The sequence below is a fragment of the Sinobaca sp. SA16-1 genome, from assembly GCF_059510515.1.
The window spans coordinates 1-55,866 of record NZ_JCAKFL010000003.1; the positions used below are offsets into that span (position 1 = coordinate 1).

The following is a 55,866-nucleotide window of genomic DNA, read 5'->3' on the forward strand; positions in this document are numbered from 1 at the left end:
AAACAGGTTTTCAAACAGCAGGTAGCCGTTTTCATCGTAAAACGCTTCGTCGGCTTTCGTGAGCGGGCCGTCGGAAAAGTCGGGATTTCTATACGCCACAGGGTCCTTGCGCTCCGTAATGGATGCCTCGGCCTGGTGGCGGGATGGGTATCTATCTGTTGTCATGGTTTGATGCACTCCTTCAGTATTAAATTTAGACCTCCGGTGTTATAAGCTTTTTCCTATTATTCGGAAAATAAAACATGGAATTACAAAAAGATACAGTTTTCGTGCCTTTTTTATATAGAAGGAAGGTATTTTTTATTTCCATAAAAAATACAATCGGAAGGGCTTGCTAAAGTAAACCCTTTCATTTATAGTTAAAGCATACATTATGAATGAGTATTCATTCAAATAAGGAGGCCGATCATGAAAACATCCATTCAAAAAGCAGCCGTACTTGGTTCCGGCGTGATGGGATCAGGCATTGCCGCACATTTGGCTAACATAGGAATACCGGTAATCCTAATGGACATCGTTCCAAAAGAGCTGTCTGAAAAAGAACAAAAAGCAGGGTTAACAATGGAAGCTAAAGCCGTTAGGAACCGGCTCAGTGAAGTATCAAAAATGAAGCTGTTAAAGCAGAAGCCTGCGCCTTTAACATCCAGATCCAATTTAAGTTTAATTGAAACCGGTAATATGGAAGATGACATGGAACGCATCGGTGAAGTGGACTGGGTCATTGAAGTAGTAACAGAAAATCTGCCGATTAAACAGAAAGTGTTTGAACAGGTGGATAAATACCGTTCGGATACGACAATAGTAAGCTCCAACACGTCCGGTATTTCCATCGAAGCCATGGCAGAAGGACGCTCCGAGTCTTTTCAAAAGCACTTTCTCGGCACTCATTTCTTCAATCCACCCCGTTATCTAAAGCTGCTGGAAATTATTCCAACCCAGCATACGAGCCGGGACATTGTGGAAGGGATGAAGCAGTTTGCTGAAGATACGCTCGGAAAAGGCGTTGTAGAAGCAAAAGACACGCCGAATTTTATTGCAAATCGAATTGGAACATACGGGCTTCTCGTTACTGTGCAGGAAATGAAAAAGCAGAATTTATCACTCGGGCAGGTGGATGCTGTTACAGGACCGCTAATAGGCCGGCCGACAAGTGCGACGTTTCGTACGCTTGATGTTGTAGGGCTGGACACGTTTTTGCATGTAGCCAAAAATGTTCATGACCAAGTGGATGGAGAAGAGAAAGAAGTATTTGATCCTCCTGCTTTTATGAAGGAAATGGGAGAAAAGGGCTGGATTGGCAGCAAAGCCGGCCAGGGATTCTTTAAAAAAGAAAAAACGGCAGAAGGCAGCAGCATTCTCGAGCTGAATACAGACACAATGGAGTACCAGGAACGCCAAAAGTGGAAGTCACCTGTTATGGAGCAGGCAAAACAGCAGAAAGATCCTGCAGCGAAAATGCAGACACTGGTGTTCAGCGAAGATGAAGTCAGCCATTTTTTATGGAGCATCTTAAAGCCGGTTCTTCTATATTCAGCTGAGAAGAAAGAAGAAATTGCAGATGACATTGTCGCAGTAGATGAAGCCATGAAGTGGGGATTCGGCTGGAAGCAGGGACCTTTTGAAATATGGGATGCGCTTGGCTTTAAAAAGACAGCCGGCCGCATGACCGCAGAGGGAATAACACTTCCCGGGTGGATTCAGCACATGCTTGACAGCGGTATTGACTCTTTTTACCAAAATGACGGCACTTACCTTGAGAACGGCTCCTATCAGCAAAAGCAGGTAAATAAAAAAGAGATTTCGCTCGCTTCGATTAAAAAGTCAAACGGCGTCATTAAGCAAAATGCCGGTGCTTCCCTTATTGATATCGGAGATGATACAGCGCTGCTGGAATTCCAATCGCCGAACAACTCCATCGGGCTGGACGTTATTCAAATGATCAATCAGTCGATAGAGGAAGTAAATAAAAATTACAAAGGCCTTGTTATAGGAAACCAGGGTAAGAATTTCTGTGTAGGTGCGAATTTAATGATGATTCTCATGGAAGCCCAGGATGATAATTTCTTTGAAATAGATATGGTCATCAAACAGTTCCAGCAGGCGGCTATGGCCATTAAATATGCAGAACGTCCGGTCGTTACGGCTCCTCATGCGATGACGCTCGGTGGCGGAGCGGAAATATGCCTGCCGTCTGCGAGTATTCAGGCTGCCTCGGAAACTTACATGGGGCTTGTGGAAGTCGGCGTCGGTCTTATACCGGGCGGCGGCGGAAACAAAGAGCTTTACATGCGTAACATTGAAGGCCTGGATCCAAAAGATACAGCCGGTCTTCTGAAAGCTTCTTTTAAAACCTTTGAAACGATTGCAACGGCTAAAACCTCAACGTCCGGCCATGAAGCAATAGACAATGGATTCTTAAAGGGCAGAGACGCGGTTATTACGAATGCAGACCACGTGCTTTATCATGCGAAACAGCAGGTAAATCATCTCTTTGATACAGGCTACCGCGCTCCGCAGCGTGAGAAAGTTGCCGTGTCCGGAGAAGCAGGCTACGCCGCAATGAAGCTTGGTGCAAAAACAATGGAGCTTGGAGGCATGGCCTCACCACATGACTTGAAAATTGCTGAAAAGCTGGCACATGTTATTGCCGGTGGAAAAGTTCCAAAAGGAACGATGGTGGACGAACAATACCTCCTTGACCTGGAAAGAGAAGCATTCCTGAGTCTTGTAGGAGAACCGAAGTCACAGCAGCGCATGCAGCACATGCTATCTAAAGGAAAACCGTTGAGAAATTAAATGAATGGAGGGATCAGCCTTGAATGAAGCAGTAATTGTTACAGGAGCAAGAACTCCTGTTGGAAAAGCAAATAAAGGTACACTCGCTGCCACCCGCCCGGATGATCTGGGAGCCTTAACGATAAAAGAAACACTGAAAAGAGCAGGCGGGCTTGACCCGTCAACGATTGATGATGTCATTATCGGGTGCGCGATGCCGGAAGCAGAGCAGGGAATGAACGTTGCAAGAAGCATCTCTGCATTAGCCGGTCTGCCTTATACGGTGCCGTCTATCACAATTAACAGATATTGTTCATCCGGCCTGCAGAGCATTGCATACGGTGCAGAGAGGATTATGCTGGGGCACTCCCAGACTGTTATCGCCGGAGGTGCGGAATCAATGAGTATGATTCCAATGGGCGGACATGTGATCGCTCCTAACCCAACGCTTGTAGATGAAGCGCCTGAGTATTATATCGGCATGGGTTATACAGCCGAGGAAGTAGCGAACCGCTTTGGTGTGAGCCGGGCAGATCAGGATGCATTTGCAGCAGAAAGCCACCGTAGAGCGGCGGCCGCTGTAGAGCAGGGGAAATTCACCGATGAAATCGTGCCGGTTGAAGTGACAAAACGTTCAGTAGGCAAAGATAATAAATTAAAAGAATCCACGTCAATGTTTTCAATGGATGAAGGCATCCGCAAAGACACAACAGCAGAAACGCTCGCAGGTCTCCGCCCGGCGTTTCATCCGAAAGGATCTGTCACTGCCGGAAACGCGTCGCAGATGAGCGACGGTGCAGCCTCTGTACTCCTGATGGACAGGCAGAAGGCCGAAGCAGAAGGGCATAAGCCAATTTTAAAATTTCATGGTTTTTCCGTCGCCGGTGTTCCACCTGAAGTAATGGGAATCGGGCCGGTCGAGGCCATCCCTAAAGCAGTCAAACTGGCGGGACTCGAGATGTCGGATATCGGGCTGTTTGAGCTGAATGAAGCATTCGCTTCCCAGGCTCTGCAGGTTATCAGAGAGCTGAAGCTTGATCATACAAAAGTAAACGTCAACGGAGGCGCGATCGCCTTAGGGCATCCGCTTGGATGTACAGGAACGAAGCTCACTTTGTCTCTTATGCATGAAATGATCAGACGCAATGAACAGTTTGGTGTTGTAACGATGTGTATTGGCGGAGGAATGGGCGCTGCTGGTGTGTTTGAACTGCTTCCACAATAATAAAAAGGAGGAATAGATTATGAGCAGCACAATAGAGCTTCACACAAAAGGCGGAGGGTTTTTACTTGGGGAGGTAACAGCAGACCAGGTATTCACACCGGAGGATTTCACAGACGAGCATAAAATGATTGCCAAAACGACAGAAGACTTTGTGGTTGGAAAAGTAGTGCCCGAAACAGAAAAGCTGGAAAATCATCAGTTTGACGTCTCCCGCCGCCTGTTAACCCAGGCGGGGGAACTCGGCCTGCTTGGCGCGGATGTTCCGGAGAAATACGGCGGCATCGGCCTTGATAAAATCAGCTCCACTCTTATTACAGAAAAATTCTCGCGTGCCGGTTCCTTCTCGTTGAGCCAGGGAGCGCATGTTGGTATCGGCTCTCTTCCAATTGTGTTTTTCGGCAATGAAGAGCAGAAAGCCAAGTATCTTCCGGATCTGGCGACAGGCACGAAAATTGCAGCCTACGCGCTGACAGAGCCGAGCTCCGGTTCCGATGCCCTCGGTGCAAAAACAACCGCTGTTCTAAATGATGCCGGGACCCACTATAAGCTCACAGGTGAAAAGCAGTGGATTACAAACTCCGCTTTTGCCGACGTCTTTATTGTGTATGCCAAAATCGATGGCGAGCATTTCTCCGCCTTTATTGTAGATCGGGAAATCGAAGGGGTATCTACAGGTCCGGAAGAGAAAAAAATGGGTATCAAAGGGTCTTCTACAAGAACTTTGATTCTGGATAATGCCCACGTACCGAAAGAAAATCTGCTCGGTGAAGCAGGACGCGGCCACATCATTGCGTTTAATATTTTGAATGTAGGCCGTTATAAGCTTGGTGTCGGCTGCGTCGGCGGTTCCAAACGGGGAATTGAGCTGTCTGCCAAGTACGCGAACGAGCGCAAGCAGTTTAAAGTGCCGATTGCTTCTTTCAAAGGCATTCAGGAAAAGCTTGCTACGATGGCATCAGAAACGTATGCATTGGAGAGCTCCATTTACCGCACCGGTGGTCTTTTCGAAGAGCAGCTCGGCAGGCTGAGCGAAGCGGAACAGGAAGATGGCGGAAAAGTTGCGGGGGCGATTGCTGAATATGCGATTGAGTGCTCCCTGAATAAATTCTACGGATCGGAAACACTCGATTACGTCGTAGATGAAGCGGTACAGATTCACGGCGGCTACGGCTTTATGGCAGAGTACGAAGTAGAGCGCGCCTACCGCGATTCCCGAATCAACCGTATTTTCGAAGGCACGAACGAAATCAACCGCCTGCTTGTACCAGGCACGATTATGCGGAAAGCGATGAAAGGCGAGCTGCCGTTTTTAGAAGAAGCCAAAAAGCTTCAGTCCGAAATCATGTCAATGATGCCGGAAGAGCCGGGATCCGAGCCGCTCGAGCAGGAAAAAATGCTTCTTAGAAATCTCAAAAAAGTATTTCTTCTCGTATCGGGGAGTGCTGCTCAGAAATATGGCAAAGGGCTTGACCAGGAGCAGGAGCTTCTCTTTAACTCGGCTGATATTGTAAGCGATATTTATTCCATGGAATCTGCGATTCTCCGCACAGAGAAAGCGATGAACAAAAATGGAGCCGAAAAAGAAAACATGAAAATCATGCTGACTCAGGTGTTCTGCCAGGAGGCAGTAAACCGTATTGAAGCCCATGCTAAAGAATCCATTATTCATATGGAAGAAGGAGATTCGCTCCGTACGATGCTCTCCATTCTCCGCAAGCTGACGCGGCACACGCCGACAGACGTGATCCGCATTAAGCGCAGTATCGCAGAAAAGGTGCTTAAAGAAGAGCGCTATGTAATCTAAAAATGCATAAAAAGAAAACGGGCAGAGTTTCTGTCCGTTTTTTTTTATGCTTATACATAAAAATCTTTTTATGATTATGTACCTATTACTTTGTATTTACATAAAAGTAAAAATTCGTTAAAATGTATATAATATACGATAACGAAAAGGGAGGAATGGTTGAATGAAGAGGGGGATGAACCAAAAGGTGATAATGGCGGCTGGTTTACTTGTCATCTTAGCAGCTGGGTGCTCGGAGGAAGAAGCAGGGCCGGAAGCGGAAGAAGTAGAAAGTGCAGAGATTTCAGAGGGAGAAGAGGCTGCACCGGAAACAGAGGAAGAAGTAGTAGAAGAGCCTGCCACTGAAGAAAAAGCAGAAAACAGCGAAGAGGAACAGGCAGATGAGACGGCAGCTTCCCTGAAGGAGAAGCAGGAACTATCAACTGAAGAAACGATAGAAGAAGAAAAAGAGGACATACAACATGAGGAATTGGCTGGTTTGGAAGGGGAATGGCTGAATTTAGAAGATGAAACAGGACACTTTATTTTTTTTGAGGTTAAATTAGGCAATGATAATAATACATTTCAAGTTATATACGATGATGATTTTCATTCTGATAAAACAGAAGTCAATTATGAAATTATCGACATAAATGATGGAGTAATAAAAGCAGAAGGAGATGTAGATTATGGAACAGGATCTACACTTATCATAGAACTATTAGAAAGTGATAGGCTTTTGTGGAAACAGCCATCAAGTGAAATATTTTTTGGCAAATTAGAAAATGGGTCATTTAAAGAAAGTGAAAATCAACCGAACGACGAACGAAATGAAACGGAATCCGGCAGTGAATCAAATATAGGATCTGCGTCAGAAGAAGCAGACTCCGAATCGGAAACAGATGCTGTGCCGGATACAGAATCAATAACTTTGGAGGAACAGCTGGTAGAAGAACTGATTCAATATGGGATTGAAAACGGCGGTACCCGTGACAGCTTTACATTTTACGAACAGGCCTGGGAAACCGGAGCGGATGGCAACCGGTATTATGTTATGACGGTTGGAGACGGTTCGAGAGTGACTACTTTCCATGGTGGAGAGGACGGGCATCTTTATTTCTTGAACCTGGATGCTTTCCCGGATGCGGAGACCGTAGAATATACGAGAGTGGACTCTTATTAAGCCTGTTAATTATTGAGTCCAACCAGAAAGAAAGATAAGCTATACTAACAAGTAGAAGAAAGGAGGCATAACATGGCAGTGGACATTTACAGCTATCCAGCCTGCAGCACCTGCAAAAAAGCAGAAAAGTGGCTGGAATCGCAGGAGGTACCATTTACAAAGCATCATATTGTAGAATCTACTCCCTCAGCAGAAGAAATTAAAAAACTTCATCACCTCAGCGGGTATCCGATCCAGAAATTTTTCAACACGAGTGGAAAGAAATACCGCGAACTGGGCCTCAAAGATAAAGTGAAAGAAGCGGAGAACGAGGAACTATATGATATTCTCGCCTCAGATGGTATGCTAATAAAAAGGCCTATCGTAACAGATGGGAGCCAGGTTACATTAGGGTTTAAAGAAGCGCTGTTTGAGGAAACGTGGAAACAGTAAAGATAATGAAAACTGGAGGAATGAATAATGAGCGTACCAACGGAATTGAAGTATTCACAGGAGCATGAGTGGGTAAAGACCGAAGGAGAAAAAGCAAGAGTCGGCATTACAGACTTTGCCCAGTCTGAGCTTGGAGACATCGTATTTGTTGAACTGCCGGAAGTAGGAGACGAAGTTCAGGCAGATGAACCTTTTGGAAGTGTAGAATCAGTAAAGACAGTTTCTGAACTATACGCGCCTATCAGCGGTAAGGTTGTTGAAGTGAATGAAACCCTGGACGATTCGCCGGAATTTGTAAATGAATCTCCTTATGAAAAGGCCTGGATGATTGTTGTAGAACCATCCGACAGCAGCCAGATCGATAACTTAATGTCTGCAGAAGCTTACGAGAAAATGGTAAGCGCAGAGTAAATCACGGTTACATAAGAAGCCCGCCTCTAAAGCAGAGGCGGGCTTCTTTTATTTGAAATAAACTACCCTCTTTTCTTTTTCGGCAATGTTCTATATATTAAAAGGAGTGAATTTCATTCGGTTGTCGAAATAAAACGGAGGCACTCTGATCATGAAGGGTATTGCGAGGGAATGGACTCATCAATTTAAGCATTACAATAAAAATGTACGTTTGTTCTTAATCGCTTCCGTGCTTTCCAACATGGGCATGGGAGTCTTTATGATTATGTATAACTACTATATAAGAGAACTCGGGTACCTGGATGATGTAAACGGACGGGTGATCGCGGCCCAGGCAACGGCTACAGCGATTGCACTGCTTCCTGCCGGCCTGCTGAGCGACCGTATCGGGCGGAAAAAAGTTATTATGGCCGGGGCCCTTATGCTTGGGGTGAGTCTGTTTCTTCGTTCCGTCGTGGAAGCAGAAGGCCTGCTGCTGGCGGGAGCGTTTTTAACAGGAGCGTTTATGTCTTTTGTGCAGGTTTCTTCCATTCCGCTGCTGGCTGAAAATTCCACGGAAAAGCAGCGCGTCCATTTATTCAGCTTTAATTTTGCATTAATTATGGTGGCGAACGTCATAGGAAATGGCATGGGAGGACTGATGAGTGACGGCGCCCGGATGCTGCTCGACTTTTCCGCTCTGCAGAGCCTGCGTCTTACTCTGCTGACAGGAGCCTGTTTAAGTTTTGCTGCTATATTTCCGGTATTGAAAATTAAAGAAGAACGCAGGCTGACGGTAACGAAGACCGGTGCCGGCTCTTTTAAGGAAATTTTACATACAAATCGGGCCGGTATCAAAATGATTGCCCTGTTTGCCGTGGCGCAGATGATTATCGGATTCGGCTCCGGACTTGTTATTCCGTACCTGAATTTGTATTTTACCGACCGCTTTGACGTAAGTTATACCGCCGTCGGCCTGATCCTGGCTTTAGGGCAGGGTATGACGGCTGTAGCATTTATGATAGGCCCGACGCTTGTCCAGAAAGTCGGGGAAGTACGTGCGGTAGTTATTTTACAGCTGAGTTCGCTTCCGTTTCTGCTTGTTACCGCCTACACGCAGAATATCTGGTTTGCGGTTATCGGTTTTTTATTCCGTCAGGCTTTAATGAACGCAGGGAACCCGATCCAGATGTCGTTAATGATGAGAAGCGTAGGGGATAATATTAAAGGCCTTGCCAACTCTATCGGGCAGATGGTATTTCAGCTGGGCTGGGCTGTAATGGGACCGGTATCGACGTCGATTGTACTCCTATACGGCCCATATTATGGATGGGCATGGGTATTTACGTTAACGTGTGCTCTCTATTTAACAGGGTCCATTTATTTCTATCTCGTGTTTAGAAAAGTCCCGCAGAGCAGTGATATATAAGCCCCGGCAAATGATTTGACACCCGGGCAGTCCCATGCTAAGCTTCGATTTGTACTCAATAACCTACATATGAAACACTCTTATCATGAGAGGTGGAGGGACTGGCCCTTTGAAGCCCGGCAACCGTCATTACATGTAATGAAATGGTGCCAATTCCTGCGAAGCATCCGCTTTGGCAGATGAGAGAAAGGAATGAACCGAGCCCTTTCTGCTTATGATAAAAGCTGAAGGGTATTTTCTTATGGTTAAATAAGGGAGTACGTATTTTTTAGCTGAATAAAGATTCTGTTCTAAGACCAAGTTATCTGGTATGATAAGTAAGGTTAATAAAGAAAAGAAACAGGGTGGGCATATGATAACACTAGAGAAACTATCGAAAATATTTTCTACATCCAATGGAGATATAACGGCAGTAGACAATATAGACTTAACGATAGATGAAGGAGAAATATTCGGCATTATCGGCTACAGCGGCGCAGGAAAAAGCACGCTCATCCGTCTGTTGAATATGCTTGAGAAACCGACATCTGGAAAAATTATTATTGCAGATAAAAACATGGCCGATCTGCAGGGGGCTTCCCTTCGGCAGGCACGTCAGGAAATCAGCATGATTTTTCAGCATTTTAATCTGCTCTGGTCGAGAACGGTCCGGGAGAACATAGCGTTTCCACTGGAAATAGCGAAGCATTCAAAAAAAGACAAAGATGCGAGAGTAAACGAATTAATAGAACTTGTCGGTCTCAGCGGCAGGGAAGATGCGTATCCGGCCCAGCTGAGCGGAGGCCAGAAGCAGCGTGTCGGCATTGCGAGAGCCCTTGCGAACAACCCTAAAGTACTGCTCTGCGACGAGGCAACGTCTGCGCTTGACCCTAAAACGACAGATTCTATTCTCGAGCTGTTAACGGATATTAATAAAAAGCTCGGATTGACTATTGTGCTGATCACTCATGAAATGCACGTAATCCGAAAAATATGCAACCGCGTTGCTGTGATGGAGAATGGAAAAGTAGTAGAGGAAGGGCAGGTTCTGGATGTGTTCAGGCAGCCCCGTGAAGAAATGACGAAAGAATTTGTCAAACAGATTACCGAGCCGGAAGAAACGATGGAAGCAATCCGGGAATTAATGAAGACCGGTGACGACAATCCTATTGTTAAAATTTCTTTTCTCGGCGAAGAAGCGGAGCAGCCTATCATGACAGATCTTATCCTGACATGCGGCGTTTCCGTCAATATTCTGCAGGGCAAAGTCTCCAAGACAAGGGATGGAAGCTACGGCACGTTATTCGTGCAGCTTAAAGGAAACCAGGAACAGCTCGACCACGCGCTGTCCTATTTGAAAGAGCAGCAGGTACAGACAGAGGTGATGACAGCTCATGAATGAACTATTTGAAAATGTAAACTGGGACAACATGTGGGAAGCCACGGTTGAAACACTGTATATGAGTGCTTTGGCCGTGCTGGCCACTTTTATTTTAGGTGTTCTGCTTGGTCTTGTTCTTTATATGACAGACAAAGGGAACATGTGGGAAAATAATCCGATTCATCTGGCAGCGGCGGCAATAGTAAACGTCTTCCGTTCCATTCCATTTATTATATTAATTATTCTGCTCGTTCCGTTTACGACTTTTATTGTCGGAACGATGCTTGGCCCGAGCGCGGCGCTTCCTGCTTTAGTAATAGGGGCAGCCCCGTTTTATGCAAGGCTTGTAGAAATTGGTCTTCGCGAAGTTGATAAAGGAGTCATTGAGGCTGCGCAGTCGATGGGAGCTAATCAGTGGCACATTATCTTTAAGGTCCTGATTCCTGAATCTCTACCTGCCTTGATATCCGGTATTACGGTTACAGCTATCACGCTTGTAAGCTATACGGCCATGGCTGGTGTTATCGGAGCCGGCGGCCTTGGTGACCTTGCTTTCCGGGAAGGGTTCCAGCGTAACAATTCAGATGTCACATTAGTAGCAACTGCCGCCATTCTCGTGATTGTTATGATCCTGCAGTGGATTGGCGACAGAATTATATACAGAATAGATAAAAGATAAAAGGGGAGAAAGTAAAATGAAAAAGGTTTGGATGCTTTCAGCATTATCATTAACAATTGTATTGGCAGCCTGCGGAGGCGGCGAAGAATCAGGTTCAGAAGAAGAACCAACGACGCTTACGGTAGGTGCTTCCAACGTACCTCACGCAGAAATTCTGGAATTTGCTTCCGATCAGCTTGAAGAAGAAGGCGTGGACCTGCAGATTGAAACATTTAACGACTACATCGTGCCGAACCAGGCACTCGCAGAAGAGGAAATTGACGCTAACTATTTCCAGCACGTGCCTTACTTTGAATCGCAGATTGAAGAAAATGACTATGACTTCGCCGATGCCGGTGCAATTCATATAGAGCCAATGGGCGTATATTCCCAGGATTATGACAGCCTCGAGGAACTGCCTGAAGGTGCTGAAGTGATCATGAGCAGCTCTGTTGCTGACCACGGCCGTATCCTGAGCATGCTTGAAGACGAAGGCGTTATTACAATGGAAGAAGATGCCGGCATTGAAGCAACGTTGGATGACATTGCAGAAAATCCAAAAGACATTCAGTTCAGTGCCAATGTAGAAGCAGCGACGCTTCCCCAGGCTTACCAGAACGGCGAAGGCGATGCCGTATTTATTAACTCCAACTATGCACTCGACAGCGACCTGAGCCCTAGCGAAGACGCTATCGCTATTGAAAGCGCTGAGGACAATCCTTACGCAAATATTATAGCGGTACGCAGCGGCGACGAAGATCGTGAAGAAATCCAGACGCTGGTGGATGTACTTCATTCCGATGAAGTGAAGTCATTTATTGAAGATGAATACGAAGGCGCGGTTCTTCCTGCTGAGGGCGAGAACGCTGAATAAAATACTGTTCCTTAACAGTTTATGTTTTAACAAAGCAATCTAGTTTGTTATACTAAAAACAATAAGGGGGGCTATCCTGAAAGAGAAAGCTTTTAGGCAGTCCTCCTTTTTGTATTCCGTTCGGATAAAGTAAAGTGTGTTTCTTGAACTCTGTTTACATTTGTTATAAACTGATAATGATAATAAAGTGAGAATGAGAAACCACTTTCTGTGGTTAAAATAAAGTTAATGGAGGTTTTTTTAATGTCAGCATCTACTCTTAAAATCGAAGATCTAACGGTTGAAATAGAAGGCTCAGAAATCATCAAGCACTTCAACCTTGAAATAAAAGGCGGGGAAATCCACGCTATCATGGGACCAAACGGTACCGGTAAGTCTACATTGGCTTCTGCTATCATGGGTCACCCAAAGTATGAAATCACTCACGGAAGCGTCATTCTTGATGGCGAAGACGTATTGGAAATGGAAGTGGATGAGCGTGCTAAAGCCGGCTTGTTCCTTGCAATGCAGTACCCAAGCGAAATCAGCGGCGTAACAAACGCAGACTTTATGCGCTCTGCTATTAATTCAAAGCGCGAAGAGGGCGACGAGATTTCCCTAATGAAGTTTATCCGCAAGATGGACGAAAAAATGGATAAGCTTGAAATGAATCAGGCATTTTCCCAGCGTTACCTGAACGAAGGTTTCTCCGGCGGAGAGAAAAAGCGTAATGAAATTCTTCAGCTTCTTATGCTGGAGCCGAAAATTGCAATTCTTGATGAAATTGACTCCGGTCTTGATATTGACGCCCTTCGTGTTGTATCCAACGGAATCAATGAAATGAAAAACGAAAGCTTTGGCTGCCTTATTATCACTCACTACCAGCGTCTTCTCAATTACATTACACCGGACAGAGTACACGTAATGATGCAGGGACGTATCGTTAAATCAGGTGGAGCGGAGCTTGCAGAACGCCTTGAGGCAGACGGTTATGACTGGATCAAAGAAGAACTGGGCATCGAAGACGAAAGAGTTGGAAACCAACAGAAAGCGTAAAGAAGGGAGGTCACTATCTTATGTCAGTAGAAACAAAATGGACGTTCGATGAACAGTACGTCAAAGAATTTTCCGAACAAAGAGAAGAACCGGAGTGGCTCAAAGAAGAAAGGCTTACGGCTTTTCGCCTAATTGAGAAACTCGAACTTCCGAAGCCGGAAAAAACAAAGATTACCAAATGGAACTTCACGGAGTTTAAGCACGTAGGAACAGAAGCAGGCACCGTTTCAAGCCTTTCTGATCTTCATGCAGATGTTCAAAAGCTTATTAACGTGACAGAAGAAGACCAGAACCTTCTTGTTGTAAGAGACGGAAAGCCTCTTTACTATAGTCTTTCAACAGAAGCAAAAGAAAAAGGCGTTATCTTTACTGATATCGCAACGGCAGCGAAAGAACACAGCGACCTGCTGAAAAAATATTTCATGGGTGATGCAGTAAAAGTGGATGAGAATAAGCTTACAGCTCTTCATACAGCTTTTCTAAGCGGCGGTGCATTCATTTACGTACCGAAAAACGTCCAGCTTGAAAAGCCTCTGCAGGCCGTATATTTCCAGGAAGATCCGGAAGCCGGCTTGTTCAACCATGTTGTATTGGCGACAGAAGATAACAGTGATGTAACGTACCTGGAAAACTACGTATCATTCAACAGTGAACAGGAATCAGCGGCGAATATTATTGCTGAAGTCTATGCAGGCCCGGCTTCGAAAGTATCCTTCGGCGCTGTAGACCATCTTGAAAAAGGGGTTACTACGTATGTGAACCGCCGTGGTGTTGCTGAAAAGGATGCCCGTATCGACTGGGCTTTAGGCCAGATGAACGACGGCAATACGCTGTCAGATAACACGACCATTTTAAGAGGAGACGGTTCCTACTCCGACGTGAAATCCGTATCGATCGGACGCGGCACGCAGTCTCAGGACTTCTGGACGCAGATCATTCACTTCGGTAAGCACTCAGACGGACAGATTCTTACTCACGGCGTTATGAAAGATTCCGCCCGTGCTATTTTCAACGGTATTTCGAAAATTGAACACGGCGCGACGAAATCAAACGGTGTACAGACAGAACGTGTGTTAATGCTCAGCGAGAAAGCCCGTGGAGATGCGAACCCAATTCTTCTTATCGATGAAGATGACGTAACGGCAGGACACGCAGCTTCCGTAGGACGTATTGACCCGCTTCAAATGTTCTACTTGATGAGCCGTGGTTTAAGCCGTCTTGAAGCCGAGCGCCTTATCATTCATGGTTTCCTTCAGCCGGTAGTTGCAGAGCTCCCTATCCAGGCTGTGAAAGATAGATTGACTGAGGTTATCGAAAGGAAAGTGTATTAAATGAACATTCAGGAGATCCGTCGCCAGTTCCCTATATTAAATGAACAGGTCAACGGTCACCCTCTTGTTTATCTTGACAGCGCGGCGACATCACAGAAGCCGCTGGCTGTTATTGAGAAAATAGATGAATATTACAGGAAGTACAATTCCAATGTGCACCGCGGCGTTCATACACTTGGCAGTATGGCAACCGATGGATACGAAGGAGCACGGGAGAAAGTCCGGAACTTTCTTCATGCGTCTTCTGTAGAAGAGATTATCTTCACCCGTGGCACAACAACAGCGATTAATATCGTAGCCCAGTCTTACGGCGAAGCCAACCTGCAGGAAGATGATGAAATTGTGCTCACCTATATGGAACATCACAGCAACATCATTCCCTGGCAGCAGACAGCCAAAAGAACCGGGGCAAAGCTGAAATACCTTCCAATGAACGAGGACGGCACGCTTTCTATGGCAGATGTAAAAGAAGCGGTCGGCCCGAAAACTAAAATCGTTGCGGTTACTCATGTTTCCAATGTACTCGGTACCGTGAATCCGGTTAAAGAGATCGCAGAAATCGCCCATGCCAATGACGCTGTTATTGTCGTGGACGGGGCGCAGGGAGCTCCGCATATCAAAGTAGATGTGCAGGACCTTAACTGTGACTTTTATGCTTTTTCCGGCCACAAAATGGGCGGACCTACCGGAATCGGTGTGCTGTACGGCAAAAAAGCACTCCTGAATAAAATGGAGCCTGTAGAGTTCGGCGGGGAAATGATCGATTTCGTCGGCCTGCATGAGTCCACCTGGAAAGAGCTTCCCTGGAAATTTGAAGGGGGAACCCCGATCATTGCAGGAGCTATTGGTCTTGGAGCGGCAATTGATTTTATTAACAGCATTGGATTTGATACAATAGAGTCACACGAAAAAGAACTTGCAGGCTACGCAATGGAAGTCTTGAGTAATGTAGATGGATTAACAATATACGGTCCGAAAGAACGAGCAGGTGTGGTCACATTTAATATGGATGATGTTCACCCGCACGATGTAGCAACCGTCCTTGATTCAGAAGGAATTGCTATCCGTGCCGGACACCATTGTGCCCAGCCTCTGATGAAATGGCTTGACGTAAGCTCTACTGCCCGTGCCAGCTTTTATATTTACAACACGAAGGAAGAAGTGGATCGTCTGGCCGAAGGGCTAATAAAAACAAAGGAGTATTTTGGTGATGTCTTCGCATAATAATCTTGATACTCTCTACCGCCAGGTTATTATGGATCATTACAAGAATCCCAGAAACCGCGGAGAGCTGGAAAACGAAACGCTTCACGTCAATATGAACAACCCTACCTGCGGCGACCGTATTCAGCTTCAGCTGGAGGTAGAGGACGGCCTGATCAAAAACGCCAGCTTCATCGGAGAAGGCTGCTCCATCAGTTTGTCATCCGCTTCAATGATGACAGATATTGTTAAAGGCAAATCCATTGAGGATGCGCTGGAGCTTTCTGCTATTTTCTCGGATATGATGCTTGGAAAAGACTACGAAGAAGGCAAGTTTGACCTTGGCGATATTGAAGCTCTCCAGGGAGTCACAAAGTTTCCAGCACGTATTAAGTGTGCTACACTTGCGTGGAAGGCAATGGAAAAAGGTATTGATGAAAACGGGCAGAACGAATAGCCCTGCATATAAAGCACGAAAGCAAGGGGCGCATAAGCCCCTGCTAACCTAAGGGAGGTATTCAAATGGCAAAAAAAATGCCGGAACTAGGAGATTACCAATATGGATTCGCCGATCGTGACGTATCCATTTTCCGCTCTGAGCGTGGACTAACGGAAGCAGTGGTTCGTGAGATTTCTTCAATTAAGGACGAGCCGCAGTGGATGCTGGACTTCCGCTTGAAATCATTGGCTCAGTTTTACAAAATGCCAATGCCGCAGTGGGGCGGAGACCTTACAGGCCTCGTATTCGACGATATTACGTATTACGTGAAGCCTTCGGAGCGTTCTGAAACATCTTGGGACGAAGTACCCGAAGAGATCAAGAATACGTTTGATAAGCTTGGTATTCCTGAAGCAGAGCAGAAGTATCTTGCTGGTGTATCTGCGCAGTATGAATCAGAAGTGGTTTATCACAGCATGAAGCAGGAACTGACAGATCAGGGAATCGTCTTTAAAGACACCGATACGGCTCTTAAAGAAAACGAAGACCTTTTCCGTGAGCACTTCGGTAAAACGATTCCACCATCAGACAACAAGTTCGCAGCGCTTAACTCGGCCGTATGGTCCGGCGGATCGTTCATCTACGTGCCAAAAGGCGCAAAAGTAGATACCCCGCTTCAGGCATATTTCCGTATTAACTCTGAAAACATGGGACAGTTCGAAAGAACGCTCATTATTGCAGATGAAGACAGCTCCGTACACTATGTAGAAGGCTGTACAGCTCCTGTCTATACGACAAGTTCCCTTCACAGTGCCGTTGTTGAAATTATCGTTAAGAAGAACGCCTACTGCCGTTACACGACAATCCAGAACTGGTCTTCCAACATCTATAACCTCGTAACAAAAAGAGCGGTATGTGATGAAGGCGCCACAATGGAATGGGTGGATGGCAACATCGGCTCTAAGCTTACGATGAAATACCCTGCTGTTATTATGCGCGGCGAAGGCGCAAAGGGAACAATCCTTTCCATCGCCATCGCAGGCAAAGGACAGCACCAGGATGCAGGCGCAAAAGTAACGCACCTGGCACCAAACTGTTCCTCTACGATTGTATCGAAGTCGATTTCCAAGCACGGCGGTAAAGTAACCTACCGCGGTATTGCTCACTTCGGACGCAGATCAGCCGGCTCTTTCTCCAAGATTGAGTGCGATACGCTGATCATGGACAACCAGTCCACGTCAGATACAATTCCTTATAATGAAATTCTTAACAACAATATTACGCTTGAACACGAAGCGACGGTTTCAAAAGTATCAGAAGAGCAGCTCTTCTATCTAATGAGCCGCGGTGTCTCCGAGCAGGAAGCTACAGAAATGATCGTAATGGGCTTTATCGAGCCGTTCACGAAAGAGCTTCCAATGGAGTACGCTGTAGAAATGAACCGTTTGATCAGCTTCGAAATGGAAGGATCCATCGGTTAATCGTTTCTTATCACTTAGAACCGGCCTCTTACAAGAGGCCGGTTTTTTATATGCCGGGCGGTTGAAGTCAAATAGAAACGGCACGCTGTCGTGTTTTCTTTCCGTCGAAAAGGGCTATGAGAAAGGAAAGGAATACAGATAAAGTGAAGGAGGAGCAGCGATGATTATCACAGGACTCACAGGGTGGGGAGATCATGTGTCTTTGTATCCAAAGGGAATAAAACCCGGTGAAAAACTGGCGGAGTATGCCGGGCATTTCCCAACGGTGGAAGTAGATGCAGCCTTTTATGCGGTGCAGCCCAGGAAAAATTATGATAAGTGGATACGAGACACCCCGGACCGTTTTTCTTTTATTGTAAAAGCCTACCAGGGCATTACAGGGCACGAGCGGGGGGAGATACCCTTTGCTTCTAAAGAAGAAATGTTTAAAGCTTATGCAGATTCCGTCCGTCCGGTCATGGAGTCGGGTAAATTGGGGATGGTGCTGTGCCAGTTCCCGCCCTGGTTCGAGTGCAATAAAGAGAATGTCGAGTATCTTCGTTACGTACGGGAGCAGCTGGCTGCCTTTCCGTGCGCGCTGGAATTCAGGCATCAGTCCTGGTTCGAACCGGAGTTCAAGGAAAGAACGCTGGAATTTATGAAAGACGAGGAATGGATTCACAGCATCTGCGACGAACCGCAGATCGAAGGCGGTTCCGTTCCGATTGTGATGCATCCCACGCATAAAGAAAAAACACTTGTACGTCTGCACGGCAGAAATATAGAAGCATGGAAAAAGCCGGCCAAAGGTGAAAAGTGGCGGGAAATCCGTTACTTGTATGATTACAATGATACTGAACTGAATGAATGGAAAGAGCGCGTGAAAACGCTGGAGAAAACATCTGAAAATATTTATGTAGTCTTTAATAACAATTCCGGACGCCATGCAGCACCTAACGCCAAGCGTTTTTTGGAACTGGCGGATATTTCGTACGACGGGCTGGCGCCCCGCCAGATTTCCCTATTCGATCAAGGCGATTTCTCTTAAAAAATGGTATCATAATAAAAGAATGCAGGATAAGCTGCAAAAGCAGCTGAAGAAAGAAGGATGCTATGGATTGGTTACTGCTGGTCGTATTGGGCCTCGTGGCTGGAACATTTGGAAGCCTTCTTGGACTGGGCGGCGGTATTATTGTCGTGCCGGCCCTGCTGGTGATGAGTGACATTATTCCCTCTTTTGCAGGTGTAACTCCCCAGACAGCCGTAGGCACCTCTTTATTAATTATGATTTTCACCGGGTTGTCATCTACCATTTCGTACACAAAGCAAAAGGTTATTGATATGAAATCCGGCTTTATTTTTTTTGCAGGAAGCGGGCCGGGCGCTTTATTTGGCGTCTGGCTGAATAAAGGCATGGAAACGAATGTATTTCTCATTATCTTTGGCTTGTTTATGCTGTTTATTGCATTTATTTTATTTATCCGCAATTATTTAAAACCGCTGCCGGTCAAGCGTACATCCATTAAGCGGGAGTACATAACAGAACTGGGAGAAAAGCAGGAATACGGATTTTCGCTCGGACTGGGTTTGAGCATCGCGTTTGCCGTAGGAACCCTATCGGGTCTGTTCGGTATTGGCGGCGGCTCCCTGATGGTGCCGGCGATGATTCTTTTGTTTGGATTCCCCCCGCACGTGGCGGTGGCGACTTCTATGTTTATGATTTTATTTTCCTCTATGGTAAGCTCGATTTCACATATATCACTGGGGAATGTAGAATGGCTTTATTCCCTTGCTCTCATTCCGGGAGCATGGTTTGGAGCCACTATTGGAGCTGCCATTAATAAACGATTGAAAAGCAATACCCTGATTATTCTGCTGAGGTTCTTTTTAATTATTATTGCCTTTCGGCTGATCTGGCAGGGTATTCAGGGGATGTAGAGAGAATAGTTGATAGGAGAAGGCGGTGTAGCAGGGTGTCAGCAATTGTCCCCATCACGATATATCATACCAATGATCTGCACAGTGATTTAACCCAGTGGACCTCCGCCGTTTCTTACTTAAAAGCGCAGCGGCGGTTTCATGATAAAAAAAAGGAAACAGCTTTGTTTTTTGATATAGGCGACCATGCCGACCGCTCCCATATGGTAACAGAAGCCACCAGAGGAAAAGGGAACGTGGAGCTTCTAAATGAAGCGGAAGTTTCGCATGTAACGATAGGAAACAATGAGGGGATTACCTTTTCAAGGCAGGAATTGGAATGCCTCTATGCAGAAGCTGATTTTAAGGTTCTGCTGGCAAATTTGTTTGATGAACAGGGGAAACGGCCGAACTGGGCGGTTCCTTATGACATCATTGAAACAAAGGAAGGCGTGAAGCTGGGACTGATCGGCATTACGATTCCTTTTTACCCGTTTTACAATGAGCTGGGCTGGGATATCCAGGACCCATTAGTGCTGCTTCCCGGTATTCTGGAAGAAGTGAAAAAACAGTCGGATATTATTGTTCTCCTTTCTCATATGGGGCTGGATTATGATGAAGAAATAGCAGAATCGTTTCCGGATATCGACGTTATTCTCGGGGCCCACACTCACCATCTCTTAAAAGAATCAGAAATCATTAACCAGTCGCTTGTAGCGCAGTGCGGAAAAAATGCCTATTATGTAGGACAGGTGGACCTGGAGTTCGATACGAAAAAAAGAGAATTAGTTTCAAAAAAAGGGTACGCGGTCGATGTAAGCCATGAACCGCCCTCCCCGGAAACGGCTGCGCTGCTGAACCGGCTGGAAACTGAGGCAAAAGCAGAGATGCATGAGGAAATAGCCCGGATTCCGTCGGCCCTTCCCGTTTCCTGGACCGAGCCGTCTCCTTTTGCCGATTTACTGGCGGAGGGCCTTCGGGACTGGTGCCAGACGGATCTGGCTCTAATAAATTCGGGGCTTCTGCTGGAGTCGCTGGATCCCGGCTCTGTTACGAAGGAAGACATTCACCGGCTCTGTCCGCATCCGATTAATCCAGCGGTTATTGAAATATCAGGTGCCGTACTCAAAGAGTCGATCCATGCGGCCTATACCCAAAAGATGATCCATCTCCCTTTAAAAGGACTCGGTTTCCGGGGGATTAAGCTCGGCGTGCTCGCCTTCAGCGGCATTACCGTAGAAATGGGCGCAGCGGGTGGAGAGTCTTACGTGAAAAAGATAAAGATTCAGGGCACAGACATTGAAAACAAAAAAATGTACCGCCTGGCAGCTCCAGATATGTTCACATTTGGACCGCTGTATCCCGGGATGTCCCAGGCCAGGCATAAGAAATACTTTATGCCGGAAATGATGAGAGACGTGCTTCAATTCATACTGGAAAAGAAATACTCATAAAAGGCAGGTAGGTAGTATGAAACAATATTTAGATTTATGCAGTCACATTTTGGAACATGGGGCAGAGAAAAGCGATCGCACCGGAACCGGGACGATCAGTACGTTTGGCTATCAGATGCGTTATTCGCTGGAGGACAGTTTTCCCGTTCTGACAACCAAAAAACTTCACCTGCGTTCGATTATCCATGAACTGCTCTGGTTTTTAAAAGGTGATACCAATATCGAGTATTTAAAAGAAAACAACGTCCGCATCTGGAACGAATGGGCAGACGAAAGCGGCGACCTGGGTCCGGTATACGGCAAACAGTGGCGTTCGTGGGAAGGTGCCAACGGGCGGACAGTGGACCAGATTTCCGATGTGATCAGACAGATTAAGGAAAATCCGGATTCGCGCCGGCTTATTGTCAACGCCTGGAACGTGGCAGAAATTGATGATATGGCTTTGGCCCCGTGCCACTGTTTGTTTCAGTTTTACGTAAACGACGGCAAGCTCTCCTGCCAGTTGTATCAGCGCAGCGCAGACGTGTTTCTCGGAGTGCCGTTTAACATTGCAAGCTATGCCCTGTTAACAAAAATGATTGCCCAGGTAACCGGCCTGCAGGCACATGAGTTTATTCATACGCTTGGGGATGCCCACATTTACAGCAACCATTTGGATCAAGTGAAGCTTCAGTTAACAAGGGACACAAAAGAACTTCCACAGATGAAAATAAACCCTGATGTGACATCGATTTTTGATTTCACGATTGATGACTTTGAATTAACCGGCTACGATCCGCATCCTCACATTAAAGGGGAGGTTTCTGTATGATTTCATTCGTTGCTGCTATGGATCAGAACCGTCTCATCGGAAAAGACAATGAACTGCCGTGGCATCTTCCCGTCGATTTGAAACACTTTAAGAAAGTGACAAGCGGCGGAACGATTGTGATGGGGCGCAAAACGTTTGAATCGATTGGAAAGCCGCTTCCGAATCGAAAAAATATTATTGTAACAAAAAATAAAACATTTCAGGCAGACGGTTGTGAAGTCCTTCATTCCCTGGAGGAAGTACAGCAGCTCGGTGAAAAAGCAGAAGAATTTTTTGTTATCGGCGGTGCGGAAATTTTTAAGGCCTGCCTGCCGTACGCGGATAAAATGTATTTAACCCATATTGATGAATCGTTTGAAGGAGATACATTTTTTCCGGAGTGGAATACGGCAGAGTGGGAAAAGCTTGAGGAAGAGCAGGGCGTGCTTGATGAAAAAAACAAGCATCCCCACCGATTTATTACGTGGAAAAAAGTTTAATAAAACAGCATGGAAATAAATAAAGCAGAAAAAGCCTTTCCGAAAGGAAGGCTTTTTCCAATTTAAAAATATTTTGACAAATTCAAAAATAAAAATTATAATAAAATAACGAATTATCAGACAAAAGTTCTAGGAAGGAGGTTGCTCCAGCAGTAAATATTTTAACAGCGGAGACGATGTATACTTAAAAAGAAAGCGTAATGTTTTCTGAATATTCTATACAGAAAGTCAGAAAGTCAAGAAAACAAAGGGGGAACACATGATGGAAGCCAGAGAACAATGGGGTACAAGAGCAGGCTTTATCATGGCTGCGATTGGCTCAGCCATCGGGCTCGGTAATATTTGGCGCTTTCCTGCAGTAGCCTATGACGGCGGCGGCGGAGCCTTTTTCATACCATATCTTATCGCACTTCTAACAGCGGGTATTCCGCTATTGATCATGGAATTTACGATTGGCCATAAATACCGGGGCTCGGCTCCACTGAGCTATTCCCGCATGAACAAAAAAGCAGAATGGATTGGCTGGTGGGCGGTATTTGTCGCCTTTGTCATTTCCACCTACTATTCTGTAATTATTGCCTGGGCGATGAGCTACAGCGTTTTTGCCCTCAATCAATCGTGGGGGGACGACACAGAAGGATTTCTATTTGGGGAATACCTGCAGGTGGCGGATGCAGGCCAGATTGGAAGCCTTGTACCGGGAGTGCTTATCCCGCTTATTATCGTATGGGTCATCACGCTCGGCGTTCTGTTTAGAGGCGTCCAGCGCGGCATAGAGATTGCCAACCGTATTTTCATTCCGACCCTGGTCATTATCTTCTTAATTATATGTATTCGTGCTGTGACGCTTCCTGGGGCTGCTTTAGGCCTGCAGGCATTCTTCCAGCCGGATTTCAGCGCTATTACATCCGGCGAGGTATGGGTGGCAGCCTACGGGCAGATATTCTTTAGTTTATCGATTGCTTTTGCAATCATGATCACCTACTCGAGTTATCTTCCTAAAAAGTCTGACATTACAAATAACGCCTTTATTACCGGATTTAGTAACTCGAGTTTTGAACTGCTGGCTGGTATCGGCGTATTCGCCGCACTTGGTTTCATGGCTACGCAGGCAGGAGTCGGGGTAGATGAAGTAGTAGCAGGAGGTATCGGTCTCGCCTTTGTTGTCTTCCCGCAGATCATTAATGCGTTCCCTGCATTAAGCGGCCTGTTTGGATTCCTTTTCTTCCTGTCGCTCGTTCTGGCAGGACTGAGCTCCCTGATTTCTATTTCGGAAACATACGTAAAAGGAATCTCTGAGAAATTCAATATTTCCAGAGCGAAATCCGTGGCCATAGGCGGCGGAGCAGCAGCTCTTATTTCCTTGATTTTCGCCACAAACGGTGGAATTAACTTCCTGGATGCTGCCGATTACTTCATTAACCAATTCGGTGTCGCACTCATTGGTCTTGTGGAAGTTATTGTAGTCGCCTGGTTCCTCCGTAAGCTTCCGGAATTTCAGGAGCATGCGAATGGCGTATCTGATATTCCAGTCGGTTTATGGTGGAGAGTATGTCTGGGTATCATTACGCCGATTATCCTTGGGTACATGATGTTCAGCTTGTTTGTACAGAACCTGTTCCGTCAGTTTGATACGGAAACAGGAAACTATGAAGGATACGCGAATTCCTTTATTGTCTTCAGCGGCTGGTCGGTTGCACTCTTTGCTCTTGCTGCTGGTGTTGTTCTTTCGTTGGTCAAGTGGAAAAACAAACCTGAATTAGCACGTAGAGATGAAGGAGGTAAAAAATAATGACAGCCGGTGCGATTATCATGATGATTATAGGCATAGTAATTATTTGGGGAGGTCTTGCAGGCAGTTTACTGTACGCAAGAACAGTTTCCAAAAGAAAATAAATAACAGGCAGCTGCTTGCTTTATAAGCGGTTGCTTTTTTTATGCAGAAAAGGAAAAAAACAATCAACTGAAAAATAAACGGTACATTTGTCGAGGCAGTATAGAACATGTTAAAGTATTAATATCAAAGACTTCTTTGACAGGGTACGATGGTTTATAATGAGGTTGAGGAAAAAATGGGGAGTGAGCGGTTTGGCAAAAACAGAAGAATATCTTCGTAAGCCGGAATGGCTGAAGATTAAATTAAATACAAATGAATCTTATAAGGGTCTTAAGAAAATGATGCGTGAAAAAAACCTTCATACCGTATGTGAGGAAGCGCGCTGTCCGAACATCCATGAGTGCTGGTCAGAAAGAAAAACAGCAACATTTATGATCCTTGGCGACGTTTGTACACGTGCCTGCCGCTTTTGTGCGGTAAATACCGGACTGCCAAATGAACTGGACTGGCAGGAGCCCGAGCGTGTTGCTGAGTCAGTGGAGCAGATGGGACTTAAGCACGTTGTTATTACGGCTGTAGCAAGAGATGATCTTAAAGACGGCGGATCTGCCGTTTTCGCAGAAACAGTCAGAGCTGTGCGCCGCAGAAATCCTAACACGACGATCGAAGTTCTTCCATCTGACATGATGGGTGTGCAGGAGAACCTGGAGGCGCTGATGGAAGCCCGCCCGAATATTTTGAACCACAACATTGAAACGGTAAGACGGTTGACGCCAAGAGTCCGCGCCAGAGCTACATACGAGCGTTCTCTTGAATTCCTGCAGCGTTCCAAAGAGATCCACCCGGATATTCCAACCAAGTCAAGTCTGATGATCGGTCTTGGGGAAACAGACGAAGAAATTATTGAAACAATGGATGATCTTCGTGCGCATAATATTGATATTATGACGATCGGCCAGTATCTTCAGCCGACGAAGAAGCATTTAAAAGTGAAAAAATACTACACTCCTGAAGAATTTGCCAACTTTAAGGAAATTGCGATGGAAAAAGGCTTCAGCCACTGTGAAGCCGGTCCGCTTGTCCGTTCGTCCTATCACGCAGATGAGCAGGTTAATAAAGCACAAGTTCATGAAGAAGCAAATAAGTATAAACAGGCCGAATAATTAATATGTGACCGGTTCCCTTCAACGGGAGCCGGTTTTTATAAAAGGAGGGAATGTAATGGTCGAAGTCCAGGGCTATACGTACGAAGTGGTCGAAGAAAACAGGTCCGGCTGGAACGAAGAAGTGTTTGTAGAACGTTACAGTGAAGTGCTTCATAAATACGACTATATCCTGGGAGACTGGGGGCACGAACAGCTCCGCCTGCGTGGTTTTTTTGAAGATTCACGAAAAAAAGTGTCCTACGATATGAAAATCAGCACCCTCCACGATTATCTGCTGGAGTACTGCAACTTTGGCTGTGCTTATTTTGTAGTCAAAAAGCAGAAGAAGCAGGAAAAGCCGGAAGTAGAAAAAGAAGAAACAGAAGAAACAGAAGAAGTAAACTCATAAGAAAAGAAAGCCACCGCAGCAGCGGAGGCTTTCTTTTCTGTTATGTTAATATTCTACAATGGCTTCCAACAAAAAAGCCCGTAGTTCTTCGGCTGTTTCTTCATCAATCTGATACGCATCTTCGAGAAGACCCTGCTCTTCGAGGTCATCCACTCCTAAAAGGGCAAAGCGCTGGGTACGCATATCCAGGACTACCTGCTTTCCATAATAACGTTCTGTAGACACAAGAGCCAGGTCAAATCGTTCATCATTATCGCCCATAAAGCTGACGAATCGGACGCTTGATTCTTCTTCTTCATCATGAAGGAAAAAACGGTCGCTCATAATAGTATTCTCCTTTACTCGTCATCTGCAAGCAGATGCGGTTTATTCTGCAGGTGGTGATGTGCTTTAATATAACGCACTGTTTTAGTTTTGGCACGCATGACAATCGAATCCGTTTCCACAAGGTCTCCGCCAAGAAAGCGAACGCCTTCGAGCAGTTCCCCGGATGAAACGCCGGTCGCAGCAAAAATAGCATCGTCCCCTTTAACCAGGTCATCCAGATACAGAAGCTGGCGGGGATCTGCCAGACCCATCGCGATACAGCGCTGTTCTTCCTCTTCGTTATCCGGAACAAGACGGGCCTGCATGTCGCCGCCTAATGCTTTAATGGCAGCCGCGGAAATCACGCCTTCCGGTGCGCCGCCTGTGCCGACAAACAGGTCAATGCCGGTCTGGGGGAGGGATGTGGCAATAGATGCGCCGACATCTCCGTCACCGAACAATTTAACACGTGAACCCTTGGCGCGGACCCGGTCAATAATATCCTGGTGACGCTCCCGGTCCTGAATAATAACCGTGACGTCGCGGGTACGTTTATTATTCATTTTGGCTACAATATCGATCGTTTTTTCAATAGGGTCATCGAGTCTTACGAGTCCGGCTGCCTCCGGTCCGACCACAAGCTTCTCCATATACATATCAGGAGCATGAAGCAGGGTGCCGCGGTCCCCTAAAGCCAGAACGGCCATAGCATTGCCGCGGCCGTTGGCCACAATATTTGTTCCTTCAAGCGGGTCAACAGCGATGTCTACTTCCGGTCCGTTGCCATTGCCGACCTCTTCGCCAATGTAGAGCATAGGGGCTTCATCAAGCTCTCCTTCTCCAATGACGACGGTTCCCTTGCAGCTGACCGAATCAAAAATCAGCCGCATGGCGGAAGTGGCTGCATCATCAGCTTCTATTTTTTTACCTCGTCCCATCCACTGTGCTGAGGAAATAGCCGCAGCCTCGGTCACTCTAATTACTTCTAAAGCAAGCTCTCTATCCATACTTTCTCTCCTTTTATGTACTATCTCTTATAAAAACAAACTATAATCAGCATTCTTTATCCTATCATATTATCGAGGGTTTGCGCGTCATGCGGTTTGAAAACCTCCTGTGATATACTAGTTTTATTATGGAAAAAAGGCACAGGGGGGATGAACAATGTATTTTGTGGATCGACAGAAAATTGAAGCCCAGCTGGCTTATATAGAGTCTTTGTATGAAGCAGTCACGTCTTTTCAGTCAATGGGGGACATAATTCAGCGTCTTGCTCTGGAACGGTTGGCACAGGGGTGGATTGAAGCGGTTATTGATACGGGTAACCAGATGATTGATGGCTTCATAATGAGAGATCCGGGCAGCTACGAAGATATTCTGGCAATTTTGGAAGACGAAAAGGTAATTCCGGAAGACGTATTTGCAGGACTTACCCGGCTGATTAAGCTTAGAAAAACGCTGACCCGGGATTATATAGAAATAGACCATGACGCCTTATGGACAAACGTCCAGGCGGAAGCTGAATACGTAAAGAAATTTCCGGAGTGCGTACGCACTTATATCGATAAAGAACTCGGGCCGGTGTCTGCCTTTCTGCCGGAAAATAAACAGGATAAGAAATAGGAGAGATACTGCATGAAAGCTTATGAAGGATATATGCTTGATTTAGATGGAACCGTATATAGAGGAAAAGAGCCGATACCGGAAGCGATAGCTTTTATTCATCAATTAAAAGAGGCCGGTCTTCCTTATTTGTTTATAACCAATAATTCCTCTGCCACTCCGGAAGAGGTCAGCCGTAAGCTCCAGGCATTTAATGTGCCGGCAGAACCGGCACAGGTCTGGACGACCGCTCTTGCAGCTGCAGCTTATGTAAAAGCTGGTCCCGCTCCGCATACTGCTTATATTATAGGAGAAACAGGACTGCTGCAGGCGATGGAAGAAGCAGGAGTGGAGTATACAGAAGAGAACCCGGCGTACGTGGTAATGGGAATAGACCGGGGAATTACTTATGAAAAGCTGGCAAAGGCGGCCCTGGCCGTAAGAAATGGTGCTGTTTTTGTTTCAACAAACAGTGACAAAGCTCTTCCTACGGAAAGAGGATTTCTGCCGGGAAACGGAGCGTTTACCTCTGTCGTACAGACAGCCACCGGACAGGATCCGGTCTTTATCGGAAAGCCGGAACGCGTTATTATAGAACAAGCCCTCTATATACTCGGTACACCGCTCGAAAAAACGGTCTTGATTGGAGACAACTACGATACAGATATACTAGCCGGCATTCGAAGCGGCATGGACACGATTCACGTGCAGACAGGTATTACAAGCCTGGAAGAAATTCAGCAGAAAACGGCTCTGCCCTCTTACAGTATACAGAGCATGGCAGACTGGACGCTTCAAGAGAACACAGAAGAAAAAAGCGATAAGAAGTAATCTATAAATGTCCTTTATAAAAAGACATATGTTTCCCCCTTGTAAACATACAGGGTAATTCGTTACAATGGACAATATACCTTTAAGAACAGAGAGAACGAAGCAGTCAGTGGTGAGGAGTGGAGAGAATGAGCAAGGATATACAAATTGGGTTATTAGGATCAGGAACGGTAGGAACTGGGGTTCTGCAGATTATTAAAGATCATCAAAAAGATTTAGCACATCAGGTGGGCTCCGGCATTAAGGTGAAAAGAGTACTTGTCCGGGATATGGACAAGTACAAAGATATAGAAAATGCAGATCAGCTTCTCACCGACAGAGTAGAAGATATTCTGGAAGATAAAGAGATTAAAGTGGTTATTGAAGTAATGGGCGGAATTGATGAAGCAAAAGACTACATCATCCGTGCGTTAAAAAATAAAAAAAATGTCGTCACGGCAAACAAAGATTTGATTGCCCTTCACGGAGCAGAGCTTGTGAAAATCGCATCGGAAAACAACTGCGATTTATTTTATGAAGCAAGTGTTGCCGGCGGTATTCCGATTATACGCGGACTTACCGAAGGCCTGTCCTCGGACCGCATTTCCCAGATGATGGGAATTGTGAATGGAACAACGAATTATATTCTAACAAAAATGAGCCAGGACGGACGCGCCTACGACGATGTATTGGCTGAAGCCCAGGCACTCGGGTTTGCTGAAAGTGATCCAACTTCCGATGTGGAAGGACTCGATGCCGCCCGGAAAATGGCTATTCTTGCCTCGCTTGGTTTTTCCATGGATGTAGAGCTTGAAGACGTGGATGTCCGGGGCATTACTACCGTAACGATTGATGATATTAAATATGCCGAACAAATGGGCTATGCATTAAAACTGATCGGTCTTGCAAAACGGGATGGAGAGCGGATTGAATTGACGGTACAGCCTATGCTCCTGCCGGCTAAACACCCGCTTTCTTCCGTCCACGATGAATATAATGCGGTATATGTATACGGAGATGCTATTGGAGAAACAATGTTTTACGGACCAGGTGCCGGTTCCCTTCCAACAGCGACAGCTATCGTTTCCGACCTGGTAACGGTAGTGAAGAACATGAAGCTTGGTGTCAGCGGCAGAAGCATTGTTCCTCCGTTGTACCATAAACAGCTGAAAACGCACGATGAAGTACGGTCCAAATACTTTATCCGCCTGCACGTAAAAGATGAAACAGGTACGTTCGCTGCCTTGACTTCTGTTTTTGCCAAAGAAAATGTAAGCTTTGAGAAATTAATGCAGTGGCCGATTGAGCACCAGATCGCTGAAGTAGCAGTGATTACACATACGACTACCAAGTCCGTATATGAAAGAATTTTTGCAGAACTGGAAAAAATGGACGTGGTTGTAGCTGTTAAAAGCAGTTATCGTGTCGAGGGAGGAAACGCAGAATGAGCAGTTGGAAAGGCCTATTGGAAACGTATAAAGAATTTTTGCCGGTAACAGAAGATACACCTCTTTTATCTTTACGGGAGGGAAACACGCCTCTTATTCCACTGGAAAAGCTATCAAAAGAGTGGGGCGTGGAAATTCACGTCAAAACCGAAGGCACCAACCCTACCGGTTCTTTTAAGGACCGCGGAATGGTTATGGCGGTAGCCAAGGCGAAAGAAGAAGGCAGCAAAGCCATCATCTGCGCCTCCACAGGAAATACATCAGCGGCGGCGGCCGCTTACGGCGCCCGGGCAGGTCTTCGCTGTATCGTTGTTATTCCCGAGGGGAAAATTGCCCTCGGAAAGCTGGCGCAGGCTGTTATGTACGGCGCGGAAGTGTTTGAAATTCAGGGAAACTTTGACAACGCCCTTGAAATCGTAAAGCTTATCAGTGATAAAGAACCGATTACGCTCGTTAATTCCGTGAATCCCTACCGGATTGAAGGCCAGAAAACGGCTGCCTTTGAAGTGTGCGAACAGCTTGGACAGGCACCGGACGTTCTGGCGATCCCCGTCGGCAACGCTGGTAATATTACAGCGTATTGGAAAGGGTTTAAAGAATATCACGAGAGAAACGGCACCGGCCTTCCGCAGATGCGCGGATTTGAAGCAGAAGGATCAGCCGCGATTGTCAGAAATGAAATTATTGAAGAACCGGAAACCATTGCTACGGCTATCCGCATCGGAAATCCGGCCAGCTGGACAAAAGCTGTTACAGCAGTTAATCAATCCAACGGAAAAATTGATATGGTAACAGATGAAGAAATACTGGAAGCGTATCAGCTGCTTGCCCAGACGGAGGGCGTCTTTGCAGAGCCTGCTTCGTGTGCGTCCATAGCTGGTTTGAAAAAGCAGATTGAAAGCGGTGAAATCGCTAAAGGATCCAAAGTAGTGTGCGTACTCACTGGAAACGGTCTGAAAGATCCAAGTACCGCTATTGATACGATTACGGTTAAGCCTACTGTGCTGCCAAACAGCCGGGAGGCCTTCCTCGAACAAATTAAAGGAGGTGTCGTAAGTGAGGGGTGAAAAGTTGGTCGTCACTGTACCAGCGAGCTCTGCTAACCTGGGTCCGGGTTTTGACTCTATCGGCCTGGCGGTTGACCGTTATTTAACGATGGAGGTTACCCTTGCAGAAGAGTGGTCTTTTACATCGGACTCAGCTGAATTAGAAGGCATTCCTTCAGGGAAAGACAACCTTATCTATATTGTTGCAGAGACACTGGCCAAGGAGCTTAACAAAGAGCTGCCCGCCTGCCGTGTGCATATGACGAGCAATATCCCGCTTGCAAGAGGCCTTGGAAGCAGTGCAGCGGCTATCATTGCCGGAATCGAAATGACTGACCAGGTAACGTCCGCCGGTATGACAAAAGAAGAAAAAATGCGGTTTGCCAGCATCTGGGAAGGGCATCCTGATAATGTAGGGCCGTGCCTCTATGGTGGGCTTATTATTGGTGCCCATAGTAACGATGCAACGAGTATGGTCCACGCCGGCGTGCCGGATATTGATATTGTGATTGCAGTTCCAGAGCAGGAATTGATGACAAAAAAAGCCAGAGGTATTCTGCCGGCGCAGCTGCCGTATAAAGATGCGATCAAAGGCAGCGCAGTGAGCAATGTGCTGACAGCCGGCATTCTGACCGGTAACTGGGAACTTGTCGGCGATATGATGGTACGCGACGTGTTTCACCACCCTTACCGGGCCGGTCTCGTACCGGGACTGATGGATATTATGCAGGAGGCAAAGGCATATGGTGCCCACGGGGCAGCGCTGAGCGGTGCCGGTCCTACTGTGTTGTGTATCGTCCCTAAAGGAGACGGGGAAAAAGTAAGAAAGAAAATCCAGAAGGACTATCCCGATTTTGACGTGCAGATTGCAGCACCGGACGAAAAGGGATCACAGGTTTTCTATGTGAAATCAGATGCAGGAGCAGGCATTCCATCCTAACGAAAAAGAGTACGTTCCCGATAGGGAGCGTACTCTTTTGATTCGTCAAAGCAATAACCTTTTATGAAGGAGTGCTTAAAATACCTGCTCTATTTCGACAACGCCTGGTACTTCTTCCAGAAGCGCGCGCTCGATTCCTGCTTTAAGAGTAATCGTTGAAGAAGGGCAGGATCCGCATGCTCCCATTAGACGAACTTTTACAATACCGTCCTCAATATCTACCAGCTCAACGTCACCGCCGTCGCGAAGTAGGAAAGGACGTAGTTTGTCCAATACTTCTAAAACCTGTCCGTTCATTTCTTCAGTAGCTTGTGCCATGATGTATCTCTCCTTTCATTGCCTTTATTATAGTACCTCCTGTACAGGTAGTCTATAATTAAAGGAGCTTAAGTTATATTCTACTATGAATTGCTTTTCGATGACAACTAATGCGAAGCATTCTCATTAATGTTTTCTGAAAAAATACTTCAAAATGCTTCACCACCGGAACCCGGAAAGAAGAAGAAAGAAGGGATCATGACATGAATCAGCCAATTACAGTAAAAGTATACGGATCGGAAGAAAAATGTTCCGGATGCGTCCAGCTGCCTTCCAGCATTGAAACAAAAGAATGGCTGGAAGCGGCTCTGCAGAGAAAATATCCGAATAAACCGCTGGACGTCGTGTATGTGGATATGCACCAGCCTAACGGAAAAGAAGAAGAGGAAACAGCTCGTGACATGATAGAAAACGATAGAATTTATCCGCTCGTTCTCATAAACGGGGAAGTTGTCGCAGAAGGAAATCCGCGTCTGAAAAAAGTGTATGAATACATTGAAAAGCTCCCTTCCTAAGAAGAGAGCTTTTTTCTGTCTTTATACACCGTTATGGTTTTTGTACATCCAGAGGACACCACTTTTCAGCATCCGGGCTACCCGGCCTGTAACAGCAGCCTTTTCGCCCATGACACCAAAGCCATGTTTTTTACCAAGGGAGCCAAGGACACCCTTTAATTTAATTTCAGGCAGTGTTTCGGGAAGGGATTCGCCTTTCCATCTCTTTTTGAGTACCATCGCAATCTGTTCGGCCTGGCCTTCAGCAAGCTGGGCACTTGGAGCATGAGGAAGGCTAGCGCAGTCCCCGACAACAAAAACGTTTTTGTTGTCCGGGAGATGGTGGTGGGGCGTGAGAATGACCCGTCCTCTTGGATCTTTTTCCACGTCCATGTCACGGACTACTTTATTTGGCTGAATACCGGCAGTCCAGATAATAACATCAGACTCAAGCGGTTTGCCGTGATTATAAATCGTATGTTCATCCACCTGTGTGATATCGGAATTACTGATCACTTCCACCTGATGGTTCTCAAACCACTTCTGCACGTATCTGCTTAGACGGCTCGGGAACATTGGTAGAATAGTATCCCCGCGGTCAAATAGGCGAATTCTAAGATCGGAGCGGCTCTCACGCAGTTCACTGGCCAGCTCCACGCCGCTCAGTCCAGCTCCTACGATGGAAACGCTGGAACTTGCAGGAAGGCTTGTAAGCACCTGATAGCTTTTACGCGTGGCTTCCATTGTTTGAATGCTGTACGTATGCTCAGCAGCACCGGGTACTTCATGAAATTTATCTTCACAGCCGAGTCCAACAATCAGGCTGTCATAAGCAACCGGATTTTCCCCTTTCATATGAACGAGTTTACTGTCCATATCAATGCGGTCGATGGTGCCAAACTGAAGACGCAGTTGATTATGAGTAGGAAACGGCACCCGGATCTGATGATCGGATTCCGTACCTGCAGCAAGCGCATAGTATTCTGTTTTCATACAGTGGTAAGGCAGTTTATCAATCAGCACGATTTCGACATCGGACGGAAGGTCATTGGTAAGCAGGCGCTGCAGCAGACGCAGACCGCCGTACCCTCCGCCAAGTATAACAACTCTTTTCATTATTTCATGTCCCCTTTTTGTGGTAATACTATGGAGGCTTGTATACATCATGGCCATCATTTCTTCGATAAATTCCTCCCGGTTTTCAGCAGTGCTTGTTGCCAGCAGGTAATGAAAGTGGCTGTTCATAATATGGCTCCATGCCGGAATATCCAGATGCGGCTTTATTTCACCGCGGCGTTCGCTTTCATAAAGCAGCTGCTCCCAGTGGGTGCGGAGCAGCACTTCGTGTTCCACAACGTGCTGCCATACTTTTCTTGTCAACTGTGGATTCAGCTGGTATTCTCCAAGAAAGTAGCTGATGTAAGCACGGATCCTGGAAAACAAAGCGAGGCGGTGCAGGGCATATCGGTCGATATACGATTCTACCTGATGCAGCCGGTCTTCTGCCAGAGACTGCATGATGGACTCTTTTGTAGGGAAATAATTAAAAAAAGTCCCCTTCGCCACATTGGCGGCTTCTGTTATTTCCTGGACAGTCGTAGCATCGAATCCTTTCTCGCGGAAAAGGTAAAGCGCTTCCGAAAGAATTTTTTGCTTTGTTCGTTCTTTTTTCTGCATTCTATTCATAACTTGACCTCTCCGTTACTTCAAAGGATACTTTCTGTCAAAAGTGACCCTGGTCAATTTTATTATAAAGATTTTAAACTGACATTACAACAACTGGAAAATAGTCAGAAAACTTAACCTGCAGAAATAAATAGAGTAGATACATTGACGGTTGGAAGCATTGAACGGTAGGATAATTGCAGAGCTGAAAAAAGGGTGGTAGAGCAAATGAGACCAATTGTAGAGTTTTGCCTGAGTAATCTGGCCAGCGGGTCCCAGGCTGCTATGGAAAAACTGGAAAAAGATCCGAACTTCGATATTATTGAATACGGCTGTCTCGGTAACTGTGGTTTATGTGCGGATACAAACTATGCGCTGGTCAATGGCGAAGTCGTTGAAGGAGAAACGCCCGAGGAACTGGTCGATAATATATATCAGTATTTAGAAGAAAATCCAATGTTTTAACTGGAAGGAGACCAGGTATGGTATTTCTAACATTCGAAAATACATGGCCGTACGAAAAAATGGGAGACGATATTTACGTACAGGAATGCCCTTACTGTGGTCAGGAAAATGTATTAACACACTTAACTAAAGGAAATCTGCAAAGAGCGCTGGAGGAAATAAAAACACCTCTTATTATGCCGTGCTGTTTAACGCGGATGGTCATCATACAAGCAGACGAAGATTATTTCTGGACAGAGGATAAACTGAGGGGAGCAGGACGATGAAGTTTACAAAGATGCACGGACTGGGCAACAGCTATATTTATATTGATTTATTTGAAGAAGAACTGGAAGAAAGAAGCCTGAGCGAACTGGCGGTTTATGTATCCGATAAAAACAGGGGAATAGGCGCGGACGGGTTAATTCTTATTGAACCGTCCCGTACCGAAGACGCCCGGATGAGAATATTTAACGCCGACGGATCGGAAGCCATGACCTGCGGCAACGGCCTCCGCTGCACAGCGAAATACGTATTCGAAAAGAAATATGTAGATAATGAACGGTTTACGATTGAAACAAAAGGCGGGACGGTAAAAGCTACTGTCCATCCGGATCATTCTAAATCGATTGTTGATATGGTGACGATTGATATGGGAAAGCCGCGGCTGCAGAAGAAACATATTCCGATGCTGGCCGGTGATCCGGAAAGTGAAGCGGTCCGGGAACTGCTGGAAGCCGGCGGTACCAGCTTTGAAGTAACGGCATTATCAATGGGAAATCCGCATGCCGTGCTGTTTGTAGATGATACAAAGGAAGCTCCTGTTCATACGCTCGGACCGGTGCTGGAAAAGCACGAATGCTTCCCGGAACGAGCTAACGTGGAGTTTGTACAGATTCTGTCTGAAACAGAAATGAATTTCCGGGTATGGGAGCGCGGATCCGGCGAGACTCAGGCCTGCGGGACTGGAGCCTGTGCCGCCGTCGCAGCAGCCATTTTAAACGGAAAGATGCAGAAGAACAAAGAAATTACCGTACATCTGCCGGGGGGGGATTTATATATTACCTGGCAGCGGGACGGTCATATTACGATGAATGGTGCAGCGGAAACGATCTGCGAAGGCACATTAAAAAATAGACCCCGGTAGGGTCTATTTTTTTGTGGTGTTAATATCTTTTAATTTCGTTGTAGAAGGTATCGCGTTCAATCGGCTGCTTGTTTGCTCCTTTGATCAGGTGGACAAGTTCTTTTCTTGTTAATCCCTGAGAAGTAAGGGCGCCGACAGAGTGGGAGATTCTTTCTTCAATAAGCGTACCGTGTATATCATCGGATCCAAATGTAAGGGCCATCTGAGTAAGCTGAGGACCAATATTAATCCAGTATGCTTTAATATGGTCAAAGTTATCAAGCATCAGGCGGGAGATGGCAATCGTACGCATGTCGTCATAAGCAGACGTTCTCCGGTTTAAGCCGGCTCCAACTTTTTTCGGCTGCATCGCAAGCGGGATAAATACCATAAATCCGTTAGTTTTATCCTGAAGCTGACGGAGCCTGTCCATATGAATTAAGCGCTCTTCAAACGTATCAATCGAACCATAGAGCATTGTAGCATGGGTTTTCATCCCAAGGTCATGTGCAATCTCATGTGCTTCGAGCCATTCATCTGTAGAGGCCTTGTCCGGGCTCATTTTGGCTCTGTACCGCTCTGTTAGTATTTCAGCACCGCCGCCTGGAAGAGTGTCCAGCCCGGCATCCATAAGCTCCTGAAGCACTTCTCGCATAGACAGCCCGGAAATTCTGGAGAAAAATTCAATTTCTGCGCCGGTATATGCTTTAATGGAAGCCGAAGGATAGTGCTTCTTAAGCGTACGGACCGTATTTACATAATACTCAAAGCCGACTTCTACGTTATGACCGCCGACAATATGAAATTCGCGGATGTTATCGTTCCAGCGTTTTTCTACATACTCAAGAAGCTCTTCTTCATGCATCGTATACGCGCCTTCTTCGCCGGGCTTTCGTTTGAAGCCGCAGAAGCTGCAGCTTGCTTCACATACATTTGTTGGATTAATGTACATATTTTCTATAAAATATACATTATTTCCATTTCTCTGCTCATTCACCTGGTTTGCCAGCTGGGCTACGGTAAGCAGGTCCGTGGTGTTGTATAGGTGGAGCCCGTCATCAATAGACAGGCGCTGCCCATGATTGACTTTTTCAATGATTTCTTTCATTCGTACGTCCGTGTTTAATGTTACAGGCACATCCATCATCCCTTTCTAAATCCTCTTGTCTCTACTTGACTCTGAAAAAGTATACTATATAAAACCTAACAAGTTATCCTGCTTTGAAAATATATACTTAATATAGCTGCAATTTCCATTATACATCCTGGAATTAGTAAATTAAAGAGAACTGATTTGAAATAAATTTAATCAAATAGTAATCATCTATTTATTGTTTTAAATTGGTAATTGACATATAATTGAAGAAATAAATAGATATGCAATTTCCAAATAAAAAAAGGAGACTCGTCATGCAGATAACAGCAGAGCAAAATGAAAAAAGAATCGAAGAACTTCGTGTAAAGATGATGAATGCCGCTTCCACGTATGGATTTAGCCATCCACTTGTACTATATTACAGCGAAAAGCTCGACAGACATCATAACATGCTCATGGAATTGGATCCACCGGCTGCTGTTGTTCAAAGATCGGTCTCCTTCCAGATCATTTGAATTTACAGGCTATAGCATATATAATTTTCTTAAAGGACAGCAACTATTCCTTAAAGGAGGATATATACTATGCTTAATATTACAGAACCAGCTGCGGCTCGCGTTAAAGAGATGATGCAGGAAGAAGAAGATACAAACCTTATGCTCCGTGTAGGTGTTAAAGGCGGCGGATGCAGCGGGCTTTCATATGGAATGGGATTTGATTCCGTTAAAGAAGAAGAAGATGACGTGCTCCAGATCAGTGGACTCGACGTTATTGTAGATAAAGAAAGCGCCCCAATTCTGGATGGAGTAGTCATCGACTACAAACAAAACATGATGGGCGGCGGCTTTACGATCGACAATCCAAATGCGATTGCGTCGTGCGGCTGCGGATCATCTTTCCGCACAGCAACGAAAGCCGGCACGCCGGAAGATTGTTAACAGGTTGATAAGAGCTTTCTTCGTTGAAAAACGGAGAGAGTTTTTCTTTTATTTAAGATGTCAGAATTTATTGACTTTTTTTGCCTGGTAGCCTACTGTTTAAGCATACAGAGGGAGTGATAGTCTATGGAAATCAATCAAATTATAGAGAATTTAAAAATGGAGCTTGCGGAGTGCAGCTCGAATGAAGAAGAAGAAAAACAGAAGTTGAATTATTTTATTAATGGGTGCAGCCAGTTTATTAAGCCCCGCCTCAAAAGCGGCAGTATTCTCGTAGAGCGTTGGGAAAGCAGGGAAGATGTTCTGGAGGTACTGGAGTTTGAATCCCGTACGAGAGCATTATACAAATACACAATTGCATGTGAAAAAACGGCCCTGCCGCTGGTAGGCTCGTATACAGTCAGCAGGAAAGTACTGCCGGACCATCTATATAAAGAAATGTATTACAAAGGACCGGAAATGAAAAATGAATATTATGACTGGGGTCAGAAATTATTCAGAGGCCTTACGGCAGGATACGGGAACAACATAGAAATTGAAATTAAAGTAGATGTAAACAACCCTTACAGCAGGGATGAAGCAGCAAAGAGTGAATGGATCGAGCGGCTGGAGATTTTTGCAGATCAGCTCATTTAATATGAAACAAAAAGCCCCCCGGCTCATATAACCGGAGGGCTTGATTTATGCTGTTTTTTAAAACATGTGGGAGCTGTGGCCCGGCTGCAGCTTTGCGTCAGGGTCAAGGTACGCTTTCGCATTATTCACGGCTGTCGGTGCTTCACCGAAGCCGGTCGCAATAAGCTTTACTTTACCGTCGTAAGTGGCAACGTCGCCTGCGGCGTAGATGCCTGGAATATTCGTTTCCATACGGCTGTTCACCTTAATCGTATTCTTTTCAATATCAAGTCCCCATTCTTTAATAGGACCGAGAGAGGAAACGAAACCATAGTTAACGATAAGGGAATCCACATCCACCAGTAATTTTTCTTCTCCTTTTACTTCCTGGAGTTCTACCTGCTGGATCTTTTTTCCGTCCCCGTGGATGGCGGTTACCTGGTAGGGAGTCATCACTTCTACATCAGACTGTTCAAGCTGCTCCACGCTGTGTTCATGTGCACGGAACTTAGCACGACGGTGAACAAGCTTTACTTCTGAGATAGGGTCAAGCATGTTAGCCCAATCTACAGCGGAATCGCCGCCGCCGAGGATCATCACTTTTTCGTCTGCAAACGTCTGCAGATCGTTAATGAAGTAGTGCAGGTTTCCTTTTTCATAAGGATCTGCTCCGTCCACCTGAAGCCGGCGGGGCTGGAATGCACCGACGCCGGCTGTAATAATAATGGTTTTTGTATAATGAATTTCTTTGTCTGTATGCAGTTCTATAATATCGTCATTTACTTTGATTACATTTTCCACCGATTGTTCCAATACGACCTTGGGACCAAATGGTGTCATCTGCTCAATTAAGTTGTCGACAAGTTCCTGTGCCCGGATTTTTGGGAAACCTGCTACATCATATATATATTTTTCAGGATAAAGAGCCGAAAGCTGTCCTCCAAGCTGGGGCATGCTTTCAATAATTTTTACTTTTGACTGACGCATTCCCCCGTAGAATGCTGTGAAAAGACCGGTCGGCCCTCCGCCGATAATGGTTATATCATATATGTCCTGCTCAAGTGCCACGTTATCTACCTCCAAATTATGCTGAGAAAACTACCTCTATTATACGCATATCAAGTCCTTTTTTAAAAGTCCTGCATATTATTTGGGGGAAATGTATGGAAAGCGCTGTAATAAAAAGAGAAAAGCCGTAAAAAAAGGTTGAAATATGCGATTAAAACCAATATCATTAATAATGAGATTTGTGAATATTTTACGACTTTTTCATGCTTTTGCTATGAAAGAGTCTGGTCCTATAGACAACAAGAATATTTCTGCGTATCTGAACGTGAAATAGATCACAAACACACTTATAAACATAAATTATATTCTCTAGGGAGTGACATACCATGGCAGGAAAGCCAAATATTCTTATTTTAGGTGCAGGGTACGCCGGAATGGTTACGGCAGCAAAAATTTTCAAAAAAATTGACCGCAATCAGGCCAATGTAACATTAATAAGCAAGCACGACTATCATTACCAGACGACGTGGCTTCATGAGCCGGCCGCAGGAACGCTGCATCCGGACCGCACACGGATGAACATTAAAGACGTTTTAGATACAACAAAAATCAACTTTATTCAAGATGAAGTAGTAGAAATTAAACCAGCGGAAAACAAAGTAGTGCTTAAAAACACTGGAAGCGCTGATTACGATTATATTGTTACAGGTTTGGGAGCTGTGCCGGAGACGTTTGGTGTAGAGGGCGTTTTTGAACACGCATACAGCAAATGGACACTTAATGGAGCGCGCCAGATTAAAGACCATATTGAATTTATGTTCTCCAAATACAATAACGATCCAGAGCCTAAAGAAGCAGATTTATCATTTGCTGTAGCCGGAGCCGGGTTTACCGGTATGGAATTTATTGGTGAATTAAGCGAACGCATTCCGGAACTAAGCAAAAAATATGATATCCCGATGAATAAAATTAAAATGTATGTCGTAGAGGCTGCACCGACAGCTCTTCCCGGATTTGATCCGGAGCTCGTAGAGTATGCGATGAACCTGCTTGAAAACCGCGGAGTGGAATTCAAAATTAATACGCCTATCTCAGAAGTAACGGCAGAAGGGCTTGTCCTTAAAAACGGAGAAGACGTTAAAGCGTCTACTGTTGTTTGGGCTACCGGTGTCCGTGGAAATCCGGTTATCGAAAAATCCGGTTTTGAAAATATGCGCGGCCGCGTAAAAGTAGATAAAGACCTGCGTGCTCCCGGGCATGAGAACGTGTTTATTATTGGAGACTGTTCACTTATGATTAATGAGGAAACCGAGCGTCCTTATCCGCCGACTGCACAGATTGCTATGCAGCAGGCTGTGACAGTAGCCAATAACCTGAATGCGTTAATTAATAATAAGCCGCTTGAAGAATTCAAGCCGGAAATTAAAGGTACCGTAGCCTCCCTTGGCGGCAAAGAAGCCATCGGTGTAATTGGAAAACGCAAAGTATTTGGCAGTTCCGCCAACTTCATGAAAAAAATGATTGATAATCGTTATTTATGGATCCTGGGCGGACCGGCCCTCGTACTCAAAAAGGGGAAAAACCCATTCTAAACATTATTCAGGGCAGAACAGCTGGAAATACCGCTGAAACGGTATTTCCGGTTTTTCTCCGCCTGTGTAAGCGTGATCAATACAGGGGGTATGGGAAATGACAGGAATCGGAAGCCTCCCGCAGCTTATTATTTCAATGATGCTGTTTTTACTACTGTTTTTTGGCATTAGTTTTCTGCTGAATATGATTTTACGGTCTACGTGGGTGATGGCGATAGTCTATCCGCTTATCGTAGTATGGATAGTGGATAGTTTAGGAATCTGGAGTTACTTCTCTGCACCGGCAGCTTCTTTTTCCCAGTTGGGTGGACAGCTGCTCTCTTTGCAGATTGTGGATTATCTCATTTTATCGAGCGGCTTTATCGGTGCTGTTGTTGCAGGGATAGCGATTCGTATGCTGAGAGTCAGAGGATACCAGATGTTTTAGATACAAAAAGCCGCTCCTTCCGAGGCGCGGCTTTTTGTATGAAGCGATTCTCTTATGGATAAAGCAGTACATCCGAGGACAACGGTTCGGGAAAAACATCCGGATGCAGAAGATAGGCCAGTTCAGCCATCCCGGTAAAAAGACGCGGAGAGGGACGACAGTAAAGCGGCTCAGGAAGAACGTGGATGCGGTCGTCTGTCATAGCTTTCATAGACGGCCATCCTTCTCTTTTCTTCAACAAATCCGGTTTTACTTTATCAAAGGGAACACCCACCCAGGCAAGGCAGATCCGATCCGGATCCCGCTGCTGGATTTCTTCCCAGGTCGTTTTAACACTGGCTTCTTCTTTATCGGCAAAGATATTTTCAGCACCTGCCAGCGCGCTGATTTCTGTAAGCCAATTGCCGCCGCCCGGCGTGAAAGGGGGCTTTGGCCACCATTCCCAGTAAAGTCTGGAAGGATGGCATTCGGAAGCAAGTTCACGGTATGTATCCATTATCCGGCGGCAGGCATCAATTACTGCTTTTGCTTTTTCAACCGTTCCAGTAGCTTCTCCAATAATCATCAAATCATCGAGAACATCTTCCAGCGTGTTGGGAGATGTTAACACGTAGGAAATGCCTCTTTTGTCCATTTCCTTCGTATTCTTTTCCATACCGGGTACACTATGAGATGCAAGTACTACGTCCGGCTTAAGCTCCATGACCGCATCCATATCAATGGAAAGATCCGGACCGAGATCGGGAAGAGCTTTCACTTCTTCGGGCCAGTCAGAATAGGAATCAACGCCGACAAGATTCGGGGTCAGGCCAAGATAGGCCGCGACTTCCGTGCTGCTTGGACATAAAGAAACAATTCGGGTCATAATGTGCACCTGCCTTTTTAGGATCCGATAAAGTACATATTGGCAAAGTAAGCAATAAGAATACCGAGAAGCGCGCCAAAGAATACTTCTACCGGCTGGTGGCCGAGCAGTTCTTTTAATTCTTCGCGTTTTTCCGTTTCTTCTTTTTTCTGCCACGTACGTGCTTCAGTAACAAATTTGTTAAAGTCTACGACAAGCTGATTAATCATCGTCGCGTGGTAGCCGGCATGACGGCGGACGCCGGTTGCGTCAAACATCACGATTACACCAAAAATGGTACAGACGGCAAACAGGGAAGAGTCAAATCCCTGTTCAAGACCGATAGCCGTACAGACGGAGGTAACTGCCGCAGAGTGTGAACTCGGCATTCCTCCCGTACTCGTGATTAAAGTCATATCCCATCTTTTTGATGCAATAAACGCCAGGGGGATTTTAATGCCCTGGGCAAAAAGGATAGAGAACAAAGCTACCCATAATGGAAAGTTATTTATAATTTCCATGTAATATGATCTTCCTTTCCATTCGTTTTCTTTCGTTGAGCAGTGAATCCTGTTTTCAGCGGCAGCACGCAGAGAAGCTGGAAATGATTCAGGGCTGCTTATACTTTTCTAATATAAAATAAAAAAAGTAAAAGATGTCATAAATTAGTTTTAAAGAACTAATTCTTTTATATTTTTCGGAAAATTGGTATAATTACAAAAACCTTTATAGATGCGAAAAACACAAAGGAATTAGGAAACTTTAGTACATAATATGACAAGCCGTGTGATCATTTAACTAACTTATTATAGGATAGAAATAATCGCAGGAGGATTAATTCGTTACCAGATAAATATAAATACTATTGGCACAAAATATTTATAGTCTGCGCATGCCCTATGTTTTCACCCTATCACAGACAGACTCTCTATCACAGAATAAATGCCTTAATTTCATAAACTGTTTACAAAGTAAGTGGACGAAAGGAGGAGGAAAAGAAGATACGCAAAGAAATGTCAATGATATTAACACCATACAGCTGTTTATCCTTCTTTACGGGCTTTCAAACCCTTTGACGGTATTTGAACAGAAGGAGTAGTTCTTTTACTATTAGAAGTGAGCCTAAAGTATCAGGGAATTATTAATCAGTACACTCTTAGAGAATGGATGTTGATGACAGATGAAAATACTTAAGTGGCTTGATATTGGGCTGAAAAGAGTGGAAGAACTGATCCTGGCATTATCGATTATTACTATTACAGTTATGGTGGCAGGAAATACAGTCAGCCGTAACCTGAACATGGGGAGCTGGGCTTTTACAGAAGAAATCAGCCAGCTTGCTCTTTATATGGCTACCTTCATGGGGATAAGCTATGTCGCCAGGCAGGGGCGCCACATCAGCATGTCAGCAGTGTTTGATAATATGCCCTATAAGCCAAGAAAAGCACTGGCTCTGATTATTCCATTTGTTACTGCCATTATTTTATTTATTTTAGCTTTTTATTCGTACCAATATGTAATGTCTGTCTACAACTCAGGCAGAACGACCTCAGCTCTGCGTTTTCCTTACTACTGGATGCTCATATGGGCACCGCTCGGATTTACACTTGGTGGAATCCAGTTTCTTAGAAATTTCTGGGTGAACGTTAAAAACAAAGAAGTATACTTAGCAGCTGAACGAAAGGACTATGATTCAGACAGCGATATGGAAAAACCCACGAACATCTAATTCATGCAGATAGCGAGGTAACCACAATGATCCTAACACTTGTTGGAATAATGCTTGTATTTCTAATGCTGGGCTTTCCAATGATGATTCCGCTTATCCTTGCTCCGCTGGTAGTGGTCATATTTTTCTTTCCGAACGTGGAACCATTCTTTATGGTCCAGCAGATGCTTGAAGGCATTTCGAACTATGCCCTGCTGGCTGTGCCGCTGTTTATCTTCGCAGCTGACATCATGTCAAAAGGACGCACTTCAAACAGGCTTTTGGATTTCATCGGGGCCTTTGTCGGCCACCTGCGCGGAGGCTATGCAATTACAACGGCTGCCGCCTGTGCCATGTTCGGTTCTATTTCAGGCTCCACCCAGGCTACCGTTGTAGCGATCGGAAAGCCTATGAGAGAAAGGCTTTTGAAAATAGGCTACAAGGATTCAACGGCGATTGCTTTTATTATTAACGCAAGCGATGTGGCGCTTATCATCCCGCCGAGTATTGCCATGATCATCTATGCATTAATTTCCGGTACTTCCGTAGGCGATTTATTTATTGCAGGTATTGGTCCCGGCCTTTTGGTTTTGTTCTGTTTTGCTCTTTACGGCTATATTCATGCAAAAATTAACAATATTCCGTTAGCCGAAAAGATAGGTTGGAAAGAACGCGGTGTTGTTACATATAAAGCGATTTTGCCTTTGCTTTTTCCGGTAATTATTATCGGTGGAATCTACACAGGATTTTTTACGCCGACAGAAGCTGCCGCAGTTTCTGTATTGTATGCTCTTCTGCTTGAAGTAGTGATCTACCGTTCCATCAAAATCATGGAAATACCCAAAGTAGCTTTATCGACCGGCCTGGTTACGTCGGCTGTCTTTATTCTCGTAGCGGGCGGCCAGGCGTTTGCCTGGGCGATCCAGTTTGCAAGAATTCCGCAGCTGATTACCGAGACATTTCTTTCCGGCAATCCAGGACCTATATACGTCCTGTTAATTGTAGCCATCTTCTTTTTTATCGGGTGCATGTTTGTGGATCCGATCGTCGTTATTCTTATATTAACGCCGATTTTTTACCCGGCTGCCATGCAGGCAGGTGTTGATCCTATCCATCTTGGCATTGTCATTACGTTTCAGGCAGCGCTCGGCTCGGCCACTCCACCATTTGGTGTTGATATATTTACGGCAAGCGCTGTGTTCAACCGATCCTATATGGATACGATCCGTGGAACACCTCCGTTTATTGTCATGATGGTGCTTATTGGAATTATTGTCATTATTTTTGAACCACTTTCACTTTTCCTGCTGTAAAGCGGGAGTGAATATAGATTATTTACTATACTTAAGGGGGACAACAACATAATGAGAAAAAGTAAGTATGGATGGCTCGCAGGTTCAGCAATGGTATCAGCACTCGTATTATCAGCATGTGGAGGCGGCGGTGATGAAGAAGCCGGCGGCGATGGGGAAGAAACATACGATTGGCGGTTTGTAACAGAGGAAAATGAAGGGCAGGTCCAGTATGAATATGCCGTGGAGTTTGCGGAGCGTTTGAACGATAAATCAGACGGCCGTATTAACATGGATGTATTTGAGTTTGGCGGACTGGGCAGTGAAGTCGATCAGGTGGAGCAGCTGCAGAGCGGGGCTGTGGAATTTGCAATCGTGTCGCCGGGCTTTACAGGAACGATGGTAGAAGAAGGACAGATCTTCTCGCTTCAATTCCTGCTTCCGGATGATCAGGAAGTGACACATCAGCTGTTAAACGAAAGTGAAGCCTTGAATGAAGACCTGGCTGCTTTGTATGAAGAAAACAACGTACTTCCACTCAGTTTCTGGACAGAAGGCGCCACCCAGTGGACCGGAAGCAGAGAATTAACGGAGCCGGAAGATTTTGAAGGGTTTCGTATGAGAACGCAGGATTCTCCATTAAACCAGCGTTCGTATGAAGCATATGGAGCGGATCCAACAGTGATGAGTGCAGGAGACCTCTATGGTGCGCTTCAGCAGGGCACAGTCGACGGTCAGGAAAATCCAATCTTCTTTATTCAGGATTCTTCTTATCACGAAGTGCAGGACTACATGACCATTTCCAACCATAATACGTACGTGGCAATGACCACGGTTAATCCTGATTTTTATAACGAACTGCCTGAAGACATTCAGGGCATGATCGATGAGACAGTCGACGAAATGCGTGACGAAAGCTACGCCCTTCAGGAGCGTCTGAACGAAGAACTATTAACAGACATAGAAGAAAATGAAGATACGCCGACGGAGGTAACAGAACTGTCAGAAGAGCAGCGGGATGCTTTCCGCGAGCTTGCTGTACCACAGCGTGAGTTCTTCGCAGAAAACAGCGGAGAAGATGCCGCTGCCCTTTTAGAAAAGCTTGAAGGCGAAATTGAAGAGCTGGACGGCGGAGAAACAATAGAGTAATATGCAGCAGCCGAAGCGGTGGCCCCGCTTCGGTTTTTGTATGCCGCTATGTTTGTCATCTCCCTTTATTCATTGTATGATGAGTGGATAAGAACAGATAAAAGAGGAGTGTTATTGTGGCAAGAGTAGAAAGCTTTGAACTAGACCATACAAAAGTAAAAGCACCGTACGTCCGCCAGGCAGGATTTCAAAAGGTTGGCACAGATGGTATGGTAAATAAATTTGACATACGTTTCTGCCAGCCGAATAAGGATAATCTGCAGCCGCCGGTTATTCATACGCTCGAACACCTGCTTGCGTTAAACATCCGCGATTTTGCAGAAGACTATGACCACTTTGAAGTGATTGATCTTTCTCCAATGGGCTGTCAGACCGGTTTTTACCTTATTATGAACGGAGAGCCTAAAGTATCCGAGCTCATTGATATTCTGGAAAAGACAATGCATGCGGCTCTTCCTATTGAAGAAGTACCGGCAGCAACGGAGCTTCAGTGCGGCCAGGCAAAGCTTCATGATTTGGAAGGCGCTAAGAAATGGATGAGATTCTGGCTGGATCAGGACAAAAAAGAACTCGAACAGGTATTTTAATAAAAAGAGACTTTTTCGCAGCAATTGCGAAAAAGTCTCTTTTTTTTGAAAAGGCGGCTAGTTATCTGCGGCTGATTTCCTCCAGGGAAAGCTCGGTGGACGGTGTAGTATCAGCGCCGTTTACATTTTCCATTAATTCAAGCGTCAGCTTATTATTTTCTTCCTCATCTGATGCCATACAGTCAGATGGAATGTACAGATTATAGGAGCGCATATAAGCATCGTTCGCCGAAAAATGAATGCATTTATCGCCCGATACGCCGGTCATAATAAGCGTGTCTGTTTCGAGATGGTTTAAAAGCAGTTCAAGCGGGGTGGCAAAAAAAGCGGAGAACTGAGGTTTCAGCACAAAATAGTCTTCGTCTGCGGGTTTCATTTTTTTCGTTACGCCGCTTCCGCGTTTGCCTTCTTCTGCGCAGGCTTCGTAGATTTCCCGGAAATCGCTCTGCCATCTGCCATAGTTGTCGTTTACATAAATAACCGGGATGCCCTGGTCTTTTGCACGTTGTTTCAGGTCATTAATACAGTCGGCTGCTTTAGAAGCGTATGGCAGCAGATCCTCTCCTCCGGGAAACTCAAGATCGTTGATCATATCTATAATTAACAGTGCCGTATTGGATTTCTGGTGAATGTGTGGGGTTTCTTCGCCCATTAAAACATGCTCCTTTCTTTTATACGTAATATTCCTCTATTCCCCAAACATGCGAAAGTTTAATCTTTTTTTCACTGCTGGATATCCGGCAAATATGATATGATAGACGATAACTATAAGACTATATAAAGCTAGAGCAGTCCAGGGAGGAGTGTAGAACATGGATCACAAAGAGTTGGAAATTCTTCATCTGCTTGAAGGAAATGCAAGATTAGACATAGAAACCATTGCGAAAATGACAGCAATGACAATAGAAGAAGTAGAGCAGGTGATTCAAAAGCTTGAAAATGAAAATATTATCCTGAACTACTCGACGGTTATTGACTGGAGCAAAGTCCGCCGCTATGAAGGGGTGACGGCGATGATTGATGTGAAAGTAACGCCGCAGAGAGGGGTAGGCTTTGATGAAGTGGCGGAACGGATTCATCGTTTCCCGGAAGTGAAAGCACTTTACTTAATGTCAGGTGCCTATGATTTATCGGTTACGATTGAAGCAGGCAGAATGACAGAGATTGCCAGGTTTGTATCAGAAAAGTTATCTGCGCTCGATTCGGTTATTTCCACCACCACCCACTTTCAGCTGAAGACGTATAAGCATGATGGGGTCGTGTTTGGAGACAAACGAGAAGGCGATAAAAGAATCGTGGTGTCTCCATAATGGAATCGACTACGGGCCGGAAGCAGCGGCTGTCGCAGAACGTGCAGCACATTAAGCCATCGGGCATCCGACGCTTTTTTGACATGGCTTCTACAATGGAAGATGTTATCTCGTTAGGAGTGGGGGAACCTGATTTTGTCACACCCTGGAATGTGAGAGAGGCAAGTATTCTTTCCATGGAACGCGGCTATACGGCTTACACTGCCAACGCCGGCATGCTTGAACTCAGACAAGAAATCTCCCGTTATCTGCAGGAACGCTTTAAAACGCCCTATGATCCGGAATCAGAAATTGTTGTAACTGTAGGGGCGAGTGAAGCGATTGATATTGCCGTACGGGCGATAGTAGATCCCGGCGAAGAAGTAATCATTGTGGAGCCGAGCTTCGTTTCCTATGCCCCGATTGTTTCCCTTGCGGGGGGAGTGCCGGTTTCCGTGCAGACGAAAAAAGAAAACGGGTTTAAGCTGATGCCTTCGGAACTGAAAGAAGCCATTACGCCGAAAACGAAAGCCGTGATTGTCTGCTTTCCAAACAATCCGACAGGGACGATTCTCGAAGAAGCAGAACTGCTGGAGCTTTCCACGGTCATAAAGGAACACGACCTAATGGTCATCTCCGATGAGATCTACGCGGAGCTCAGCTATGATACGAAGCACTGCAGTTTTCCAAAAATCGAAGGCATGAGGGACCGGACGATATTAATATCCGGTTTTTCCAAAGCATTTGCGATGACAGGCTGGAGAGTAGGGTATGTCTGTGCGCCGGAGGATATTTCGGCAGCGATGCTGAAAATCCATCAGTACACAATGATGTGTGCTTCAACGTTAGCGCAGTTTGGAGCGCTCGAAGCGCTTCGCGATGGAAAAGATGACGTAAAGCGAATGGTCATCAGCTACCGTCAGCGCCGCAATTATATGATAGAAGCATTTAAAGAGATCGGCCTGGACTGCCATGTGCCGGGAGGCGCTTTTTACCTCTTTCCTTCCATTCAGAACACAGGGCTTGATTCAGAAACATTTGCAGAACTTCTTTTAAAGGAAGAGAAAGTAGCCGTTGTTCCCGGGAGCGTGTTCGGAGAAGGCGGCGAAGGTTATGTCCGCTGTTCTTACGCCACCTCCATGGATTCTTTGAAAACCGCAGTAAGCCGCATGGAGAGGTTCTTGTCCAAACGAATAGCTGCTAAATAATAAAAGCGGGCCCGCTGACAAAGCAGGCCCGCTTTTATTTATAGAATTCCAAGTAAGTCAAGCATTGCTATCGCAATAGCGACAGGCGTAACGTACTTTATAAGGAAGTACCAGACGGAAAAGTAACGAGGGTGCAGGCTTGAGCCGGTCAGCAGTTCGTTTTTCAGTTCGGCTTTTCCCATTTTCAGCGGCACAAAAATAGAGATGAGAAGCGCCCCGAGAGGAAGCAGAACGTTGCTGACAAGAAAATCGATTTGATTAAAGAATGTATCGCCGAACACATCCCAGTCAGCAAGCAGGCCGAAAGAAAGATTGGAAGGAATGCCGAGCAGAAAAACGGCCAGACCTGCCATCCAGGCTGCTTTTTTACGGCGCTGCTTATTGTTTTTAGCTACTGTCGTTACAACAATCTCCAAAAGGGAAAAAGCGGAAGTTAACGTTGCGAATAACAAAAGCATCAAAAACAGGCTTAAAAACAGCCCGCCAAAAGCAATTTCGCTGAACACGGCCGGAAGCACCGTGAAAATAAGGCTCGGACCTTCATCCGGTTGAAGCCCGAAAGCAAACACCCCGGGGAAAATAGCCAGTCCGGCAAGAAAAGCAATCAGTATACTAAGCCCGACGACAGATCCTGCAGAATGAACCAGGCTGTCCTGTTTTGACAGGTAGGAGCTGTAGGTAACCATGATAGAAACGCCCAGGCTTAAGGAAAAGAAAGCCTGCCCTAACGCAAATAATATCGTTTCGCCGGTAACCTGGCTGAAATCAGGCATGAGGAAGAAGGAAATGCCTTCCATCGCACCATCGAGCGTGACAGCACGGACAACGAGCAGCAAAAAGATAATGAACAACAGCGGCATCATTATCGTACTTGCCCGCTCAATTCCTTTCTGGATACCGTTTTGTACAACAAAAATGGTAATAATAATAAAAACGAGGTGGGCAGTACCTACTTCCCACGGGTTGGAGATAATGGAAGCGAACAGCTCGCCGTATTCTTCACTGGACCGGCCGGTCAGACCGCCGGACAGGCTTCGGAATAAGTATGTAACAATCCAGCCGCCGACCACCGCATAAAAAGACAGAATCAGGCAGGAAGAGAAAATACCGAGCACCCCAATGAAATACCAGGGAGAACCTGGAGCCAGCTCTTTATAGGCAGAAATGGGATCTTTCTGCGTCTTTCTTCCAATAATAAACTCGGCAAGAAGAAGAGAGGTGCCGAGCAGAAGCGTAAACAACAGAAAAATCAGGAAAAAAGCGCCTCCTCCATTCGTTCCTGCTACATAAGGCAGGCGCCATACGGCACCAAGGCCTACTGCAGAGCCTGCTGCCGCTAAAATAAATCCAATCTTGGATGTCCATTGTTCTCTTGCCTGTTTCACTGTATATACCTGCTTTCTTCTATTAAAAAATGTTTAGTCATGTTTTACACACAGTGTTAAAGAGTAGCTGAATTTTCAGCCGGTTGTCAAGAAGTTTATCAAAAAAGAAGTTAATTATCCAAGAAAAATATTCAGACTTCAAATTGCAGGAAAATAGGAAATATGGTATAATCATTAAGTTAATAAATAGTTAGGAGATGTTTGCATGACGGTACAGCAGTATGAGGTTGGTAGCATTGTTGAAGGAAAGGTAACAGGGATTAAACCTTTCGGAGCGTTTGTTGCCCTTGACACAAAAAAACAAGGTTTGGTTCATATCTCTGAAGTAGCGCATGGGTATGTGAAAGATATAAATGACGTACTTTCTGTCGGTGATGAGGTAAAGGTTAAGATCAAATCTATTGAAGAAGCTTCCGGGAAAATTTCTCTATCTATCCGTGATACACAGGAAGCTCCAGAGAAGCCCGAAAGAAAAGAAAGAAAAGATTTCGGAAGCAGCGGCCGCGGTGCAGGATATGCAGGCGCTTCCAAGAGTGCTCCAGTCCAGCAGAAAAGCCAGGGCTTCAACACGCTTGAAGACAAGCTTAAAGACTGGTTGAAGCAGTCCAACGAAATTCAGGCAGACCTTAACAAAAGAATCCGCAAGTAGAAAGAAAACAGCTGTTCTTTGAGGACAGCTGTTTTTTTTTGTATAAACGCTTCATTTGACGGATTAGAGGCGTTGTTTCAGAAAAAAATCTTGCTTTGCCCTCATTCCTTCTTTACATTGGAATAGAGGATATAAATGGAAGGGAGCATGATGTAACATGTCAAATCATATTCGTTTGGATTACAGCAATGCGCTTAACTTCTTTAATGAAAAAGAAATGCACCAGGCACAGGCTGCCGTTTCGACCGTGCATAAACAGATTCATGAAAAAACAGGGGCGGGCAGTGAATACTTAGGATGGGTCGACCTGCCGGAAGATTACGATCAGGAGGAATTTGCAAGAATCCAACAGGCGGCGGAACGAATCCGCAGTCATTCGGACGTGCTGATTGTTATTGGTATCGGTGGTTCCTACCTTGGAGCTAAAGCGGCACTCGAAAGCCTTTCCCACAGCTTTCGCAACCAGCAGTCCTGCGAAAAACGGACAGGTCCTGAAATATACTTTGCCGGACATCAAATGAGCCAGGCGTATCTACGGGATCTTCTGGAGATTATTGAAGGCAAAGATGTATCTGTCAATGTAATTTCAAAATCCGGAACGACCACAGAACCGGCTATTGCATTTCGTGTATTTAAAGAATGGCTGGAAGCTAAATATGGTCAGGACGAAGCGGCAAAACGCATCTTCGCAACGACAGACAAAAGCAAAGGGGCACTCAAGACATCTGCCGACGGACAGGGGTATGAAACCTTTGTGGTGCCTGATGATGTAGGAGGACGCTATTCTGTTCTTACAGCGGTAGGTCTGTTGCCGATAGCCGCCGCCGGGCTCGATATTAACAAAATGATGCAGGGCGCCCAGGATGCCAGAAAAGAACTGGCCGGCGAAAGCCTGGCTGACAATGATGCTTATCAGTATGCAGTTATCCGTCAGGCTTTTTATGCAAAAGGGTATGTGACGGAGCTTCTTGTGAACTATGAGCCGCGGCTTCACTTTGTCAGCGAATGGTGGAAGCAGCTGTTCGGCGAAAGCGAAGGCAAGGATAATAAAGGCCTGTTCCCGGCCGCGGTTGACTTTTCCACAGACCTTCATTCCATGGGTCAGTACGTGCAGGAAGGCAGACGCAACCTTTTTGAAACGGTGCTGCACATTAATTATACCGGTGAAGATATTCTGATCAAAGAAGATAAAGAAGATTTGGACGGTCTTAACTATCTCGCCGGGGAGTCGATTGATTACGTAAACAAAAAAGCGTTCCAGGGAACTCTTTTGGCCCATACGGATGGACAAGTGCCAAACCTTATCGTTGAGATACCAGAAATGAATGAATACTATTTCGGCTATCTTGTGTATTTCTTCGAGAAAGCTTGTGCGATGAGCGGATATTTGATGGGAGTTAATCCTTTCGATCAGCCGGGCGTGGAAGCATATAAAGAAAATATGTTTGCGCTTCTCGGCAAACCGGGATTTGAAGACCAGAAAGCAGAACTTGAAAAACGATTAAAATAAAAATATGGCAGAGCATCCGTTCTCTAAACAGAGGACGGATGTTCCTATTAAAAAGGCGGGGCTTATGTTTATTGAAGCGTTCATATTTGGATTGGCCATCTTTATTGGCTGGATGATTCTTGATCTTGTCAGGGAAAAGTCATTTCGAAAAGAAAGTATCTATCAGTCCTTAATTACCGGTATTGCAGCGGCGTTGGGGTGGATCGTACTGGAATTAATTTTTTAACGTTGACACGCGGTGTAAATCCACTTATAATAAAACTTGTCGTTCCAAGTATGGGGCATTAGCTCAGCTGGGAGAGCGCTTGGCTGGCAGCCAAGAGGTCAGCGGTTCGAGCCCGCTATGCTCCACCATACATATAAGACTAACAGCAATGGTTTGAGGATACACTCAGCCCATTGCTGTTTTTTTATGTTTTCTGCTGAAAATAACATCGTTTTATGACCCATTTCTGCTTTAATTTCGTTAGCTTAGTAACAGAGATAAAAGACCCGACCCTGGAATTGAAAACAGCCGGAGGAGGCATGACAGATGAAATATGCGATTAATCGTTACCTTCATTTGGTAGATGAGCAGATGCTGCTGGAGCTTTTGGACGAACCGACGCATTCGATTACGGCGGAAATGCGTCTCATTAAGCGAACGATGCAGATGGCGGGACAATTCGAAGGGTTCAAACAAGAAGTGACAAAAGAAATGCAAAGACAAAAAAGCACCGGATAGGAGGAACCCTCCGATTCTGTGCTTTTTTATACCGTGGAAAGACCGGCTTTCCGACGGGCTCTGCTGATGAAATACTTACCGGTTATACGTTTTGTGTCCTTGGAAGGGATAGAAAGCTCCTGCCAGCATCCGTTGATTTCCACATGGAAAAGCAGTACTTCTGTTTTGTAAGACGGCGGGAATAAAACACGAAGCTGCTTTTCTTTCATCTCCTGCTCAAGACGTTCAATGTGCTGGTGCAGGTCTTCTATTAATTCCCTGAAATATAACTGATAGTGAAGCTGAAGCGCAAATTGCCCGTTTAACTGCCTGGAGTCATGCTGTAACGTTTTTAAAAGAAAAACAGAATAAATATAATTGTCGATTAAGCCCTGGCAGTCTTCGTTCATAATGAATCTCCCTCCTTTGTTCTCTTATTATTATTATACACGAACATACGTTCTTTTAAACCTGTTTGCTCTTCATTTCTGCAAAGGACAGGACCAAAAACGGAGAAGAGAGATACAACCCCTTCCTCTTGAAAAATGAAGGTAAAAGAGGCAAACTAAAGAAAGATGTATAAAGATTAAGAAAACAACAGCTATTGGGAGGCCGACAGGACATGGTTTTTGAAAATGTAATCGATAGAAAGAAAACGAACTCAATGAAATGGGACTTTACCGCAGAGCGCTACGGATCCAGTGATTTATGGCCGATGTGGGTAGCAGATATGGACTTTCAGGCGCCAAAGCATGTACTCGATGAAATGCAGAAAATTGTAGAACACGGAGTGTTTGGTTACCACCGCAGACCTGAGAGCCTGCAGGAAGCAACGCTTGCGTGGATTGAAAAGCGTTTTGACTGGAAAGTCGAGAAAGAGCAGCTTGCCTTTACGCCGGGTGTAGTTCCTGCGATCAGCCACTTGATTCAAACATTTACCGAAAAAGGCGACGGTGTGATCATTCAGCCGCCGGTTTATTATCCGTTTTATGCACTCATTGACAATAACGAAAGAAAAATGATGAAAAATCCTTTAAAAGAAACAGAAGAAGGATTTACATTCGATCTGGAAGATCTCGAAGAGCAGATGAAGCAGGGAGCGAAGATGCTTCTACTCTGCAGCCCTCATAATCCAATCGGCCGTGTCTGGAAAAAAGAAGAACTGCAGGGAGTAGCCGCACTCTGTAAACAGTATGGTGTGTTTGTCGTATCGGATGAAATACACGCAGATTTAATTCTGGAAGGCACGCATATTCCATTCTCTACCATCGCAAAGGAGTACGGAGTGGAAACGATGACGTGTATGGCGCCAAGCAAAACCTTTAATTTGGCAGCTTTGTCTTTATCCTATGTCGTGTTTGACAAGGTAGATTCCAGAAAAGCCTACGAAAAACATCTGGCAAATGAATTTGTAGAAATCAACAACCCGTTTGCCACGGCTGCAGCAGAAGCTGCCTATCGTGAAGGCGAAGAGTGGCTGGAAGAGCTGCTTGTATATCTTCGCGGAAACGTAGAATATGTTAAAGAATATATAGAAAAAAACATGCCGGATCTTCATGTTATTAAGCCGCAGGGCACTTATTTAATCTGGATCGATATGAGAGCCCTCGGTCTCTCTGCCACAGAGCAGCAGAGCTGGCTTCGTGAAGAAGGCAGGCTTGCTGTAAGCGACGGCCATATCTTTGGAACAGAAGGCGCGGGCTTTATCCGTATCAATGTAGCCTGCCCGCGTGCGAACGTGGAAGAAGGACTGCAGCGTCTCTATAAAGCGTATCAGGCTCTTTAAGATAACAGTCACCAAAAAGAGGCCGGTTTTCGGCCTCTTTTACATAGAATGACTCAGGAGGAAACCAGAATGAAGACATTTCGGCTAGTGTCATTTCAATGCCTGGAACAAGAGAACGGACAGATTGTTCATCTTCCAATTCCTTTAAAAGAAGGGTTAATTATCAACCGGGAAGAAAAAGACGGAAGCTGGCTTATTAATGCAGTAGTGGACCGGGACCAGGAGAACTGGTTTATTCATTCCAGAGACCAG

General features: G+C 45.4%; 61 protein-coding genes, 1 tRNA gene, 1 pseudogene and 1 riboswitch (1 of these 64 only partly in view). Of the genes and pseudogenes, 51 read left to right on the plus strand and 12 right to left on the minus strand.

What is annotated here, in order from left to right; all coding sequences use genetic code 11:
• The first annotated feature begins 408 nt into the window (after positions 1–408).
• The 24 genes from AC5W2J_RS07990 (at position 409) to AC5W2J_RS08105 (ending at position 25,629) form a co-directional block, all read left to right on the plus strand.
• Positions 409–2,796: a 3-hydroxyacyl-CoA dehydrogenase/enoyl-CoA hydratase family protein gene (locus tag AC5W2J_RS07990; protein ID WP_496058956.1), complete on the plus strand. Its 2,388-nt coding sequence runs from the start codon at positions 409–411 to the stop codon at positions 2,794–2,796.
• Between the two features lie 19 nt (positions 2,797–2,815).
• Positions 2,816–4,000, plus strand: coding sequence for an acetyl-CoA C-acetyltransferase (locus AC5W2J_RS07995; protein ID WP_496058957.1), 1,185 nt, complete (start codon positions 2,816–2,818; stop codon positions 3,998–4,000).
• 19 nt (positions 4,001–4,019) lie between these two features.
• Positions 4,020–5,804: an acyl-CoA dehydrogenase FadE gene (locus AC5W2J_RS08000; protein WP_496058958.1), complete on the plus strand. Its 1,785-nt coding sequence runs from the start codon at positions 4,020–4,022 to the stop codon at positions 5,802–5,804.
• A 193-nt stretch (positions 5,805–5,997) separates the two neighbouring features.
• A complete protein-coding gene (locus AC5W2J_RS08005) occupies positions 5,998–6,966 on the plus strand; it encodes a hypothetical protein (RefSeq protein ID WP_496058959.1) in 969 nt (322 codons plus the stop codon).
• 72 nt (positions 6,967–7,038) lie between these two features.
• The gene (locus AC5W2J_RS08010) at positions 7,039–7,398 is read left to right on the plus strand and encodes an arsenate reductase family protein (protein WP_496058960.1); all 360 of its coding nucleotides are present in this window, start codon (positions 7,039–7,041) and stop codon (positions 7,396–7,398) included.
• Positions 7,399–7,425: 27 nt separating this feature from the next.
• On the plus strand, positions 7,426–7,809 hold the full coding sequence (gcvH, locus tag AC5W2J_RS08015) for a glycine cleavage system protein GcvH (RefSeq protein WP_496058961.1): 384 nt from the start codon (positions 7,426–7,428) through the stop codon (positions 7,807–7,809).
• A 151-nt stretch (positions 7,810–7,960) separates the two neighbouring features.
• Positions 7,961–9,217, plus strand: a complete 1,257-nt coding sequence (locus AC5W2J_RS08020; protein WP_496058962.1) for an MFS transporter — start codon at positions 7,961–7,963, stop codon at positions 9,215–9,217.
• A 77-nt stretch (positions 9,218–9,294) separates the two neighbouring features.
• Positions 9,295–9,403: riboswitch (SAM riboswitch) on the plus strand.
• 166 nt (positions 9,404–9,569) lie between these two features.
• Positions 9,570–10,598 (plus strand): methionine ABC transporter ATP-binding protein, encoded by a 1,029-nt coding sequence (locus AC5W2J_RS08025; protein ID WP_496058963.1) that lies wholly within the window; start codon positions 9,570–9,572, stop codon positions 10,596–10,598.
• Entirely contained in the window at positions 10,591–11,256 is a 666-nt protein-coding gene (locus tag AC5W2J_RS08030; RefSeq protein ID WP_496058964.1) for a methionine ABC transporter permease, read from the plus strand. The genes AC5W2J_RS08025 and AC5W2J_RS08030 overlap by 8 nt, the downstream gene beginning before the upstream one ends.
• A 16-nt stretch (positions 11,257–11,272) precedes the next feature.
• A complete protein-coding gene (locus AC5W2J_RS08035) occupies positions 11,273–12,109 on the plus strand; it encodes a MetQ/NlpA family ABC transporter substrate-binding protein (protein ID WP_496058965.1) in 837 nt (278 codons plus the stop codon).
• A gap of 243 nt (positions 12,110–12,352) precedes the next feature.
• Complete coding sequence (gene sufC / locus AC5W2J_RS08040; RefSeq protein WP_496058966.1) at positions 12,353–13,144, plus strand: Fe-S cluster assembly ATPase SufC; 792 nt, start codon at positions 12,353–12,355, stop codon at positions 13,142–13,144.
• A gap of 20 nt (positions 13,145–13,164) precedes the next feature.
• Positions 13,165–14,475: a Fe-S cluster assembly protein SufD gene (gene sufD / locus AC5W2J_RS08045; protein WP_496058967.1), complete on the plus strand. Its 1,311-nt coding sequence runs from the start codon at positions 13,165–13,167 to the stop codon at positions 14,473–14,475.
• Positions 14,476–15,699, plus strand: a complete 1,224-nt coding sequence (locus AC5W2J_RS08050) for a cysteine desulfurase (protein WP_496058968.1) — start codon at positions 14,476–14,478, stop codon at positions 15,697–15,699.
• Positions 15,686–16,135 carry a Fe-S cluster assembly sulfur transfer protein SufU gene (sufU, locus tag AC5W2J_RS08055; protein WP_496058969.1) on the plus strand — a complete coding sequence of 150 codons (450 nt, stop codon included), beginning with the start codon at positions 15,686–15,688 and terminating at the stop codon, positions 16,133–16,135. The genes AC5W2J_RS08050 and sufU overlap by 14 nt, the downstream gene beginning before the upstream one ends.
• Positions 16,136–16,200: 65 nt before the next feature.
• Entirely contained in the window at positions 16,201–17,598 is a 1,398-nt protein-coding gene (gene sufB, locus AC5W2J_RS08060) for a Fe-S cluster assembly protein SufB (protein ID WP_496058970.1), read from the plus strand.
• A gap of 160 nt (positions 17,599–17,758) precedes the next feature.
• A complete protein-coding gene (locus AC5W2J_RS08065; protein ID WP_496058971.1) occupies positions 17,759–18,625 on the plus strand; it encodes a DUF72 domain-containing protein in 867 nt (288 codons plus the stop codon).
• Between the two features lie 65 nt (positions 18,626–18,690).
• Entirely contained in the window at positions 18,691–19,515 is an 825-nt protein-coding gene (locus AC5W2J_RS08070; protein ID WP_496058972.1) for a sulfite exporter TauE/SafE family protein, read from the plus strand.
• A gap of 35 nt (positions 19,516–19,550) precedes the next feature.
• Complete coding sequence (locus AC5W2J_RS08075; protein ID WP_496058973.1) at positions 19,551–20,948, plus strand: bifunctional metallophosphatase/5'-nucleotidase; 1,398 nt, start codon at positions 19,551–19,553, stop codon at positions 20,946–20,948.
• A 16-nt stretch (positions 20,949–20,964) separates the two neighbouring features.
• A complete protein-coding gene (locus AC5W2J_RS08080; protein WP_496058974.1) occupies positions 20,965–21,759 on the plus strand; it encodes a thymidylate synthase in 795 nt (264 codons plus the stop codon).
• Positions 21,756–22,238 (plus strand): dihydrofolate reductase, encoded by a 483-nt coding sequence (locus AC5W2J_RS08085; RefSeq protein ID WP_496058975.1) that lies wholly within the window; start codon positions 21,756–21,758, stop codon positions 22,236–22,238. The genes AC5W2J_RS08080 and AC5W2J_RS08085 overlap by 4 nt, the downstream gene beginning before the upstream one ends.
• 262 nt (positions 22,239–22,500) lie before the next feature.
• A complete protein-coding gene (locus tag AC5W2J_RS08090) occupies positions 22,501–24,030 on the plus strand; it encodes a sodium-dependent transporter (protein ID WP_496059642.1) in 1,530 nt (509 codons plus the stop codon).
• Positions 24,030–24,134, plus strand: a complete 105-nt coding sequence (locus AC5W2J_RS08095) for a methionine/alanine import family NSS transporter small subunit (RefSeq protein ID WP_120194430.1) — start codon at positions 24,030–24,032, stop codon at positions 24,132–24,134. The genes AC5W2J_RS08090 and AC5W2J_RS08095 overlap by 1 nt, the downstream gene beginning before the upstream one ends.
• 192 nt (positions 24,135–24,326) lie before the next feature.
• Positions 24,327–25,238 carry a lipoyl synthase gene (lipA, locus tag AC5W2J_RS08100; protein ID WP_496058976.1) on the plus strand — a complete coding sequence of 304 codons (912 nt, stop codon included), beginning with the start codon at positions 24,327–24,329 and terminating at the stop codon, positions 25,236–25,238.
• 58 nt (positions 25,239–25,296) lie between these two features.
• Complete coding sequence (locus tag AC5W2J_RS08105) at positions 25,297–25,629, plus strand: YutD family protein (RefSeq protein WP_496058977.1); 333 nt, start codon at positions 25,297–25,299, stop codon at positions 25,627–25,629.
• A gap of 45 nt (positions 25,630–25,674) precedes the next feature.
• Here the strand turns inward: AC5W2J_RS08105 and AC5W2J_RS08110 are convergent, their stop codons facing one another.
• Both AC5W2J_RS08110 and glpX read right to left on the minus strand, forming a co-directional pair.
• Positions 25,675–25,953 carry a DUF3055 domain-containing protein gene (locus tag AC5W2J_RS08110; protein ID WP_252315288.1) on the minus strand — a complete coding sequence of 93 codons (279 nt, stop codon included), beginning with the start codon at positions 25,951–25,953 and terminating at the stop codon, positions 25,675–25,677.
• Between the two features lie 14 nt (positions 25,954–25,967).
• Positions 25,968–26,942, minus strand: coding sequence for a class II fructose-bisphosphatase (glpX, locus tag AC5W2J_RS08115; protein ID WP_496058978.1), 975 nt, complete (start codon positions 26,940–26,942; stop codon positions 25,968–25,970).
• 157 nt (positions 26,943–27,099) lie between these two features.
• Between glpX and AC5W2J_RS08120 the strand changes: the two genes are divergently transcribed.
• From AC5W2J_RS08120 to thrB, 5 genes are all read left to right on the plus strand, one after another.
• Positions 27,100–27,558, plus strand: coding sequence for a DUF86 domain-containing protein (locus AC5W2J_RS08120; protein ID WP_496058979.1), 459 nt, complete (start codon positions 27,100–27,102; stop codon positions 27,556–27,558).
• A gap of 12 nt (positions 27,559–27,570) precedes the next feature.
• Positions 27,571–28,368 carry a TIGR01457 family HAD-type hydrolase gene (locus AC5W2J_RS08125; RefSeq protein ID WP_496058980.1) on the plus strand — a complete coding sequence of 266 codons (798 nt, stop codon included), beginning with the start codon at positions 27,571–27,573 and terminating at the stop codon, positions 28,366–28,368.
• 128 nt (positions 28,369–28,496) lie between these two features.
• A complete protein-coding gene (locus AC5W2J_RS08130) occupies positions 28,497–29,795 on the plus strand; it encodes a homoserine dehydrogenase (RefSeq protein ID WP_496058981.1) in 1,299 nt (432 codons plus the stop codon).
• Positions 29,792–30,862, plus strand: coding sequence for a threonine synthase (gene thrC, locus AC5W2J_RS08135; RefSeq protein WP_496058982.1), 1,071 nt, complete (start codon positions 29,792–29,794; stop codon positions 30,860–30,862). Before AC5W2J_RS08130 ends, thrC begins: the two co-directional genes overlap by 4 nt.
• The gene (gene thrB, locus AC5W2J_RS08140) at positions 30,852–31,781 is read left to right on the plus strand and encodes a homoserine kinase (RefSeq protein ID WP_496058983.1); all 930 of its coding nucleotides are present in this window, start codon (positions 30,852–30,854) and stop codon (positions 31,779–31,781) included. The genes thrC and thrB overlap by 11 nt, the downstream gene beginning before the upstream one ends.
• 75 nt (positions 31,782–31,856) lie before the next feature.
• Here the strand turns inward: thrB and AC5W2J_RS08145 are convergent, their stop codons facing one another.
• Positions 31,857–32,099: a NifU family protein gene (locus tag AC5W2J_RS08145; protein WP_252315292.1), complete on the minus strand. Its 243-nt coding sequence runs from the start codon at positions 32,097–32,099 to the stop codon at positions 31,857–31,859.
• Positions 32,100–32,302: 203 nt separating this feature from the next.
• On the opposite strand from AC5W2J_RS08145, the gene AC5W2J_RS08150 reads away from it, so the two are divergent.
• Entirely contained in the window at positions 32,303–32,614 is a 312-nt protein-coding gene (locus AC5W2J_RS08150; protein WP_496058984.1) for a DUF1462 family protein, read from the plus strand.
• Positions 32,615–32,635: 21 nt separating this feature from the next.
• Here AC5W2J_RS08150 and AC5W2J_RS08155 read toward each other — a convergent pair whose 3' ends face one another.
• Both AC5W2J_RS08155 and AC5W2J_RS08160 read right to left on the minus strand, forming a co-directional pair.
• Positions 32,636–33,709, minus strand: a complete 1,074-nt coding sequence (locus AC5W2J_RS08155) for an NAD(P)/FAD-dependent oxidoreductase (RefSeq protein ID WP_496059643.1) — start codon at positions 33,707–33,709, stop codon at positions 32,636–32,638.
• A 408-nt stretch (positions 33,710–34,117) separates the two neighbouring features.
• A pseudogene (locus tag AC5W2J_RS08160) lies at positions 34,118–34,279 on the minus strand (TetR/AcrR family transcriptional regulator); the annotation flags it as partial.
• A gap of 207 nt (positions 34,280–34,486) precedes the next feature.
• Here AC5W2J_RS08160 and AC5W2J_RS08165 point away from each other — a divergent pair.
• From AC5W2J_RS08165 to dapF, 3 genes are read left to right on the plus strand one after another with little or no spacing between them, the layout of a single operon-like run.
• Positions 34,487–34,723 carry a YuzB family protein gene (locus AC5W2J_RS08165; protein WP_496058985.1) on the plus strand — a complete coding sequence of 79 codons (237 nt, stop codon included), beginning with the start codon at positions 34,487–34,489 and terminating at the stop codon, positions 34,721–34,723.
• Positions 34,724–34,740: 17 nt separating this feature from the next.
• Positions 34,741–34,989, plus strand: a complete 249-nt coding sequence (locus AC5W2J_RS08170; protein WP_496058986.1) for a hypothetical protein — start codon at positions 34,741–34,743, stop codon at positions 34,987–34,989.
• Positions 34,986–35,849, plus strand: coding sequence for a diaminopimelate epimerase (dapF, locus tag AC5W2J_RS08175; RefSeq protein ID WP_496058987.1), 864 nt, complete (start codon positions 34,986–34,988; stop codon positions 35,847–35,849). The genes AC5W2J_RS08170 and dapF overlap by 4 nt, the downstream gene beginning before the upstream one ends.
• A 19-nt stretch (positions 35,850–35,868) precedes the next feature.
• On the opposite strand, the gene mqnE is transcribed toward dapF, so the two are convergent.
• A complete protein-coding gene (gene mqnE, locus AC5W2J_RS08180; RefSeq protein ID WP_496058988.1) occupies positions 35,869–36,975 on the minus strand; it encodes an aminofutalosine synthase MqnE in 1,107 nt (368 codons plus the stop codon).
• Positions 36,976–37,238: 263 nt separating this feature from the next.
• On the opposite strand from mqnE, the gene AC5W2J_RS08185 reads away from it, so the two are divergent.
• From AC5W2J_RS08185 to AC5W2J_RS08195, 3 genes are all read left to right on the plus strand, one after another.
• Positions 37,239–37,439 carry a Spo0E family sporulation regulatory protein-aspartic acid phosphatase gene (locus AC5W2J_RS08185; protein ID WP_496058989.1) on the plus strand — a complete coding sequence of 67 codons (201 nt, stop codon included), beginning with the start codon at positions 37,239–37,241 and terminating at the stop codon, positions 37,437–37,439.
• A gap of 69 nt (positions 37,440–37,508) precedes the next feature.
• Entirely contained in the window at positions 37,509–37,862 is a 354-nt protein-coding gene (locus AC5W2J_RS08190) for a HesB/IscA family protein (RefSeq protein WP_496058990.1), read from the plus strand.
• A 126-nt stretch (positions 37,863–37,988) separates the two neighbouring features.
• Entirely contained in the window at positions 37,989–38,498 is a 510-nt protein-coding gene (locus tag AC5W2J_RS08195) for a hypothetical protein (protein ID WP_496058991.1), read from the plus strand.
• Between the two features lie 57 nt (positions 38,499–38,555).
• Here the strand turns inward: AC5W2J_RS08195 and AC5W2J_RS08200 are convergent, their stop codons facing one another.
• Positions 38,556–39,545 carry an NAD(P)/FAD-dependent oxidoreductase gene (locus AC5W2J_RS08200; protein WP_496058992.1) on the minus strand — a complete coding sequence of 330 codons (990 nt, stop codon included), beginning with the start codon at positions 39,543–39,545 and terminating at the stop codon, positions 38,556–38,558.
• A gap of 326 nt (positions 39,546–39,871) precedes the next feature.
• On the opposite strand from AC5W2J_RS08200, the gene AC5W2J_RS08205 reads away from it, so the two are divergent.
• The gene (locus tag AC5W2J_RS08205) at positions 39,872–41,077 is read left to right on the plus strand and encodes an NAD(P)/FAD-dependent oxidoreductase (protein WP_496058993.1); all 1,206 of its coding nucleotides are present in this window, start codon (positions 39,872–39,874) and stop codon (positions 41,075–41,077) included.
• 97 nt (positions 41,078–41,174) lie between these two features.
• A complete protein-coding gene (locus AC5W2J_RS08210; RefSeq protein WP_496058994.1) occupies positions 41,175–41,504 on the plus strand; it encodes a YuiB family protein in 330 nt (109 codons plus the stop codon).
• Between the two features lie 52 nt (positions 41,505–41,556).
• Here AC5W2J_RS08210 and AC5W2J_RS08215 read toward each other — a convergent pair whose 3' ends face one another.
• On the minus strand, positions 41,557–42,369 hold the full coding sequence (locus tag AC5W2J_RS08215; RefSeq protein ID WP_496058995.1) for a cobalamin-binding protein: 813 nt from the start codon (positions 42,367–42,369) through the stop codon (positions 41,557–41,559).
• Positions 42,370–42,386: 17 nt separating this feature from the next.
• Complete coding sequence (locus AC5W2J_RS08220; RefSeq protein ID WP_496058996.1) at positions 42,387–42,869, minus strand: divergent PAP2 family protein; 483 nt, start codon at positions 42,867–42,869, stop codon at positions 42,387–42,389.
• A 659-nt stretch (positions 42,870–43,528) separates the two neighbouring features.
• On the opposite strand from AC5W2J_RS08220, the gene AC5W2J_RS08225 reads away from it, so the two are divergent.
• The 4 genes from AC5W2J_RS08225 (at position 43,529) to AC5W2J_RS08240 (ending at position 47,084) form a co-directional block, all read left to right on the plus strand.
• Positions 43,529–44,077: a TRAP transporter small permease gene (locus AC5W2J_RS08225; RefSeq protein ID WP_496058997.1), complete on the plus strand. Its 549-nt coding sequence runs from the start codon at positions 43,529–43,531 to the stop codon at positions 44,075–44,077.
• Positions 44,078–44,103: 26 nt separating this feature from the next.
• Positions 44,104–45,369, plus strand: a complete 1,266-nt coding sequence (locus AC5W2J_RS08230; RefSeq protein WP_496058998.1) for a TRAP transporter large permease — start codon at positions 44,104–44,106, stop codon at positions 45,367–45,369.
• A gap of 51 nt (positions 45,370–45,420) precedes the next feature.
• Positions 45,421–46,497 (plus strand): TRAP transporter substrate-binding protein DctP, encoded by a 1,077-nt coding sequence (gene dctP, locus AC5W2J_RS08235; RefSeq protein ID WP_496058999.1) that lies wholly within the window; start codon positions 45,421–45,423, stop codon positions 46,495–46,497.
• Between the two features lie 116 nt (positions 46,498–46,613).
• Complete coding sequence (locus AC5W2J_RS08240; protein WP_496059000.1) at positions 46,614–47,084, plus strand: S-ribosylhomocysteine lyase; 471 nt, start codon at positions 46,614–46,616, stop codon at positions 47,082–47,084.
• A 61-nt stretch (positions 47,085–47,145) separates the two neighbouring features.
• Here AC5W2J_RS08240 and AC5W2J_RS08245 read toward each other — a convergent pair whose 3' ends face one another.
• Positions 47,146–47,736 (minus strand): cysteine hydrolase family protein, encoded by a 591-nt coding sequence (locus AC5W2J_RS08245; protein ID WP_496059001.1) that lies wholly within the window; start codon positions 47,734–47,736, stop codon positions 47,146–47,148.
• A gap of 160 nt (positions 47,737–47,896) precedes the next feature.
• Between AC5W2J_RS08245 and AC5W2J_RS08250 the strand changes: the two genes are divergently transcribed.
• Together AC5W2J_RS08250 and AC5W2J_RS08255 are read left to right on the plus strand one after the other, a co-directional pair.
• A complete protein-coding gene (locus AC5W2J_RS08250; RefSeq protein WP_496059002.1) occupies positions 47,897–48,394 on the plus strand; it encodes an Lrp/AsnC family transcriptional regulator in 498 nt (165 codons plus the stop codon).
• Positions 48,394–49,581: an aminotransferase gene (locus AC5W2J_RS08255; RefSeq protein ID WP_496059003.1), complete on the plus strand. Its 1,188-nt coding sequence runs from the start codon at positions 48,394–48,396 to the stop codon at positions 49,579–49,581. The genes AC5W2J_RS08250 and AC5W2J_RS08255 overlap by 1 nt, the downstream gene beginning before the upstream one ends.
• 38 nt (positions 49,582–49,619) lie before the next feature.
• On the opposite strand, the gene AC5W2J_RS08260 is transcribed toward AC5W2J_RS08255, so the two are convergent.
• Positions 49,620–50,966, minus strand: coding sequence for a sodium-dependent transporter (locus AC5W2J_RS08260; RefSeq protein ID WP_496059004.1), 1,347 nt, complete (start codon positions 50,964–50,966; stop codon positions 49,620–49,622).
• Between the two features lie 205 nt (positions 50,967–51,171).
• Between AC5W2J_RS08260 and yugI the strand changes: the two genes are divergently transcribed.
• The 5 genes from yugI to AC5W2J_RS08285 all read left to right on the plus strand — a co-directional run bounded on the left by yugI (position 51,172) and on the right by AC5W2J_RS08285 (position 53,849).
• Positions 51,172–51,615 (plus strand): S1 domain-containing post-transcriptional regulator GSP13, encoded by a 444-nt coding sequence (yugI, locus tag AC5W2J_RS08265; RefSeq protein WP_496059005.1) that lies wholly within the window; start codon positions 51,172–51,174, stop codon positions 51,613–51,615.
• Positions 51,616–51,772: 157 nt separating this feature from the next.
• A complete protein-coding gene (locus AC5W2J_RS08270) occupies positions 51,773–53,125 on the plus strand; it encodes a glucose-6-phosphate isomerase (protein ID WP_496059006.1) in 1,353 nt (450 codons plus the stop codon).
• A gap of 4 nt (positions 53,126–53,129) precedes the next feature.
• Positions 53,130–53,351, plus strand: a complete 222-nt coding sequence (locus AC5W2J_RS08275; protein ID WP_496059007.1) for a hypothetical protein — start codon at positions 53,130–53,132, stop codon at positions 53,349–53,351.
• Between the two features lie 52 nt (positions 53,352–53,403).
• Positions 53,404–53,479, plus strand: a tRNA-Ala gene (locus AC5W2J_RS08280).
• A 178-nt stretch (positions 53,480–53,657) separates the two neighbouring features.
• The gene (locus tag AC5W2J_RS08285; RefSeq protein ID WP_496059008.1) at positions 53,658–53,849 is read left to right on the plus strand and encodes a hypothetical protein; all 192 of its coding nucleotides are present in this window, start codon (positions 53,658–53,660) and stop codon (positions 53,847–53,849) included.
• Between the two features lie 26 nt (positions 53,850–53,875).
• Here AC5W2J_RS08285 and AC5W2J_RS08290 read toward each other — a convergent pair whose 3' ends face one another.
• A complete protein-coding gene (locus tag AC5W2J_RS08290) occupies positions 53,876–54,238 on the minus strand; it encodes a YhjD family protein (protein ID WP_496059009.1) in 363 nt (120 codons plus the stop codon).
• A 212-nt stretch (positions 54,239–54,450) separates the two neighbouring features.
• On the opposite strand from AC5W2J_RS08290, the gene AC5W2J_RS08295 reads away from it, so the two are divergent.
• Together AC5W2J_RS08295 and AC5W2J_RS08300 are read left to right on the plus strand one after the other, a co-directional pair.
• Complete coding sequence (locus AC5W2J_RS08295) at positions 54,451–55,614, plus strand: MalY/PatB family protein (protein ID WP_496059010.1); 1,164 nt, start codon at positions 54,451–54,453, stop codon at positions 55,612–55,614.
• Positions 55,615–55,683: 69 nt separating this feature from the next.
• Positions 55,684–55,866: the 5' portion of a YwpF family protein gene (locus AC5W2J_RS08300; protein ID WP_496059011.1), read on the plus strand. 294 nt of this gene lie beyond the right edge of the window; the window shows 183 of its 477 coding nt (coding positions 1–183); it begins with the start codon at positions 55,684–55,686; its stop codon lies beyond the right edge, outside the window.

Excerpts from the sequence above, each read along its gene's own strand:
- AC5W2J_RS08210 (WP_496058994.1), top strand. The coding sequence starts at position 41,175 with ATGACAGGAATCGGAAGCCTCCCGCAGCTTATTATTTCAATGATGCTG.
- AC5W2J_RS08130 (WP_496058981.1), top strand. The coding sequence starts at position 28,497 with ATGAGCAAGGATATACAAATTGGGTTATTAGGATCAGGAACGGTAGGA.
- gcvH (WP_496058961.1), top strand. The coding sequence starts at position 7,426 with ATGAGCGTACCAACGGAATTGAAGTATTCACAGGAGCATGAGTGGGTA.
- thrC (WP_496058982.1), top strand. The coding sequence starts at position 29,792 with ATGAGCAGTTGGAAAGGCCTATTGGAAACGTATAAAGAATTTTTGCCG.
- AC5W2J_RS08230 (WP_496058998.1), top strand. The coding sequence starts at position 44,104 with ATGATCCTAACACTTGTTGGAATAATGCTTGTATTTCTAATGCTGGGC.
- AC5W2J_RS08120 (WP_496058979.1), top strand. The coding sequence starts at position 27,100 with ATGTATTTTGTGGATCGACAGAAAATTGAAGCCCAGCTGGCTTATATA.
- AC5W2J_RS08245 (WP_496059001.1), bottom strand. The coding sequence starts at position 47,736 with ATGGGCGAAGAAACCCCACACATTCACCAGAAATCCAATACGGCACTG.
- AC5W2J_RS08025 (WP_496058963.1), top strand. The coding sequence starts at position 9,570 with ATGATAACACTAGAGAAACTATCGAAAATATTTTCTACATCCAATGGA.
- AC5W2J_RS08195 (WP_496058991.1), top strand. The coding sequence starts at position 37,989 with ATGGAAATCAATCAAATTATAGAGAATTTAAAAATGGAGCTTGCGGAG.
- AC5W2J_RS07990 (WP_496058956.1), top strand. The coding sequence starts at position 409 with ATGAAAACATCCATTCAAAAAGCAGCCGTACTTGGTTCCGGCGTGATG.
- AC5W2J_RS08255 (WP_496059003.1), top strand. The coding sequence starts at position 48,394 with ATGGAATCGACTACGGGCCGGAAGCAGCGGCTGTCGCAGAACGTGCAG.
- AC5W2J_RS08170 (WP_496058986.1), top strand. The coding sequence starts at position 34,741 with ATGGTATTTCTAACATTCGAAAATACATGGCCGTACGAAAAAATGGGA.
- dapF (WP_496058987.1), top strand. The coding sequence starts at position 34,986 with ATGAAGTTTACAAAGATGCACGGACTGGGCAACAGCTATATTTATATT.
- AC5W2J_RS08020 (WP_496058962.1), top strand. The coding sequence starts at position 7,961 with ATGAAGGGTATTGCGAGGGAATGGACTCATCAATTTAAGCATTACAAT.
- AC5W2J_RS08090 (WP_496059642.1), top strand. The coding sequence starts at position 22,501 with ATGGAAGCCAGAGAACAATGGGGTACAAGAGCAGGCTTTATCATGGCT.
- AC5W2J_RS08220 (WP_496058996.1), bottom strand. The coding sequence starts at position 42,869 with ATGGAAATTATAAATAACTTTCCATTATGGGTAGCTTTGTTCTCTATC.
- AC5W2J_RS08150 (WP_496058984.1), top strand. The coding sequence starts at position 32,303 with ATGAATCAGCCAATTACAGTAAAAGTATACGGATCGGAAGAAAAATGT.
- yugI (WP_496059005.1), top strand. The coding sequence starts at position 51,172 with ATGACGGTACAGCAGTATGAGGTTGGTAGCATTGTTGAAGGAAAGGTA.
- AC5W2J_RS08270 (WP_496059006.1), top strand. The coding sequence starts at position 51,773 with ATGTCAAATCATATTCGTTTGGATTACAGCAATGCGCTTAACTTCTTT.
- sufB (WP_496058970.1), top strand. The coding sequence starts at position 16,201 with ATGGCAAAAAAAATGCCGGAACTAGGAGATTACCAATATGGATTCGCC.
- sufD (WP_496058967.1), top strand. The coding sequence starts at position 13,165 with ATGTCAGTAGAAACAAAATGGACGTTCGATGAACAGTACGTCAAAGAA.
- AC5W2J_RS08275 (WP_496059007.1), top strand. The coding sequence starts at position 53,130 with ATGGCAGAGCATCCGTTCTCTAAACAGAGGACGGATGTTCCTATTAAA.
- dctP (WP_496058999.1), top strand. The coding sequence starts at position 45,421 with ATGAGAAAAAGTAAGTATGGATGGCTCGCAGGTTCAGCAATGGTATCA.
- AC5W2J_RS08185 (WP_496058989.1), top strand. The coding sequence starts at position 37,239 with ATGCAGATAACAGCAGAGCAAAATGAAAAAAGAATCGAAGAACTTCGT.
- AC5W2J_RS08110 (WP_252315288.1), bottom strand. The coding sequence starts at position 25,953 with ATGAGCGACCGTTTTTTCCTTCATGATGAAGAAGAAGAATCAAGCGTC.
- AC5W2J_RS08065 (WP_496058971.1), top strand. The coding sequence starts at position 17,759 with ATGATTATCACAGGACTCACAGGGTGGGGAGATCATGTGTCTTTGTAT.
- AC5W2J_RS08165 (WP_496058985.1), top strand. The coding sequence starts at position 34,487 with ATGAGACCAATTGTAGAGTTTTGCCTGAGTAATCTGGCCAGCGGGTCC.
- AC5W2J_RS08005 (WP_496058959.1), top strand. The coding sequence starts at position 5,998 with ATGGCGGCTGGTTTACTTGTCATCTTAGCAGCTGGGTGCTCGGAGGAA.
- AC5W2J_RS08215 (WP_496058995.1), bottom strand. The coding sequence starts at position 42,369 with ATGACCCGAATTGTTTCTTTATGTCCAAGCAGCACGGAAGTCGCGGCC.
- sufU (WP_496058969.1), top strand. The coding sequence starts at position 15,686 with ATGTCTTCGCATAATAATCTTGATACTCTCTACCGCCAGGTTATTATG.
- AC5W2J_RS08035 (WP_496058965.1), top strand. The coding sequence starts at position 11,273 with ATGAAAAAGGTTTGGATGCTTTCAGCATTATCATTAACAATTGTATTG.
- mqnE (WP_496058988.1), bottom strand. The coding sequence starts at position 36,975 with ATGATGGATGTGCCTGTAACATTAAACACGGACGTACGAATGAAAGAA.
- glpX (WP_496058978.1), bottom strand. The coding sequence starts at position 26,942 with ATGGATAGAGAGCTTGCTTTAGAAGTAATTAGAGTGACCGAGGCTGCG.
- AC5W2J_RS08125 (WP_496058980.1), top strand. The coding sequence starts at position 27,571 with ATGAAAGCTTATGAAGGATATATGCTTGATTTAGATGGAACCGTATAT.
- AC5W2J_RS08010 (WP_496058960.1), top strand. The coding sequence starts at position 7,039 with ATGGCAGTGGACATTTACAGCTATCCAGCCTGCAGCACCTGCAAAAAA.
- AC5W2J_RS08285 (WP_496059008.1), top strand. The coding sequence starts at position 53,658 with ATGAAATATGCGATTAATCGTTACCTTCATTTGGTAGATGAGCAGATG.
- AC5W2J_RS08295 (WP_496059010.1), top strand. The coding sequence starts at position 54,451 with ATGGTTTTTGAAAATGTAATCGATAGAAAGAAAACGAACTCAATGAAA.
- AC5W2J_RS08155 (WP_496059643.1), bottom strand. The coding sequence starts at position 33,709 with ATGAAAAGAGTTGTTATACTTGGCGGAGGGTACGGCGGTCTGCGTCTG.
- AC5W2J_RS08070 (WP_496058972.1), top strand. The coding sequence starts at position 18,691 with ATGGATTGGTTACTGCTGGTCGTATTGGGCCTCGTGGCTGGAACATTT.
- AC5W2J_RS08080 (WP_496058974.1), top strand. The coding sequence starts at position 20,965 with ATGAAACAATATTTAGATTTATGCAGTCACATTTTGGAACATGGGGCA.
- AC5W2J_RS08105 (WP_496058977.1), top strand. The coding sequence starts at position 25,297 with ATGGTCGAAGTCCAGGGCTATACGTACGAAGTGGTCGAAGAAAACAGG.
- sufC (WP_496058966.1), top strand. The coding sequence starts at position 12,353 with ATGTCAGCATCTACTCTTAAAATCGAAGATCTAACGGTTGAAATAGAA.
- AC5W2J_RS08190 (WP_496058990.1), top strand. The coding sequence starts at position 37,509 with ATGCTTAATATTACAGAACCAGCTGCGGCTCGCGTTAAAGAGATGATG.
- AC5W2J_RS08145 (WP_252315292.1), bottom strand. The coding sequence starts at position 32,099 with ATGGCACAAGCTACTGAAGAAATGAACGGACAGGTTTTAGAAGTATTG.
- AC5W2J_RS08225 (WP_496058997.1), top strand. The coding sequence starts at position 43,529 with ATGAAAATACTTAAGTGGCTTGATATTGGGCTGAAAAGAGTGGAAGAA.
- AC5W2J_RS08205 (WP_496058993.1), top strand. The coding sequence starts at position 39,872 with ATGGCAGGAAAGCCAAATATTCTTATTTTAGGTGCAGGGTACGCCGGA.
- AC5W2J_RS08000 (WP_496058958.1), top strand. The coding sequence starts at position 4,020 with ATGAGCAGCACAATAGAGCTTCACACAAAAGGCGGAGGGTTTTTACTT.
- AC5W2J_RS08290 (WP_496059009.1), bottom strand. The coding sequence starts at position 54,238 with ATGAACGAAGACTGCCAGGGCTTAATCGACAATTATATTTATTCTGTT.
- AC5W2J_RS08050 (WP_496058968.1), top strand. The coding sequence starts at position 14,476 with ATGAACATTCAGGAGATCCGTCGCCAGTTCCCTATATTAAATGAACAG.
- AC5W2J_RS08250 (WP_496059002.1), top strand. The coding sequence starts at position 47,897 with ATGGATCACAAAGAGTTGGAAATTCTTCATCTGCTTGAAGGAAATGCA.
- AC5W2J_RS08030 (WP_496058964.1), top strand. The coding sequence starts at position 10,591 with ATGAATGAACTATTTGAAAATGTAAACTGGGACAACATGTGGGAAGCC.
- AC5W2J_RS08095 (WP_120194430.1), top strand. The coding sequence starts at position 24,030 with ATGACAGCCGGTGCGATTATCATGATGATTATAGGCATAGTAATTATT.
- AC5W2J_RS08085 (WP_496058975.1), top strand. The coding sequence starts at position 21,756 with ATGATTTCATTCGTTGCTGCTATGGATCAGAACCGTCTCATCGGAAAA.